This window comes from Candidatus Binatus sp. (assembly GCF_036567905.1).
In the GTDB taxonomy this organism is placed as follows: Bacteria; Desulfobacterota; Binatia; order Binatales; family Binataceae; genus Binatus.
Genome location: NZ_DATCTO010000100.1, coordinates 1 through 42,572, shown reverse-complemented (window position 1 = coordinate 42,572; position 42,572 = coordinate 1). Strand labels below are relative to the sequence as shown.

General features: G+C 63.3%; 30 protein-coding genes. 14 read left to right on the top strand and 16 right to left on the bottom strand.

The annotated features are described in order from the left end of the window. Window positions 1–69: 69 nt before the first annotated feature. Both VIO10_RS15535 and acnA read left to right on the top strand, forming a co-directional pair. Window positions 70–4,581, top strand: a complete 4,512-nt coding sequence (locus VIO10_RS15535; protein WP_331966329.1) for a DEAD/DEAH box helicase — start codon at window positions 70–72, stop codon at window positions 4,579–4,581. 149 nt (window positions 4,582–4,730) lie between these two features. After that, window positions 4,731–7,496: an aconitate hydratase AcnA gene (acnA, locus tag VIO10_RS15530; RefSeq protein ID WP_331966325.1), complete on the top strand. Its 2,766-nt coding sequence runs from the start codon at window positions 4,731–4,733 to the stop codon at window positions 7,494–7,496. A 187-nt stretch (window positions 7,497–7,683) separates the two neighbouring features. On the opposite strand, the gene VIO10_RS15525 is transcribed toward acnA, so the two are convergent. The 5 genes from VIO10_RS15525 to VIO10_RS15505 all read right to left on the bottom strand — a co-directional run bounded on the left by VIO10_RS15525 (window position 7,684) and on the right by VIO10_RS15505 (window position 13,654). Next, the gene (locus VIO10_RS15525; RefSeq protein WP_331966322.1) at window positions 7,684–7,998 is read right to left on the bottom strand and encodes a hypothetical protein; all 315 of its coding nucleotides are present in this window, start codon (window positions 7,996–7,998) and stop codon (window positions 7,684–7,686) included. 56 nt (window positions 7,999–8,054) lie between these two features. Next, a complete protein-coding gene (locus VIO10_RS15520; RefSeq protein ID WP_331966319.1) occupies window positions 8,055–9,146 on the bottom strand; it encodes a phosphotransferase in 1,092 nt (363 codons plus the stop codon). 237 nt (window positions 9,147–9,383) lie between these two features. Then, a complete protein-coding gene (locus VIO10_RS15515) occupies window positions 9,384–10,562 on the bottom strand; it encodes an HlyD family secretion protein (protein WP_331966316.1) in 1,179 nt (392 codons plus the stop codon). Window positions 10,563–10,754: 192 nt separating this feature from the next. After that, the gene (locus VIO10_RS15510) at window positions 10,755–11,396 is read right to left on the bottom strand and encodes a hypothetical protein (protein WP_331966313.1); all 642 of its coding nucleotides are present in this window, start codon (window positions 11,394–11,396) and stop codon (window positions 10,755–10,757) included. 47 nt (window positions 11,397–11,443) lie between these two features. Continuing rightward, window positions 11,444–13,654, bottom strand: coding sequence for a hypothetical protein (locus VIO10_RS15505; protein WP_331966310.1), 2,211 nt, complete (start codon window positions 13,652–13,654; stop codon window positions 11,444–11,446). Between the two features lie 146 nt (window positions 13,655–13,800). Here VIO10_RS15505 and VIO10_RS15500 point away from each other — a divergent pair, with 146 nt between their 5' ends. Continuing rightward, entirely contained in the window at window positions 13,801–15,444 is a 1,644-nt protein-coding gene (locus tag VIO10_RS15500; protein ID WP_331966307.1) for an FHA domain-containing protein, read from the top strand. A 15-nt stretch (window positions 15,445–15,459) separates the two neighbouring features. Here the strand turns inward: VIO10_RS15500 and VIO10_RS15495 are convergent, their stop codons facing one another. The 3 genes from VIO10_RS15495 to VIO10_RS15485 all read right to left on the bottom strand — a co-directional run bounded on the left by VIO10_RS15495 (window position 15,460) and on the right by VIO10_RS15485 (window position 18,672). Beyond that, complete coding sequence (locus tag VIO10_RS15495) at window positions 15,460–16,806, bottom strand: DUF1329 domain-containing protein (RefSeq protein ID WP_331966304.1); 1,347 nt, start codon at window positions 16,804–16,806, stop codon at window positions 15,460–15,462. Between the two features lie 11 nt (window positions 16,807–16,817). Continuing rightward, window positions 16,818–17,468, bottom strand: a complete 651-nt coding sequence (locus VIO10_RS15490; protein ID WP_331966301.1) for a 2-hydroxychromene-2-carboxylate isomerase — start codon at window positions 17,466–17,468, stop codon at window positions 16,818–16,820. 94 nt (window positions 17,469–17,562) lie between these two features. Next, window positions 17,563–18,672 carry an MBL fold metallo-hydrolase gene (locus VIO10_RS15485; protein WP_331966299.1) on the bottom strand — a complete coding sequence of 370 codons (1,110 nt, stop codon included), beginning with the start codon at window positions 18,670–18,672 and terminating at the stop codon, window positions 17,563–17,565. A 163-nt stretch (window positions 18,673–18,835) separates the two neighbouring features. On the opposite strand from VIO10_RS15485, the gene VIO10_RS15480 reads away from it, so the two are divergent. The 4 genes from VIO10_RS15480 (at window position 18,836) to VIO10_RS15465 (ending at window position 22,128) form a co-directional block, all read left to right on the top strand. After that, window positions 18,836–19,282, top strand: coding sequence for a hypothetical protein (locus VIO10_RS15480; protein WP_331966296.1), 447 nt, complete (start codon window positions 18,836–18,838; stop codon window positions 19,280–19,282). Window positions 19,283–19,398: 116 nt separating this feature from the next. After that, window positions 19,399–21,096 carry a biosynthetic-type acetolactate synthase large subunit gene (ilvB, locus tag VIO10_RS15475; protein ID WP_331966293.1) on the top strand — a complete coding sequence of 566 codons (1,698 nt, stop codon included), beginning with the start codon at window positions 19,399–19,401 and terminating at the stop codon, window positions 21,094–21,096. Window positions 21,097–21,150: 54 nt separating this feature from the next. Beyond that, the gene (locus VIO10_RS15470; protein ID WP_331966289.1) at window positions 21,151–21,696 is read left to right on the top strand and encodes a carboxymuconolactone decarboxylase family protein; all 546 of its coding nucleotides are present in this window, start codon (window positions 21,151–21,153) and stop codon (window positions 21,694–21,696) included. Window positions 21,697–21,753: 57 nt separating this feature from the next. Beyond that, window positions 21,754–22,128, top strand: coding sequence for a DUF309 domain-containing protein (locus tag VIO10_RS15465; RefSeq protein ID WP_331966286.1), 375 nt, complete (start codon window positions 21,754–21,756; stop codon window positions 22,126–22,128). On the opposite strand, the gene VIO10_RS15460 is transcribed toward VIO10_RS15465, so the two are convergent. Next, window positions 22,125–22,574, bottom strand: a complete 450-nt coding sequence (locus VIO10_RS15460; RefSeq protein WP_331966283.1) for a single-stranded DNA-binding protein — start codon at window positions 22,572–22,574, stop codon at window positions 22,125–22,127. The two genes, VIO10_RS15465 and VIO10_RS15460, sit on opposite strands and share 4 nt — an antisense overlap. Window positions 22,575–22,703: 129 nt before the next feature. On the opposite strand from VIO10_RS15460, the gene VIO10_RS15455 reads away from it, so the two are divergent. The 7 genes from VIO10_RS15455 (at window position 22,704) to VIO10_RS15425 (ending at window position 31,832) form a co-directional block, all read left to right on the top strand. Next, complete coding sequence (locus VIO10_RS15455) at window positions 22,704–24,377, top strand: ribonuclease J (RefSeq protein ID WP_331966280.1); 1,674 nt, start codon at window positions 22,704–22,706, stop codon at window positions 24,375–24,377. Between the two features lie 23 nt (window positions 24,378–24,400). Then, on the top strand, window positions 24,401–26,653 hold the full coding sequence (locus VIO10_RS15450) for an FtsK/SpoIIIE family DNA translocase (protein WP_331966277.1): 2,253 nt from the start codon (window positions 24,401–24,403) through the stop codon (window positions 26,651–26,653). Between the two features lie 364 nt (window positions 26,654–27,017). Beyond that, entirely contained in the window at window positions 27,018–27,917 is a 900-nt protein-coding gene (locus VIO10_RS15445; protein WP_331966274.1) for a hypothetical protein, read from the top strand. A gap of 89 nt (window positions 27,918–28,006) precedes the next feature. Then, a complete protein-coding gene (locus VIO10_RS15440; RefSeq protein WP_331966271.1) occupies window positions 28,007–28,684 on the top strand; it encodes an outer membrane lipoprotein carrier protein LolA in 678 nt (225 codons plus the stop codon). Window positions 28,685–28,797: 113 nt separating this feature from the next. Beyond that, the gene (gene rimO, locus VIO10_RS15435) at window positions 28,798–30,138 is read left to right on the top strand and encodes a 30S ribosomal protein S12 methylthiotransferase RimO (protein ID WP_331966268.1); all 1,341 of its coding nucleotides are present in this window, start codon (window positions 28,798–28,800) and stop codon (window positions 30,136–30,138) included. A 22-nt stretch (window positions 30,139–30,160) separates the two neighbouring features. Further along, on the top strand, window positions 30,161–30,613 hold the full coding sequence (locus VIO10_RS15430; RefSeq protein ID WP_331966265.1) for a TraR/DksA family transcriptional regulator: 453 nt from the start codon (window positions 30,161–30,163) through the stop codon (window positions 30,611–30,613). A 274-nt stretch (window positions 30,614–30,887) separates the two neighbouring features. Beyond that, complete coding sequence (locus tag VIO10_RS15425) at window positions 30,888–31,832, top strand: P-loop NTPase (RefSeq protein ID WP_331966262.1); 945 nt, start codon at window positions 30,888–30,890, stop codon at window positions 31,830–31,832. 9 nt (window positions 31,833–31,841) lie between these two features. Here the strand turns inward: VIO10_RS15425 and VIO10_RS15420 are convergent, their stop codons facing one another. The 7 genes from VIO10_RS15420 to VIO10_RS15390 form a co-directional block, all read right to left on the bottom strand. Beyond that, window positions 31,842–33,635 (bottom strand): hypothetical protein, encoded by a 1,794-nt coding sequence (locus VIO10_RS15420; RefSeq protein ID WP_331966259.1) that lies wholly within the window; start codon window positions 33,633–33,635, stop codon window positions 31,842–31,844. After that, the gene (locus VIO10_RS15415; protein ID WP_331966256.1) at window positions 33,628–34,404 is read right to left on the bottom strand and encodes a CDP-alcohol phosphatidyltransferase family protein; all 777 of its coding nucleotides are present in this window, start codon (window positions 34,402–34,404) and stop codon (window positions 33,628–33,630) included. The genes VIO10_RS15420 and VIO10_RS15415 overlap by 8 nt, the downstream gene beginning before the upstream one ends. Window position 34,405: 1 nt before the next feature. Then, window positions 34,406–34,945, bottom strand: a complete 540-nt coding sequence (locus VIO10_RS15410) for a dual specificity protein phosphatase family protein (RefSeq protein ID WP_331966253.1) — start codon at window positions 34,943–34,945, stop codon at window positions 34,406–34,408. An 80-nt stretch (window positions 34,946–35,025) separates the two neighbouring features. After that, window positions 35,026–39,408 (bottom strand): AMP-binding protein, encoded by a 4,383-nt coding sequence (locus VIO10_RS15405; RefSeq protein ID WP_331966250.1) that lies wholly within the window; start codon window positions 39,406–39,408, stop codon window positions 35,026–35,028. Continuing rightward, window positions 39,398–41,038 (bottom strand): lactate racemase domain-containing protein, encoded by a 1,641-nt coding sequence (locus tag VIO10_RS15400; RefSeq protein WP_331966247.1) that lies wholly within the window; start codon window positions 41,036–41,038, stop codon window positions 39,398–39,400. The genes VIO10_RS15405 and VIO10_RS15400 overlap by 11 nt, the downstream gene beginning before the upstream one ends. After that, window positions 41,025–41,837 carry an HAD-IB family hydrolase gene (locus VIO10_RS15395; protein ID WP_331966244.1) on the bottom strand — a complete coding sequence of 271 codons (813 nt, stop codon included), beginning with the start codon at window positions 41,835–41,837 and terminating at the stop codon, window positions 41,025–41,027. The genes VIO10_RS15400 and VIO10_RS15395 overlap by 14 nt, the downstream gene beginning before the upstream one ends. 31 nt (window positions 41,838–41,868) lie before the next feature. Then, on the bottom strand, window positions 41,869–42,480 hold the full coding sequence (locus VIO10_RS15390) for a TetR/AcrR family transcriptional regulator (protein ID WP_331966241.1): 612 nt from the start codon (window positions 42,478–42,480) through the stop codon (window positions 41,869–41,871). Between the last annotated feature and the right edge of the window lie 92 nt (window positions 42,481–42,572).

The window sequence follows — 42,572 nt, the reverse complement described above, 5'->3', positions numbered from 1 at the left end:
GGAACCCAGGGAGGGTTCCACATTCAATTAAGTTCTTCTCGATTGCGCGCCGGTGATAAAGTGGTTTGCATGCCCACCGCGCTCGACGATTTTCATCCCGCCGTTCGCACCTGGTTCGAGCGCCGCTTTGCGGCGCCCTCGCGCGCGCAGGAGCTTGGATGGCCCGTCATCGGCGCCGCCACGCCGGCGCCCGGCTTCGACGTCCTGCTATGCGCGCCGACCGGCAGCGGCAAGACGCTGGCCGCCTTCATGTGGGCAATCAACGGGCTGGTCGTCGGCGCGGCGCGCAACGGGCTGCGCGATGAAGTCTCGGTGCTGTACGTTTCGCCGCTCAAGGCGCTGGCCAACGACATCCGGCTCAATCTCGAGGAGCCGCTCGACGGCGTGCGCGACGCCGGCGCCGAAGCGGGCCTCGATCTTTCGCGCATTCGCGCCGGCCTTCGCACTGGCGACACCTCCGCGAGCGAGCGCGCTGGGATGCTGCGGCGTCCGCCGCATATTCTGGTGACGACGCCCGAGTCGCTGTTCATCCTGCTGACCTCGCCCAGGTTTCGCGAAAAACTCGCCGCCGTCCGCCACGTGATTGTCGATGAACTCCACGCGCTGGCCGGCAACAAGCGCGGTGCGCATCTCGGGCTGACGCTGGAACGGCTGGAGCGCTTCGTGACGAGTCGCGGGAATGCGCGGCCGAATCGAATCGGCCTGTCGGCGACGTTGAATCCGATCGAAAAGCTGGCCGGGTTTCTGGCCGGCTACGAAGTGGCGCGCGACAACTCGCGCTCGCCGCGTCCGATAAAAATAGTTCGCGCCGACGATCGCGTCCGCACGATGGACCTCGAGGTCATCGCGCCCGGCCCCGAGCTTGGACCGCTGGCCACGCATCCGCATTGGGAAGCGATGTACGACGAAGTTGCGCGCCTGATCGGCCAGCATCGCACGACGCTGGTTTTCACGCTCAGCCGCCGCTTTGCCGAGCGGGTCGCACTCAATCTGCAGAAGCGGCTCGGCGCCGACGCCGTGATGGCGCATCATGGCAGCCTCGCGCGCGCCGAGCGGCTGCTCGCCGAGCAACGCCTCAAGCGCGGCGAGCTGAAGGCGATCGTCGCGACCGCGTCGCTCGAACTCGGCATCGACGTCGGCGCCGTCGAGCTCGTCTGCCAGCTCGATTCGCCCAAGTCCATCTCGGCCGCGATTCAACGCGTCGGCCGGTCGGGGCACAGCCTCGGCGCGACTCCCAAGGGGCGCTTCTTCGCGCTGACCACCGACGATTTGCTCGAATGCGGCGCGGCGGTGCGCGCGATTCGCCGCGGGCATCTCGACGAAGTGGAAATCCCGATGGGATGCGCCGATGTCGCGGCGCAGCAAATCATCGCAATCGCCGCCGAGGAAGAGGAAATCGCCGAAGCCGAGCTGCTGCGCGTGCTGCGCAGCGCCTATAACTTCGGCGATCTCGACGCCCATAAGATGCGTCATCTTCTGGAACAACTCGCGGCCGAGTTTCCTGAAAAAATCACGGGCGCGTCGCCAAAGATTTTTTTCGATCGCGTCAACGCCCGCGTCCGCCCGCGCCGATCCGCCCGCCTGTCGGCCATCACCTCGGGCGGAACGATTCCCGAAGCCGGCAACTACGACGTCGTGATCGAGTCCGAGGGCCGCAAGGTCGGCGATGTCGAGGAAGACTTCGCGCAGGAATCGTCGCGCGGCGACGTGTTCTCGCTCGGCTCGATGCCCTGGCAGATTCAGCGCATCTCGCGCGGACGCCTGATGGTCGAGCCGGCGCCCGGGATGGCGCCGACGCTGCCGTTCTGGCAGACCGAGGCGGGCGGGCGCTCGCAGGCGCTGTCGGCGGAGATTTGCGACCTTCGGCGCGAGATTTGGAGCCGTCTCGAACGCAACGAATCGGCGGCCGACTGGCTGACGAGCGAATGCGCGATGTCGGAGCGCGCCGCCATGCAGGCCGTTGACTACGTCCGCCGCGGGGTCGAGGCGCTCGGCGCGATCCCGGACGAAAGGACCGTCGTCGTCGAGCGCTTCTTCGACGGCGTGGGCGGCACGCAAATCGTCATTCACACGCCATTCGGTATCCGCCTCAATCGCGGACTTGGCCTGGCGATTCGAAAGCGCCTATGCCAGTCGTTTGATTTCGAAATCCAGGCGTCGGCGATCGACGACGGGGTGCTGCTCGCGCTGAATTCGCGGCATAGTTTTCCGCTCGACACTCTGTTCGGCATGCTGAAGGCGCGCAACGCGCGCGAGGTACTTATCCAGGCTCTGCTGGCTGCGCCGATGTTCGAAGTGCGCTTCCGCCACGTCGCCACGCGCGCGCTGGCGGTGATGCGCTCATCGCACGGCAAGAAGGTGCCTGCCTGGATTCAACGCATCCGCTCGCAGGAGCTTCTGTCCGCGATTTTTCCCGGCCAGCAAGCCTGCTTCGAGAATCGGCCGGCCACGATCGAACTCCCGGACCATTTTCTGATCGAGGAAACGATTCGCGAATGCCTGGAGGAGTCCACCGACCTGCCGCGCACGGTGCGGATGCTCGAAGGTATCGAGAGCGGCGCGATTCGCAGCGTCGCCGTCGATGCGATCGCGCCGTCGGTGTTTGCCCATCGTATCCTGCTCGCGTCGGACTATTCATTTCTCGACGACGGCGAACGCGCCAATCGCCGGTCGCGGACCGTGACGATGAATCGTGGCATGGCCGAGGACGTACTGCGCAAAGAAGACCTTTCCGAGCTGCTCTCGGCGGAGGCGGTCAGCAGCGTCGTCGCCGAAGTGACGGGCCGCGCGGCCGGACGCAGGCCGCGCTCGCGCGATGAATTGTACGAATTGATCCGGGCGCACGGTTCGCTCACGCAGGCCGAGGTTGAAGAACGCGCCGGCGAGAACGGCCGCGCGATGATTGCGGAGCTGGACGCGGAGCGGCGGATCGCACGTGTCAGCGTAAGCAGCGAAGCGCCAGCGCAAATCATTGCGAGCGAAGATAAGGCCATCTTTGCCGCCGCATATTCCACCGCGTCGATTGACGGCGGTTACCAATCGAGCGACGAGGGCCGCGATGGCGACGGTGCGCGCGCCGAACTCGTGCACCGCGCGATGAAGACTTGCGGACCGGCGACGGCCGGTGAAATCGCGGCGCGGCTGCATCTCAAAGAATCGGACGTCGAGCGGAATCTCGCAGCGCTGGAAGGGGCGGGCGGAATTTTTCGCGGTCATTTCACTCGCGCCGACGCGATTCAGTGGTGCGACCGCTACAACCTGGAACGGATTCATCGGATGACGCTGGCGCGGGTGCGCGCTGAAATCGAGCCGTGCGCGGATCACGAGTACGCGGCGTTTCGGCTGCGATGGATGCGTGTCGGCGGCGCTGAGCTGCCGGCCGATCAGAGCGGCGTCGCGACGGTGCTCGAACAGTTATCAGGTATCGCGGCGACGCCCGAGATTTGGGAGCGCGCGATTATCCCGGCGCGCATCGCAGGCTATCGGCCCGAGATGCTCGACCTGGTCTGCATGAGCGGCCGGATGAAGTGGGTCGCCGTTGCCGACGAAGGGGTCGAAGGCGCGCCTGGCGCGAGCACGCCGTTGCGGGTCACATTCATTGCGCGCAAGGCCAGCCTGTTTGTACCGCGCGAAGCATCCGCGCCGGGGGACGCGAAGGAGCAGGCGGTGCTGGAGGCGCTGGGAGCCGCGGGCGCGCAGTACCTGGATGAGGTCGCGGAGCGCGCGAATGTTTCGGAGCGCGACGCATTGTCCGCGCTATGGCGGATGGCGGCGGCGGGGCGCGTGAGCAACGACAACTTTGCGCCGCTGCGGATGTTTGCCGGCGATCGCGGCGCCGAGCGCGCGCTGGAGCCGGTCGCGCGCCGCCCGGCGACTCGCCACGACGCTGCGGTTCGCGCACGGCTGAAGTCGAGCCTGGCGGGCCGATGGTCGCTGATACGCGCGGGCGAGCATCGGGCAGGCAGCCCGGATGACGCGCGGGATCTCGCGCTCAAATTGCTCGAGCGCCATGGAATTCTCGCCCGGGAGATGCTCGGGCTGGAGTCGGCGCATATCTCGTGGAACGAGATCGCGTATGCGCTGCGGCGGCTGGAATATGGCGGCGCGATTAGGCGCGGGTGGTTCGTGAGATCGATTTCGGGGGAACAATATGCGCTGCCGGAGGCGGTGCAGATGCTGCGCGCGGCGCGCAGTCTTATTGCGGCGCGAGATAAACCGATTGCGTTGAGCGCAATCGATCCCGCCAATCCGTACGGCGCCGTGATTGCCGGATGCGGTATCGCGCGCGAGGCGGCCAACGTCGTGGTGATTCGCGCCGGCCGCGTGATCGCGGGATTGCAGGGGCGCGCGATGATCACGGCGGGCGAAGGCGGCGCCGGCGACGAGAGTTTTGGCGCGGCGGTGGCGGCTGTTCTGGCGCTGAAGCCGCGCATCACGCTCGATTCAATCGACGGTGTGGCGGCTCTGGAATCGCCGCGGGTCGGCATTCTGGCCGCGATGCGATTTCATTCCGATGGACGCTCGCTGGTGTTCGACGGATTGCATGGCCCGGCGCCCGCGCGCGCATCGCGCCGGAGTTAATCCAGCCGGTTGATTGGGCGCGCTCACGGGGTATTCTGAACGCATAGCAAATCGAATCGGATTGGTTGGGCGCGCCGGATTGGGAGCGCGCGTCACATTCCAGCAACCTATCAACCCAGTTACCGCGCGAGGAAGGCAGGACTCGATCAATGGCGACTAACAGTTTCGGTGCTCGTTCGACGCTTTCGGTGGAAGGCAAAAGCTACACGATCTTCAAGCTCGAAGCGCTGGAGAAGCGCGGGTATTCGCTGGCGCGGATGCCGTATTCGATCAAGGTGATGCTGGAGAACGTGCTGCGGCACGAGGACGGCGCGGTCGTGACGACCGGGCAGGTCGAGGCGCTGGCCAAATGGAACGGCAAGGGCGGAGAGCGGGAAATCTCGTTCATGCCGGCGCGCGTGCTGCTGCAGGATTTCACGGGCGTGCCGGTGGTGGCGGATCTGGCGGTGATGCGCGACGCGATCAAACGCCTCGGCGGCGATCCCGCCAAGATCAGCCCGCTGCAGCCGGTTGACCTGGTGATCGATCACTCGGTGCAGGTCGATTCTTTTGGCAGCGCCGATTCGTTCGCGGCCAACGCGCGGCTGGAATTCGAGCGCAACCGCGAGCGCTATCTTTTTCTGCGCTGGGGGCAGGGCGCATTCGACAACTTCCGCGTGGTTCCACCCGACACTGGAATCGTTCACCAGGTGAATCTGGAATATCTTGCGCCGGTGGTTTTTTCGTCGAAGAACGGCGAGGCGTATCCGGACACGGTGATTGGCACGGATTCGCATACCACGATGATCAACGGTCTGGGCGTGGTGGGATGGGGCGTGGGCGGAATCGAAGCTGAAGCCGCGATGCTCGGGCGCTCGGTGCCGATGCTGATTCCCGAAGTGATCGGGTTTCGGCTGGCGGGCAGCCTGCGTCCGGGGGCGACCGCAACCGACCTGGTGCTGACGGTCACGCAGATGCTGCGCAAGAAGGGCGTGGTCGGCAAATTCGTTGAATACTTCGGGCCGGGGCTCAAGTCGCTGCCGGTGGCGGATCGCGCGACGCTGGGCAACATGTCGCCCGAGTATGGCGCGACGATGGGATTTTTTCCGGTTGACGATCAGACGCTCACTTATCTGCGGCTGACGGGGCGCAGCGACGCCCAAATCAAACTGATCGAGGCCTACTGCAAGGCGCAAGGCCTGTTTAATTCCGCCGATGCGCCCGAGCCGAAATTTTCCGACACTCTCGAACTCGATCTCGGCAGCGTCGTGCCGAGCATGGCGGGGCCGCGCCGTCCGCAGGATCGAGTTGCGCTGACCGCGGCGAAGAGCGGTTTCCGCAGCGAGCTTGCCAAGGAATTCGAGCAGCATCCGAGCGTCGATCGCAAAGAGCTGGCGAAATGGGTGGCCGAAGGCGGCAACGGCGCGTCGGCGGGCGAAGCGGCGATTGTCGAATCGAAGCTCGGCCATATCGCCAACAAGGTCGAAGTGCATTCCGAGGGCGGGAGCTACGCGCTGACGCATGGCTCGATCGTGATCGCCGCGATCACCAGCTGCACGAACACGTCGAATCCGTCGGTGATGCTCGCGGCGGGAATTCTCGCGCAAAAGGCGGTCGCGCGCGGGCTGACGGTCAAGCCGTGGGTGAAGACCAGCCTGGCGCCGGGTTCCAAGGTCGTGACGCAGTACCTCAAGCGCGCGGGGCTGACCGAGTCGCTCGACAAGCTGCGCTTCAACCTGGTCGGCTACGGATGCACGACCTGCATCGGCAACAGCGGGCCGGTCGCGGAGGAGATCGCGGGGGCGGTGAAGCAGGGCAACCTGGTGGCATGCGCGATTCTGAGCGGCAATCGCAATTTCGAGGGGCGGATCAATCCCTCGGTGCGATTCAACTACCTGGCGTCGCCGCCGCTGGTGGTTGCATACGCGATTGCGGGCACGATGGATATCGACGTCGAGCACGAGCCGCTCGGCACGGGTTTAGACGGACGCCCGGTGTATCTGCGCGACATCTGGCCGTCGCAGGAGGAAGTGGCGGCGGCGCTGGCGGGTTCAGTTGACGCCGCGATGTTCAAGAGCGAGTACGGCCAGGTGTTCGACGGCGACGAGCGATGGAAGAGCCTGGCCGTGCCGGAGGGCAACCTGTTCCACTGGGAGAAGGATTCGTCCTACGTGAAGGCGCCGCCGTTTTTCGACGGGGTGACGGCCAAGGTGGGCGAGCTCTCCGATATCAGCGGAGCGCGGGCGCTGGCGGTGCTCGGCGACAGCGTGACGACGGATCATATATCGCCGGCCGGCTCGATCGCGGCCGACAGTCCGGCGGGCAAGTATCTGATCGCACATGGCGTGGCGCCCAAGGATTTCAACTCGTACGGATCGCGGCGCGGAAATCATGAAGTAATGATGCGCGGGACGCTGGCGAATATCCGGCTCAAGAACCTGATGGTGCCGGGGGTGGAAGGCGGCTTCACCGCGCATATTCCGGACGGCGAGCGGATGACGATCTTCGACGCGTCGGAGCGTTACTGCAAAGCAGGGACTCCGCTAATAGTGATCGCGGGCAAGGAATACGGCACGGGCTCGTCGCGCGATTGGGCCGCCAAGGGCGTGCAACTGCTGGGCGTGCGCGCGGTAATCGCGGAGAGCTTCGAGCGAATCCATCGCAGCAACCTGATCGGGATGGGCGTGCTGGCGCTGGAGTTCAAGGGCGGCGACAGCCGCGAGAAGCTCGGACTGACCGGGAAGGAAGTATTTTCGATCACGGGATTGAAGGCGGGGATCAAGCCGCGTCAGGCGGTGAAAGTACACGCGCAGTCCAGCGGCAAGCCGATCGAGTTCGAGGCGACGCTGCGGGTCGATACGCCCGAGGAGGTCGAGTACATCCGGCACGGCGGAATCCTGCCGTTCGTGCTGCGCGAATTGATTCGGCAGGGGTGACCCCTGCACCCAGTATTAAGGCCGCCCGCCGTTGTCGGGCGCGGGGCCCCTGCCAACTGCTTAATACTGCGCTGCCGTCGCCACGGGCAGAAGTGACCCCTGCACCTCAGTAAGGAAGCAGATGCGGCCTGACGGCCTGTTAGAACAGGTGAAGGGAGGAACAATCGCGGAGAGCGCGAGCGGCAGCCTATTGCATGTGACTGGTGGCGGCGCCGGAGACAGTCGAGGTGCCGGGGCCACCAGCCGCGGCTGGGGCTGGGACGGAAGCCTTCAGCGCGGGGTCGTCGCTTTTGACGCATTTGTAGAAAGGCTCCATCTTCTTCAATTGCGCCTTGCAGGCATGTTCGGATTCAAGCGTTTTGAACTTGAGCCATTGGGACATCGGCGCCGTGCTGTTCACTTTGTAATTGCCCGACGCGTCCTGCACCGGCGGAAAGACCGGCGGCGGCAGCATCAGGTACCAGCTAATCAACACCAACGCAGTTGCATAACACTTTCTCATGCCCAACTTGTTAGCGATTTTTTCAGGCGAATGCGAGAGGCGCGAGCGAGCGCGGTTCAGGCCGGCTGCGGCGTGGGCGCCTCGAGCGCGACCGCGGCGCCGCTCTTGCGGGTGGCGTAGCGGCTGAGCAATCTGACGACCGCCGGCGTGACTTCATGGATCGCCTCGCGGCGGAAGCCGACGACCTCGGGACCGCGCGCCCGCATCATCCCGAGCATCGAGAGCCGCAGCAGCGCCGCGACCGCCTGGCAGTAACGGAAGCGCTCGAACTCGATCGGCGCCATCGCGTGGTAGAGCGGCATGTACAACGCCGCGAAGCCGGCGCGAAGCCCGTTGCCGACGATGTTGTCGCGCATCCATCGCGGGTTCTCCAGCGCCGACGAGGACAGAATCACGGCCGTCATCGCAGCGTCGAGATGGCGATCGCCGACGTCGGCGTTCACCCAATCGATGACGCCGGTCACCCGCACCCCATCCACCATCACGTTGAGCGGATGATAGTCCATATGCAGGAGCGAATCGGGGCTGTGGCGAAACCTGGCCGCGCGTTCGGCAACCAGGTTGAGCGCCTCGCGCAGACCGGGCAGCGGGCCGGTCTCGACGCGATGGGCGATGATCGCAAGCACGCGATCGAGCAAAGCGGAGCCGGGGTCAGCGCCGGCGCCTGCGACTGGCGCATATGCGCGCGGAATCTCGCGCAGGGCCGCGCTGGCGGGATCGAGCTGGTGGAGTCTCGATTGCGCGCGGACGAAAGAAAAAAATGCCATCGAGAAAGTCTTTAACGAACTCGGAAAGCTGCGGATCGTGAACAGCGGACCGCCCGTCAGCCGCTGCATGATGAAAAACGGCGCGCCCAACGCGCGGTGATCGGCCTCGAAGGCGTAGGGGCGCGGGACGCAGTAGCCGGCGGCGAACAGGCGATCGATGGTGGTGTATTCGCGGGCGCCTTTGGCGTCGGCCTCGGAGCCTTGATAGAAGCGCAACACCATCGATTGGCCGGCCCGGATGGGCGCGAACGCCTTCGACGCCGATTGGAGCGTGAACTCGAAGACCGTAGTTTCCCATCCGCTGGCAAGGACGCTCAGGCGCGAGACCGGTGCGCAAAGGTACGCGGACAGGCGTTGCTCAATGTCGTTAAGGTCGAGCATTGGATGAAGCGCGGGCGGAGAATCAGCGCGAATGGCAGCGTAATACACGCGGAGAAAAGTCGCAACCGAACTGACACGCGTGTCAGGTGGCAGGGCTGACCCCTGCACCCGATGCTAAAAGAAGATGCGGCCTGACGGCCTGTTAGAAAGTTAAGAGGGGAACTTACCTCGCGCGTTACTTTACGCGAGGCGGGTAAGAGGTCTTCGGGAACCCGACATCCTGAGCGGGCCGATCGATCAGGGCATCGCGCGAGGCATGAAATGTTGCTGGGTTGCGCTGGGCGGCGGTGGTTCGGCCGGCGACGGGGGCATCGGCGCCATCTTGAGTGTCTCGTTGGGGAGCGTCTGGCCGTTCTTCTGGAAACGCTGCTGCACCACCGACGAGAGCAAGGGTCCGCTGCGATCGCTGAGATCGATCGCAACTTCGACCGACAGTCCCAGCCGCAGCGGTTTGTCCCGAGGCTCGGGCCCTTCGATAACAATCTTGACCGGCACGCGCTGCACGACCTTGACCCAGTTGCCAGTCGCGTTCTCGGGCGGCAGCAGCGAGAAGGCCGCGCCGGTGCCCATGCTGATCGAATCGACGTGTCCGCGGTAGGTGTAGTTGGGATAGATGTCGGCGACGATCTCCGCTTTTTGACCGACGCGCACGTCGGTGAGCTGGGTCTCCTTGAAGTTCGCCGTGATGTAGAGCCCGCCAAGCGGGACGATCGCGAGCAGGGGTTCTCCGACCTGGACCCGATTGCCAACGTGGGCGGTCTTATGAGTCACGATGCCCGCGAACGGCGCGGTCAGCCTGGTGTAGCCGAGGTCGAGCTTGGCGGCTTCCAGAGCGGCTTCGGCCTGCTTGACGACCGGGCGTGCGTAGCGCGAATGGTCGTCGTCGGACGATCCGAGGGCGGCCTCGGCCTGCGCCAATTGATGCTCCGCGAGCGCTTCATCGGCGATCGCGATGCGCAGGCCGGTGTTGGCCTGATCGTATTGCTCGATGGAGACGACGCCTTGTTCCTTCAACGACTTGGCGCGCACGAAATCGATTTGCGCCTGCTTGAGTTGCGACGCGGTGAGCGACACGCCCGACCGCGCCGCTTGCACCAGCGCGTAGAGCTCGTCGACGGATTGCCGGGCGCGCTCGAGCTGAGCCTGTGCCTGCCGGACACGGACGTCGAAGTCGCGCGGATCCAGGGTCAACAACAACTGGCCTTCCTTAACCGTCCAGTTGTCCTCGACATAAACGTTGGTGACGGTGCCGGCAACACGCGAGGAAACCAGCGCGACCGTGCCATCGGCGTAGGCGTCGTCGGTGCTGACGTGGCTTTCGATGTAGCGATAGAAGTGAAACGCGGGAATCGCGGCGGCGGCGGCCACAATGATTGCCACTACCAACAAGACCCGGCGTACGAGCTGCGAATTCATAGAATGATTTCAGAGGCGGGAAGATCTAGACGCGTTTTCGAATGGCTCGGTCACTGGTTACAGAGGCTAACTATGACGAATGCGGGAGGCTGTCAAACGAACCGGGACGATCGAGCGCGGCTTCGACCGATCGGCAGCTATGCGCGCGAATTGCGCAGCCGCCGCGGGCGCTGACTCAACATGGGACGCCGGTCATGGCTCGCGAATCGTTGCGTCGGGGCCGTGAACGACGGTTGCCACCACGGCGCCGTTGAGCGTCATGTTGAGAGTGAAACTGCCGAAGTCATGACTTCCGAAAAAGGTGGCATCCACTTTTCCGTCAGGGTTGTCGAACAGGATCAACGTCGGCGCGCGTGAGTCGATCACCCATCCAGTGGTGATGTCCTCGACCAGCGCGGAGTAGCGCTGCTGGGCGGGACCGGCGACGAAAATCCGCAGGTCCGGGGACGCCGGCGATGCGATCGAGCTTGGGATACCGCCGGTCTGCACCGACACGGTGCCAAAAGGCGCGCTGGTGGACTGGAGATCGATCACTTGGTTGCCGTGGATTACTTCGACGCTGAGCAGGTTGCTGTTGCTGGTGGTTTTGGTCGCGACGATTGCGGCCGGCAGGATGTTGTTGGCGATTAAGATGCTAAGCGGGGTGACCCCCTGAAGCGTCCACGATGATCGCGCGTCCGATACGGTGGCGGTAAATGGCGTGCCGATAGTGCCGAGAATGTCGTACGAAGCGAGCGCCGGGCCGTTGGGCGTATTACCGACGCTCCCGGAGAATCCAGTCTGGTTGTTGCAGGCCGCGACTGAAAAGGCGATCGCGGCGCCGAGCGCGCTCATCGGCAAAGCTCGCAACAGATACCGCGTCGCCCGGCTTGCCATCGCGATCACAGCGGCGGCGTCGGTGTCGGCGTCGGCGTCGGCGACCCTGGGGGTAGCGCCTGGACTACGTTGTTGCAGATGCCGGGGCAGGTGCCGTCGGGATTCTCGCAGTTGGTCGGACAATTGATCGCCGGCGTTGGAGTCGGATTGGCGCCACCGGCTGACAGAGGCGTCGGAATAATGACAACCGCGGCGGTGTCGGGAACCGGTGAAGCTGTAGGCGACGACGACGGCGCCGCAGAGGAATCGGGTATCGGGAGCTGCCACTCTTGTACCTGATAAATGTCGGCGGGAGCGCAGAAGGAGTAATTGCTGCTCGAGGGGGTATTTGGCGCCTGATTCTGCACGAGAGTATTGGTTATCGCCACGTAAATCGGATTGTTATTCACATCTACGCCGGCTTGCTTCGACAAGACCACCGAGGTGCCGAGGTTGGCGTTGGCGACACTACCCGTCACGCTGCCGTGACCGACGCAGGCGATCTTTTGGTCATCAGGAAAATCCCCCGGTGCGGGGGTGCACACGTGGTTGGGCCCGGACGGTTCTCCCGGCCCGGTAACGTCTGACAGCACCGCGATGGTGTGGCCCTGATACGGATCGGTGACCCCCTGGTAGAGATCGATCGTCGTCGCGAACAGATCAAAGGCGGGAACCGAGGGCGGGACATTCAGCGTATATTTGACCCTGTCGGGGCTCGAGTTCCTGACGATAACCGGCATCGCGAGCGCGCTTTCAACGTTGTTGGTTCCGGCGTCCTCGGCAAAAACCTGGACCAGAGTGGTCTGCCCCGGATTTGGCGGTGTTATCGGAATAGTGCCGCTGATGTATCCCGTGTTCAGCGCGAGGTCGCACGGGCCGAAAGTGACGCCATCGGTGCCGCAAGTGCCGCCGCTTTTCTTGCCGGTGCCGGTGCTCGGAATTGCGTACACGAATAGATTGTCGTAACCCGGCGCCGAGATCTCCATCACATAGGCGCCCGTGTTCGGTAAAGATTTTGCTTGCACCGGAACGTTTCCGAACTCAGGGGGGATGGTGATCGTGCCCGGCAGCGGGAAGTTGCCTGCGTTGTCGGTATTGGCGGTCGCGACGGCGACGCATTGCTCGGGGGAAGTAAAGCAGTCAGCCGTGCTGTTGCTATCGGGCGGAATCAGCAACTGCAGCGTCGCACCCACGATGGGCTTTGTCGCCACACAATTGTCGCTGAGCGAACCCGTGATATTGCCAAGTGTCTTGCCCCCGGTGACAGTGAAGGCAGAGGGCAACGATTGTCCCGGGTATAGCGGCGGCAACCGCTCTGCGGCGTAGCTGTCTGTGCCGCCGGCCACCGCGAGGTCATAGAGGGTTCCAAATCCAGGCGCCGCCGGACCGCCGGCCGCAGGAAGCTCCAAGGTGAACTGCCCGTTATTGACCGGGGCGGTCGCGATCGGGGTATTGGTTCCGATCGCTTCGGCGGTTACCGACAACTTGCGGGTCTTTTTCGACACCTTGCCGGTCTTTTTCGACGTGGCCGAACCCGAACCTGTTTTGAGACTCACGGACCCTGTGACGATCCCCAGCACGGAATTTGGAAGCGTCGCCATGGAGATTTTTACCGTATATGCACCGCCGGGCACCGTAGGCGCCACAGGGGCCGACATCGACACTTGAAGGATCAGCGGCGTCAGCACTCCATTTGCCGTCGAGAACAGTGTGCCGCCATTGGGGGCCGTCACGGTGATGATGCTGCTGCCGGTAGCCAACTGGATGGGGTAACTGATGCATCCGTCGGCGGTGTCTTTGGGCGTGCTGATCGGCGCCGAGAGCGGACAGTCGGGGACCAAGCTGCCGGGATAGGTCGGATCGAGCCGGAGCTCGACAGTTCGGTAGGTATCGACCCGAACATTGGCGGTGTTGAAGAGCTGGGGTATGTTCTGCGAAGTGTTGAGATCGATCTGCAGGTCCGCGGTCTGGCCGGCGCTGCCAATTCCCGGAGGCACCGGAATGGTCTGCCATTTGCCACTGCCGGGGCCCGCGGTCGCACTGGGATTGATACGAACCGATTGAACATTGAGAAGAACGTTCTGAAAGTTGGGCGGCGGGACGCCCGCAAATCCCACTTCGACCAGCGCCTTTTTGCTGGCCCACGCCGAACCGGCACCGGCCAGCAGCACGCAAATCACGATGACGAAAGGTACTGTCAGGCCGCGAGCAGTGCGATGTACAAAAGAATCTTTCACACGGAATCCATCGAAGAAGAATTGGGTCAGCGTTTGGGATAACCTAACGGGGGTGCGAACGCAAGAATACAATCGCTTGGGTGAACGTCAAATGGATCAGCGAGCTTGACTGATCGCCTTCCCGATCCGGAGAATCAATCCCAGCGATGAACTCGTCGAATCGAAACGCCCGCGGCTGTCTGTTCGCGCTTTTCTTTCTGCTCTGCTTCGGGGTTCGAGTGACCGCGGCGGATGCGAGTTTGAAAATAACGACCGGAAATCCGGGCCTCGAGCATTTCGACGCCGACGGCGGGGTGCAGCTCGACTTCGGTCTGACCGATCAGAACGGCAATCCGGTCGGCAATCTTCGTCCCGACAACGTGAAAGTATTTGAAGACGGCAAGCAAGCCAAAATTCTGGATTTTCGCGGCGTCGGCCAGGGCCGTCCGGTGGATATCGTGTTCGTGCTGGACGTGACGGAATCGATGCAGCCCTATATCGACGCGGTCAAGCAGAACGTGATCGCGTTTGCGCAGGAGCTGCAGGCCAACAGCCGCGACTACCGGCTCGGACTGGTGACCTTCGAGGATTACGTGGTCTCGGCGTATCCCGACTGCAACTGCGCCTATCGCAACTCGTTTACCTCGAACGTCAAGCAGTTCAGTGACTGGGTGGGCAGCCTGCACGCGGGCGGCGGCGGCGACATCCCCGAGGATCAGCTCGACGCGCTTGCCTATGCAGCGAAGTTTCCGTTCCGCCCCGAGGCCGAAGGCATCATCATTATCGTCACCGACGCGCCGCCTCATCATGACGGCGACGGCTCGGCCGACACCTCCCACGATCAGGCCTTCTGGGACCATCATACTCGCGGGGTGCAGGTGACGGATCTGACAGGCGCCAAAGTCGCCGACATGCTCAAGAAGAATGGGCTCACTCTGTATGCGGTGGTTCCGCCGCCGTTCATCGCGCCCGAGTACCAGGAGATCGTCGATGCGACGCACGGCCGTTCGTACAATATCATCACCGAAGCAGGCCGCTTCGCGTCGCTGGTGCGCGAAATCGGCCATTCGATCGCGACGGAGTATTCGCTGACCTATCGAACGCCGCGGCCGATTGAAGACGGCACCAATCGCAGTGTCCAACTGAAGATCGATTACAACGGGGAAGCGGGCGAGGCTGAGACCGCGTACCAGGTGCGGGGGATCGGCGGCGCAGCGATTAACGTGCCGGAGGATGCGGGCACGGGCGGTGGGAACTCGACCGGCACGGGGCTTCGGCAATTCTCGTTCAACTGGTGGAACGGAGCGGTACCGTTGCTCGCAATCATCGGGCTGTTTGGGCTGTCGCGAATGAGGTTCGGGGTCTCGGCCGACGAACTCAAGGCCATTGTCGAGGCGCAGGGCGCGCCCTCGCTCAGGATGCCGTCGGCGCCGCCGCCAGCAGCGCGCGCGGTCCAGCGCCCGCCCGCACGAGCGTCGCAATCGCCGATGACCGCGCCTCGCGGCGCGGGGAGTACGCAGGGCGCGCGGCTGGTGGCAGTCGATCGCATCGATCCGGTGGCGGCGGAATACTCGCTGATGAAAGACGAGATATCGATCGGCCGCGGCGAGGACAACGACGTCGTCATTCCGCACGCGAGCGTGTCGCGCCAGCACGCGCGCTTGATGCGCCGCGACGGTGGATTCGAACTGATGGATCTGAATTCGACTAACGGCAGCTACGTGGACGATCGCCAGATACATGGCTCGGCGTTCGTCAGCGCCGGCAGCCGGCTGCGCCTGGGCGACATCCGGTTCGTGCTGCAGCTGTAGCTCGATTCCTTCCGATCAGTGCCCGGCTCGCTCCAGCGCCTGCGGCTCCAGAAAGGCGTTGTCCACCGTTCCCATGTCGATATACCAGCATTCGCGATCGGGCGCGGTCGCGCCGGGCATATAGACGATCGAACTGTAGCCGGTGTCGAGATCCTCATCGACCAGACCCAGTTGGAACATCCGCTTGTATGGATAAATGGCGACTCGCGCGTCCGGCACGGGCCGGTCGCGATAAGTGTTGAAGGTCGCGATAGTCTTCCACAGCTTGCCGTCGCGATCGTACTGATCCGAGGCCGTGATGAACCATCCTTCTGAATCGATGTAGAAGATTCGCTTGGGAATCGTCGCGTCACGGCCCGGCTTCGAGTCCGCTTCGATCACGTACAGATGGCGCATCTCCCAGTCTTCGGGGCAAATGGTTTTGCCGCCGTCGAGGGGGCATTGCGTCTCGGGCGAATGCACGGCGTGCACCGACGCGAGCATCTGCTTCTCGCCCAGGAGTCTGTAATTGAAGTCTTCGATCTTAGCCGAGAAGCCGAAGTATGAGTCCGGATCGAGCGTGTTAGCGTAAGCGCTGGCTCCGCTGGATCCTCCGGCGCCGCCGCCATAGCCACCACCGCCTCCACCGCTGAATCCCGGCAGTGCGCCTATCGCGTCTGAGAGCACCGCCGCGGATTCACGGCGCAGCTTGCGGGTGGCGGGATTGAACACCCAAGTGTTGTCCTCGATCGCGGGATCGATATGCCGCTGCCGCACCATCCCGTAGCCGCGCAGTGACGACGGTTCCAAAAACGGATAGAAGCCGAAGCGATAACGGAGGCCGCTGGCCACGCCGTCGGGATCGACCGGTATCGGTGGCACCTCGATGCGGCCGATATTGTTGTAGAAGGCGAAGTGCCCCACCGTGTAGTAGCTCAACGGCGAGCCGGCGGCGTTCTTGGCGAAGGTGGCAACCTCGGGATAGCGCATATCGATGTCGTCGCTGTAGAGCGGCCGGTAGCTGAAATTCCACATTACCTTGGTCGCCACTTGCGGATCGTTGGGATCGACCAGCGGAAACGGCTGGCCGGAGACGTAACCCTTGAGGGCGCCGTCGGCCCCGAGCTGGACCTGCGCCGAGTACTTCTCGGTGGCGGCTTTGAACGGCGGCGGCCAATCGAGCTTGTCGGTCGGCACGATCCTGAGCTGCATGTCCTCGCGGACCAGCACGTAGTTGCCGGGGCTGACCAGGTCGGCGACCTTGGATGCATTGTCCTTGGTGATTACATCGCCGGGTTTGACCTCGGCCCGCGCGCGCGGCAACGAGCACAGCATCGTCGCCAGCAAGGTTCCGACCACGATTCGCAACGGTGACTGTCGCATGAGTACCTCCATCAGCGCCGCCGGGCGAGTCCGTTTCGCTGCATGCGCCATCGCAGCAGATCGAAGCGGTCCTGCCCGAAAAACGGCTCGTCGTTGAACACCATCAGCGGGACGCCCCAATGGCCGGCGCGTTTCTGCGCGGCCTCATTTTCGGCGATCGCAGCTTCATAACGATCGGGATCGCGCTCGATTTCCGAATCGAGTCTCGTGAGGTCCAGCCCTGCGCGCTGTGTCGCGCCGGCGAGATGGCCGCCGAGATGCCAGTCCCTGACGCCGCCGAAAATGACTGCGCTCACTGCTGCGAGGAACGGCAGTCCCTTGCCCAGCGCGGCGGCGGCGGCGCCCAACCTGGTCAACCTGTGGATGTACGGTTGCTCGTTGGCCACCACGGCGGTGCTCATGTTCATGACGATCGGATCGGGGCTGGGCCAGGTGAACGGCATGCCCAGCATCTCCGCGATACGCGAGCAATCGCGAAGCAAATAGGGCGGCCACATCGGGTTCACCTGTTTGAAAAAGCCGGGAATCCGGATCGCGATCGGATAAACCGGCCGCACATTGGCCTTCACGTCGTACTCGCGTTCTAATTCAATCAGGCGCGGCGTAACGAGGTAGGAATACGGCGAGCGGAAGGACCAGAACAGATCATATTGGAGTGTCATCCCGGTTCTCCGCTGATGGGAAGTCCGCGCTTTGAGCCGCGATTACCTCGTCCGCCAATCGTAACATTTTTTTCGCCGAAGTTCAGCGCGCCTGCTAGTTCACGCTGGAAGTATCGATTGTGTCCGAACCCACCGGCAGCGTGAGCAGCATTCCGTCATATCCGAGCACGACGCCGCGCGGCCGCACCGCGCCGACTCCCCGCATGAATGACATCCGCACGAAGGCGTTGGGCGTCGGCGGCCCGATATGGCTCAGCACCAGGAGCCGCACGCCCGCCTGGTTCGCCTCGGCGGCCGCGTCCTCGGGCGTGGTATGGTAGCGGAGGATGTCGGACATGATCTTGGCAACTCGCGCGTTGCCCCGCCGGCTGGCCGCCGCTTCGATAAGTTTCACCATCGGCGCCGACTGCGCTTCGTGGATCAGCACGTCGGCGCCGCGCGCCTGCGCCACCAGGTTGGCGCATTTGGTCGTATCGCCGCTGATCACCACCGAGCGCCCCTTGTAGTCGAATCGGTAGCCGTAGGCGGGCGCGACCGGCGCATGATTGACGGTAAAGGCGGTCACTTTGAGCCCGTTCTCTTCGAGAACGGTCGCCGAGCCGCCCGCGCAGGGTCCCGCGCCGGGCTCAGCATCGATCTTTACCACGTGCGGTTCCATCGTCCAGTTGGCCGGCGGCATAAGTGCGGCGCCGTGATGCGCTACGCGATAGTCGCGGTCCAGCGCGTACGCCTGCGCAAATCCGCCCACCACCTCCTCGACGCCAGGCGGCCCGAAGACGCGCAGCGGCTTCGCCCGGCCCTGCGCCCACGTCTGCAGGTTAATCTCGCCAAGGTCGCCGATATGATCCGAGTGGTAGTGCGTCAGCATCACCGCCGCCAGCTTGGGCGCCGGCAGATGCCACAGCGCGAGGTTCTTCCACGCGCCCGGGCCGGCGTCCACGAGATACATATTGCCGCCGGCGAAGACCGCCGTGCACGCATCGGCCCGATTGGGATCGGGCAGCGGATTTCCGGTTCCGCACAGGACAACGCGGAGCGCGTCGTCGGCGAGGAGATCATTGCGCGTTGCGCCAAGGGTCCGCTCAACCACCCGCCTTAGCAGCGCATCCTGCACCGCCGGCACGTGCGCCATCCACCACCCGAGTCCGCCGAGCAGCACCAGGGCTGCGGCGCAAGCGGCGAGACGTTTGGCCGATCGCGACATGATGGTTGAGTTCCGCTACTCTGCGCTCCGAGTTGCCGACTAAACTAGACGGGCTTCCATTGCAAGGCTTCGAGGTCTCGATCGAAAGTATCTTGCTTGATCGTTCATCGACGCGTTCTCTATGATTGAGACGGTTGAGCAAAGAGCGACAGAGGCTGCTCACATGGAAAAAACTATTTTCAGAATCGGTCTGTTCGCGATCGCGATTTCGGCGCTCGTATTTAATCCCGCCCGAGCCGATGCGCAGATGCTTCCGATGATGATTCCGCTTCCCACCACGCTGATCATCAGCAAGCCCGCGCCCGGGCAGATCTACGGTGACAAGCAGGTGGTCACGATGGGCGTAAGCGGGAAAACCTACAAGTTCGTGCTGAAGGACGCCTACGTTGACGATCCCAGGGGCATAGTCCATTGGCCTGACATCTGGCAGTTGGTCCGCCAGTACAAGCCCAACTTCAACGTGACCGGCGTCGGAGAGGATACGTTCGAGAAAATGCAGCCGGGCCAGACCCTGACCGTGCGCGGCATGTTCTCCGGGAACAATCAGACATTGGAAGTGGTGGGCACGGAACCGGGCGAGGGCCGCTTTGGTCCCGCCGAGCATTATTAGCCGGCGGTTCAATCGCGGCGACCACTACCCGTTTTTCGGCACAAGTTGTGCCGATATCCGCGGGTAGTGTAGCTTTGAAGGCTCAAATTGTGGGGAAAGCTGCCAAAAATCGGTAAATGAAAAAACTTACGGGAGCACAAATCGTTGTCGAAACCCTGATTGCCGAGGGCGTCGATGTCATCTTCGGCTATCCGGGCGGCGCGATCCTGCCGACTTACGACGCGCTACTCGACTCAAAGATCAAGCACGTTCTGGTCCGCCATGAGCAGGGCGCCGCCCACATGGCGGAGGGCTATGCGCGCGTCAGCGGACGCCCCGGCGTGGTCATTGTCACTTCGGGGCCCGGTGCGACCAACACCGTCACCGGAATCGCCGACGCATACATGGATTCCACCCCGATGGTGGTTTTGTCGGGCCAGGTTCCGACCACGATGATCGGCAACGATGCTTTTCAGGAGGCGGACTTCGTCGGCATCACCCGCCCGTGCACCAAGCACAATTTCCTGGTCAAGAACGTCAAGGATATCGCGCGCATCATCAAGGAAGCGTTTTACATCGCCGGCAGCGGACGCCCCGGTCCGGTGGTGGTCGATTTGCCCAAGGACGTGCAACAGGCCGAGCATGTTTTTCACCTTCCCGAGAAAATTGAACTGCGCGGCTACAAGCCCACAATTCGCGGCAATCCCCGGCAGATCGAGCGGGCGATCGAGGCGATCGAAAAAAGTTCGACGCCGCTGTTCTACGTCGGCGGCGGCGTGCAATGGTCCGGTGCGGCGCCCGAGTTGCGCGAACTGGTTAAAGGACTTGGTATTCCAGTTACCGAGACGTTGATGGGATTGGGATCGTACCCCGCCTCCGATTCGCTCAGGCTCGGGATGCTCGGGATGCACGGTTCGTATGCCACCAACACGGCCGTATGCAACACCGATTGCCTAATCGCAGTCGGTGCGCGCTTCGACGATCGCGTCACCGGCAAGATTTCTGAATTCGCGCCGAAGGCCGAAACGATTATTCACATCGATATCGACCCGTCGTCCATTTCGAAGAACGTCAAGGTCGATATTCCGATCGTCGGCGATATCAAGTCGGTGCTGACCGACATGCTGACCACGATTAAGGGCCGCGAGAGCATCGGCAAGCGCCACGCCGACTGGGCGAAATGGCATCAGCAGATCCTCAAGTGGCAGAAGGAGAAACCGCTCTACGAGAACAGCCGTCGTGGTGACAGCGTCTCTCCGATCGACGTTATCGCCGAGCTGCATAAGCTCACCAAGGGCGATTGCATACTGGCCACTGATGTCGGGCAGCATCAGATGTGGGTAGCTCAGATGTTCCCGTTTGAGAATCCCCGTTCGTGGCTGACCTCGGGCGGACTGGGCACCATGGGCTACGGACTGCCGGCCGGAATCGGTGCGACGTTCGCCGCGCCTGACAAGAAGGTTGTAGTGGTTTCGGGCGACGGCTCGATTCAGATGAACATCCAGGAACTGGGTACCGCGGTCCAATACAAAGTCGATATCAAGGTAATCATACTCAACAACTACTTCCTCGGAATGGTTCGCCAATGGCAGGAGAAGTTCTACGCTGAACGGTATTCCTACACCGCAATGTCGGTGCCGAATTTCGTCAAGCTGGCCGATGCCTACGGTGCGCACGGCTTCCGAATTGAAAAAACGAAAGACCTGGCCGCCACGATGAAGGAAGCATTCGCGACCCCCGGTCCGGTACTCATCGACGTCGTGATCCCCAAGGAAGAAGCGGTGATGCCGATGATTCCGCCCGGCGGCGCGATGTCCGAGATGCTGTTCGCCTGAACGGGGGCCGCGCGCTCAAAGCCAGGAACATCTTTTTCCGCAGGAGACGAACTCATGGCCGCGCGCGTACCGTACCTCAATCGCGAAGACCTTCCCGAAGCCGACCGCGTGATCTTCGACAACCTGGCCGCGGAGAGTGGCGGGACCGTCGGCAATCTCTTCCGTGTACTGGCGCATACGCCAAAATTTTTGCGCCGGTTCTGCTCGATGGGTAACAACCTTCGCAACAAGACCGCGCTCGATCCAAAACTCCGCGAACTCGCGATCCTCACGGTCGGACGGCTGACCGATGCGCAATACGAGTTCGTGCATCATTTGAGCATCGCGCGGCGCGTCGGCGTCGCGCGCGAGCAGCTCGAGGCGCTCGCTGATTGGGAGAAATCCGCGAAGTTCAGCGACCATGAGCGCGCCGTGATTCGTTACGCCGCCGAATCCACCAGCAGCGTGCGGGTGACCGACGCGACCTGGAACGCCTTGAAGACGTTTCTCGACACCTGCCGCATGATGGAGCTGGTGGAGAACGTCGCCTACTACAACATGGTAGTGCGTGTGCTGGTCCCGGTGGGCGTCGAGCTCGAGCCCGACACGGGCAGGCGGTAGCGCCGCGCTGCAACACCGAAACACCGATTCGCCGCCGCGGCGCGCTATGATTGATCGATGACGCGGCAGCCGCCCCGCGATTTTTACCAACAGGGAATCGACCTCTTCAACCAGGGGCGCTTCTTCGAGTGTCATGAGGCATGGGAGGAAATCTGGAAGCGCTCCGACGGCGAAGCGAAGCTTTTCTACCAGGGACTGATCCAGGCCGCGGTCGCGATCCTGCACGCGCAGCGCGGGAACTTCAGCGGCGCCCGGTCGCTGTATCAGAAGGCGTCGGCCAGGCTCGATTCAATTCCGCACGAGCACATGGGTCTGGCAGTCGGCGAGTTGCGCGTCGAGTTGAGCCGATTTATCGAAATCGCGAGCCGCGCAGATGGCGGCCCGCTTCCCGCCCCGCCGCGACTGCGCCGAATTTCAAGGTCACGCGCTTAGAACGGGATGTCCTCGTCGTCCATCGGCGCGACGTCGTCGCCCGCGCCTGCGGCGCTTGCGGGTGCGCGACCACGAGCTTCGCCGGCGTCATCGCCCATCGGAGCGCCGCCGCGCGAGCTCAGGAACTGCACGCGCATCGCGACAATTTCCGTGACCTTGCGCTTGCCGCTGCCGTCCTTGGCTTCGTACTCGCGGTAGGAAATTCTGCCCTCGATGTAAACCGGGCTTCCCTTCTTCAGGTACTGCGCGCAGGTCTCGCCCTGTTTGCCCCACACGATGATGTTGTGCCAGTCGGTGCGGTCCTGCCGCGTCCCGCTCTTGTCGGCGAACGACTCCTTGGTCGCAATCGAAAAGTTGGTGACCGAGGTGCCCGAGTTGGTGAAGCGGGTTTCGGGGTCGCGTCCGAGATTGCCGATTAGAATTACTTTGTTTACCGACGCCGCCATCTTCGCCACCTCATGATCGAAAACTAGCCCCGCCCCATCCTCAAGGCAAGGCGCAGCGGCCGGACCCCGCCTTTCGCCTGCGTTTTCTGACCGATATAATTTGCCCCGGTGCGGAGGCAGGATAGGGCGATGGCGGCAAGCACTTCCACGACCGCTGCGGTCCGAATTGTGGCGCTGGGCGGGTTGGGCGAGATCGGCCTCAACCTGATGGCGATCGAATGCGCCGGGCGCGCGATCGTGATCGATTGCGGGGTGATGTTTCCCGACGAGCCCGCGCTCGGATTGGGCACCTATATACCCGAGATGGCGTGGCTCGAGCGCAGCCACGTCGCGGTTGAGGCGGTGGTGCTCACCCACGCCCACGAGGATCACATCGGCGCGCTGCCGCATTTGATCCGCCGCTTCAACGTTCCCGTTTATGGAACCGATGTAACGCTCGCTTTCACCCGGCGGCGCCTCGCTGATGCGGAGTTCGACGATCCGGTCGATCTGCGGACGATCGCGCCGCGGGTTGCATTCGAGGCTGGGCCGTTCACGGTCGAGCCGATTCGGGTTACGCATTCGACCCCGAACTCGATTGCGCTGGCGATTCGAACTCCCGCCGGGATCGTCGTTCATAGCGGCGACTTCAAAATTGATGACGCCCCGGTGGACGGCGAGATGTTCGATCGCGAGCGGTTCGCCGAGCTTGGCGCGCAAGGCGTCGCCGTCCTGCTCTCGGATTCGACCAACGTCGAGCGCCCCGGCCGCTCGGGCTCGGAAAGTTCGCTCAAACCCGTCCTGCGCGAGCTCGCGTCACGCGCGCGCGGCAGGTTTTTCCTGTCAGCCTTTTCGTCGCATCTGCATCGGATTCGCCAGGTGGTCGAGGTCTCGCGCGAGTTCGGCCGCCGGGTCGTTCCGCTCGGACGCGCGATGGCGGAGAGCGTGCGGCTGGGTCTCGAGATCGGCCAGCTTCCATTTGCGCAAGCGATGTTTGTCGAGCCGGGCGAGGCCGAGTTCATCGACGGCGACCGGCTGAGCTATCTTACCAGCGGAAGCCAGGGCGAGCCGCTCTCGGCGCTGGCGAAACTCGCCGCCGACGCCCACCCGCGCGTGCGTATCGAGCATGGCGACGTGGTCGTGCTGTCATCGCGCTTCATTCCCGGCAACGAACGCACCATCAACACCCTGGTGAACCGTCTCTACCGGCAGGGCGCCGAGGTTGTTTACGACGCGGTCGCTCCGGTTCACGTTTCGGGGCACGCGAGCCAGGACGAGTTGACGGAGATGATCGCGCTCACGCGGCCGCGGCACTTCATCCCGATTCATGGCGAATATCGTCATCTGAGCCGTCACCTCGCGCTGGCAATTGCCGCGGGAATTCCCGAGCGTAACTGCTTCCTGCTCGAAGACGGCGATTCGCTGATTCTAAGTCCCGCTGGCGAGGCGCGCCGCGGAGCCACCGTCGAGGCAGGCCGCGTGATGCTCGAAGGCGCCGACGGCGGCGACCCCGCCGTGATCGGCGAGCGCCGGGTGCTGGCGCGCGATGGCACGGTAACGGCGGTGGTGGTCCTCTCGTCGAAAACCGGGCGCATCGTCGCGGGCCCCGATCTCCTGTCGCGAGGGCTGGTGAGCGGCGATGGCACTTCCGCGCACATGCGCCGCGCGAAGGAGGAATTAATTCAGCGCCTGAGCGCGCTCGGCGGTCCCCTGCTCGCCAATGATCCCCGGGTGAAGGAAGAAATCGTACGCGCGATTCGGCGTTACTTCAGCGACGAGCTCGGCAAGCGGCCGCTGGTGATTCCGTACGTGACGGAGGTGTGACCCCCATCGCGCGCAAGGAGAAAATGCCCATCGAGCTGCCGTCTTCAGCGGCTCGCGAGCCGCGGGATGCGGCCGAGGAGGCTTTCGTTTCCATTGCCGCGCATCCCGGCGCGCGAATCGCTCGCGAGCTGTTCGCGCTGGCGCTGCTGGCGTTCGCGGCATTCGGCACGGTGAGCCTCGTAAGCGTCGATATCGGACGCAGCCCCAACCTCGGCGGTCCGGTCGGCGCGGCCCTGGCGGCGACTCTCGGCGGCCTGGTGGGATATCAGTCGTACACCGCGATGATGTTGTTCGCGTGGCTGGCGCAGCGGGTATGGACGGGTGCGGGAATTGTCACGATCGTGCGCGAGATTGGCGGCGGCGTCATTTTGATTTTTGCGCTCGCGGCGGCCGGCGCGCTGTGGGATCTGCACGACGCAAAGATGGGCGGTGAAATTGGCGCGGATATCGCCACGATTCTCAATGATTCGCTCAACTTGGCCGGGGGCTCGATCGCGGTCGCGCTCGGACTGGTCTGCGGGCTTGCGCTGATGCTCAAGCGGGCGCCGACCGAGCTGCTGGCCGGACTCGCCAACAAAATTCGTCCGCGCCGCGCGGAGTTCGAACCTGCCGGCGGCCACAACGAAACGCGCGGCCCGTTCTCACTTGGCGCGGGCGACGAGATCGAGCCCGACGGCGCGGGCGGCAGGCCGGCGCCGCTGAAGGTCAGGCTGCTGGATATTCGCGATGCGACGGCGCGCGAGAAGCGCGACCGGGCAGCGGCTTCGAAGCCGCGCCAGAAGGGTGCTTTCAAACTGCCGCCGCAGTCGCTGCTGGATTTGCCGCCGGCCGAGCATGCGCAGGTGGACGAGGGCCAGCTCGAGCGCAGCGCGCGCGTGCTCGAGCAGAAACTCGCGGACTTCGGCGTCGAGGGCCGGGTGGTCGAGGTACAACCGGGCCCGGTCGTCACGATGTACAAATTCGAGCCGGGCTCCGGCATCAAGGTGAGCCAGGTTGTCAATCTCGCCGATGATCTCTCGATGGCTCTTAGAGCGGCCGCGGTGCGAATCCAGGCGCCTGTTCCCGGCGAGGCGGTGGTCGGGATCGAAGTGCCCAACCGCAAGCGCGAACGCATTTTTCTGCGCGAGATTCTCGAGGCCGAGGAATTCCTGGCCGCGCAGAGCCAGCTGACCATCGCGCTCGGCAAGGATATCGCCGGGCGTCCGGTCGCCGCCGATCTCGCCAGGATGCCTCATCTGCTGATCGCCGGAGCGACCGGGACCGGCAAGTCGGTTTCGCTCCACACGATGATCGCGTCGATTCTGTTCAACGCGACCGCCGACGATGTGCGTCTGATTCTGGTCGATCCCAAGATGCTGGAATTGTCGGTGTACGATAATATTCCGCATCTGCTGGTACCGGTCGTCGTCGATCCGCAGAAGGCCGCGTCCGCGTTGCTGTGGGCGACGCAGGAGATGGAGGCCAGGTACATCCGGATGCGCGAGCTGGGCGTGCGCAATATCGACGGCTACAACCACGCGCTGGCCTCGGGCGCGTCGATCGCACAGCTCAAGATGGCGGGTTATAGCGTACCGGCATCGGACGATCCCAATCAGCCGGCGGTCGGCGCGATCGAGCATCGCAAGCTGCCGAAGATCGTGATCGTCATCGACGAGCTGGCCGATTTGCTGCTCGGCGAGGGCAAGACCGTCGAGCGCGATATCACGCGGCTGGCGCAAAAGGCGCGGGCCGCGGGAATTCACCTCATCCTCGCCACCCAGCGTCCCTCGGTGGATGTGATCACCGGGCTTATCAAGGCGAACCTGCCGGCACGAATCTCACTTCAGGTCACGTCGCGAGTCGATTCGCGCACGATTTTAGATTCTATCGGCGCCGAACGGCTGCTCGGCGCCGGTGATATGCTGTTCATGCCGCCCGGCAGCGTGAAACTTCGCCGCCTGCACGGGCCGTTCGTCAGCGAGCATGAGATTCGCAGGCTCGCCGATTTCCTGCGTGAGCAGGGCGCACCCGAATACCGCATGGAAATCCTCGACACCAAGGCTCCGGGCGAGGAAGAGGGTGGCGGATTCGGCGCCAACATTCAGGACGAAATGTATGATGAGGCGGTGCGGATCGTGATGGAGAGCAACCAGGCGTCGATCTCGATGATCCAGCGGCGGCTTCGAATCGGCTACAATCGCGCGGCCCGGATGGTCGAGCAGATGGAACGCGAAGGAATCGTGATGCCCGCCGACGGCGCCAAGCCGCGCGAAGTCCGCCTGCGCAGCGTGCGATGAGCGGCGGCGACGTGCGAGGTTCATCTGAAGTAAGGGGATTTCCTTTAGAGGTGGAATGTTACGAACGTTCTAAGACAGGAGGTCTGCTCCGTTGCGCACTATTGATCGGCTGATCCGGAGTTTTGGGGTCCGACCATGGGAGTGGTGGCCGAAAGACTTGATTAGCGAATGGAGAGGCGAGGTAGAGATACCGGGAGACGCTGTGCTGAGGGCAGTGCACCTCCATACCAAGACTTTGGGCCCCTTAGGGCCCGACCAAAACCAAACGCTACCGGTTCTGCCCTGTATCGTGCCGCCTTGGCCCGTCTGCTTCGTTCAGTGGATCGACCCCAGCGACGATCCCCGTCACAGCTCGGATAGCGATATGGCCGCGCTGCTGTTTACCTCACGTCGCAAAGACGCCGGATTTTCAGTCGCGGCGTTCTGCTTCGACCTTCCCCGGGGGGCAGGTGGAGGCTATGCAAGCGCGACCCTTTTGCACCTCGACGCGCAAGGCCGGTGGGAGGCCGAAAAAGACGCGTGGCTTGTCGGTCATCCAGATGCCTCACCGGAGTATCGGATGTCAATTGGCCCCAGAGCCTACGGACTAAACCGGCCCAAAGCCTATAACCTTGAAGGATGGCCGCTTGGGGTCGCACGACTCTTCGCGGAAGCCGGATACTCGCGAGAAACAATCGTCGAAATCATTAATGGGCGTCAAGCCATGCCCAGCGATGCGGAGATATTCTCGCGAATCGCGCGCCACCGTGCAGAGTGTACCCTGCTTCGCGATGGCGACTCCAATATGCATAGTCCGAATCACTGGAAGTTCCTCGACGCGGTTATGCGAAAGGGCATGTTTTCTCACGGTAGCTGGTTTGAAACGTGCGAGCAGGAGCACAACGCGCTCATGGATCATCGACAGTTTACCGGGTTCTCTGCAGAAGTCTGGATGGCGCTTGCCCTCTGCCACTGTAAGAACGTCCGCTTGGTTGAGGAACACGTTCCGGAAAAAAAACAACGGCAATATCAGAAGCAGAATCGTCCGGCGATTCAGAAGTTCTACACGCTTGAAATCGATCCGATGCGCGAGATCCTTCGCCGTACATTAGAGGGCGAGGCGAAAGGAAGCGCGATGCGTGCGTTACACATCTGTCGAGGCCACTTCAAAACATACGACGAGTCCGCCCCGATGTTCGGAAAAATCACTGGGTCGTTCTGGTGGGCCCAACAGTTGCGAGGCAATTCGCAGCGAGGAAGAATTAACAAGGACTACGCGGTGTAGTGATCGAGATTGGAACTGAAGAGGCGTGAAGGCGCGTCGCGCAGATTTCGTCCCAAACAAAACACCCTCACCTGCCTGATGATGAAAATATGTGGAAAGCGATCCTTCCTGCGATCCTGATGATGCTCGTCACCGCTGCGCCCGCTCGATCGGAGACGATTGCGCCGTCTGGTCCCCCCGTCAGCAAAGAGTTGAAGCATGTGCTGGATCGCCTGCAGCGTCATTACCGCGACACGGAGTCATTCTCGGCGAAATTCAGCGAAGAGATCGCGACCGTCGGCGCGCCGAAACGCAAACGTCAGGGCACGGTTTCATTTCGCAAGCCCGGACGCATGCGCTGGGAGTTCGCGGCGCCGGAAGTGCAAACGATCGTCAGCGACGGCGAGACGCTCTACAGCTACGATCCGGATCTTAACCAGGTCGTCGAAACCCCGCTCAAGCAGGCGCTCAAATCGAGCAGCGCGACGTCGTTCCTGCTCGGAATCGGCAATATCAACCGCGACTTCAAGGCCGCATTCGCAACTCCCCCGACGCCCACCGGTCTCATCGATTTGATCCTCGAGGCGAAGGCGGGCGGCTACAAAATTGAAGTCGGACTCGATCCGAAGACTTACAATTTGATCAGGCTGACGCTTACCGACCAGCTCGGCGACACGACCAGGATCGACTTCAGCGACGTTCATGATAATGTGGAACTGCCCGATTCGATTTTCGCATTCAAGGCGCCGGCGGGCGCGGATGTCGTGACGGCGCCGGCTTCGCCATGACGCTCAAGAAAACCCGAAAACTACAATCGCCGCGATGACGCATCGAGGCGCGATTGCCTCGGCTGTATGCGACAGGTATTTTTAAAAGCCCCGTAAGTTTTCCCGGTTCTGTCATGGAAAAAGTTCACTTACTCACGCTTGGATGCCCCAAGAACCTCGCCGACAGCGAGCTGATGCTTGGCGCGCTGACCTCGGCGGGATTCGAGATCACGCTGGACCCCGAAGAGGCGCAAGTGCTGTTGGTGAACACCTGCGCGTTTATCGAGGCGGCGAAGAAGGAATCGATCGACGCAATCCTCGAAGCGGCCGAGGTCAAGCAGCGCGGTTGCGGCAAGCGGCTGGTGGTTGCGGGATGTTTGTCGCAGCGCTACGCCGCCGAACTCGCCGCCACGATGCCGGAAGTGGACGTGTTCGTCGGCACCGGCAACTTCCTCGATCTGCCCGAGCTGCTGCGGCGCACCGAAGCGCCCGAGATGCGGCCGATTCCGTATGCCGGCGCGGCGCATCTGCTGCCGACGTCGGCAATCCCGCGAATCACGACGGGCAATTTCTTCACGTCTTACTTGAAGATTTCCGAAGGCTGCAATCATAAGTGCGCGTTTTGCATTATCCCCAAGATTCGCGGCCTGCATGAGAGCCGCCCGCTGGCTGACCTGGTCGCCGAGGCGCGCACGCTGGCGGCCGCCGGGGTTCGCGAGATCAATTTGATCGCGCAGGATTTGACCGCCTACGGCCGCGACCTCGATGAGCCGTCGTCGCTGGCGGCGTTGCTGCGGGAACTCTCGAGGATCGACGAGCTGCGCTGGATACGGCTGCTCTACTGCTATCCGAATTTCGTGAGCGCCGAGTTGCTCGACGCAATCGCAGAGCTGCCCAAGGTCGTCAAGTACATCGACATGCCATTGCAGCACGCCGACGATGCGATGCTGCGGGCGATGCGCCGCGAGCGCTCGGGCGCGGCATTGGTCAAGCTGCTCGACCGCGTGCGCGAGCGCATCCCGGGCGTCGTGCTGCGGACATCCTTTATCGTCGGCTTCCCCGGCGAGACTGACGCCGCCTTCGAGCGGCTGGTGGATTTTGTTCGCGATGAGCAGTTCGATCGCGTGGGAGTGTTTACCTACTCGCGCGAAGAGAATACTGCCGCCTACAACCTGCCGGACCAGGTGCCCGAGCGGGTCAAGCGCGCGCGGCGGGCCAGCTTGATGGCGACGCAGGCGGAAATTTCCCTGGCCAGGAATCGCGGCCTGGTCGGACGCGAAATCGAGGTCCTGGTCGAGGGTCCGATGCCCGGACGCGTCACGCGGCTGCGCGGGCGAACGTCGGGTCAAGCGCCGGAAATCGATGGCTGCGTATTTCTTGCGGGCGATGCGGAGGCGGGCGAGTTCGTGCGCGCAAGAATCGACAAGGCGCTCAGCTACGACCTGCACGCAACCGTCGCCGGCGCGGCCGTTTAATATACCGGGAGTCGCAAATTCAATGGCTAAAACACCAGTTGCCGCAAACCGAAAGAAGTTCCTTGCCAAAATGCGCGAACAACTGCTGGAAGCGAAAACCAAACTGCTCGGCGAGATCGATTCCGAAGTGCGGGCCGAACGCGAGACCAACAAGGACGAGGGCATGGACACCTACGACCTCGCGTCCGAAGAGCGCGACCGCGAGATCAACTTCATCCTGTCGGACCGCGAACGGGTCAAGCTCAAGCAGATCGACGACGCGCTCGAGCGTCTCGACGACGGCGCCTACGGCGATTGCGAGTCCTGCGGACTGGAGATCGCCGAGGAACGGCTCGAGGCGATGCCATTTTCGCGCCTGTGCCGGGATTGTCAGCAGGACCAGGAGCGCGAGGCGAAATCGCAGCGGCGATTCGACGACGAGCGCAATACCTACCGCAAAGTAGGTTCGACCGACGCTGACGACGAGAGCGCGTAGCCGGGTGTTGGTGCTGGAGCGACACGCGCTGGCGCGCGAGATCCTTCGCTGCGCTGCGGACGATACAAAAAAAGTTCTAACAGGGCCCCTCGAGTACTCGGGATAAACTCCGCCCGCATCTTTGTTTTAATACCGGGTGCAGGGGTCACCCCTGCCGGCGGGGATTGTTTACCGCGCTGCCCAAACCAGTCATCCTAAGCGCGACAGCTTGCACGGCAGCCGCAGTTGTCAACGATTGGTACGATCGCTGCGTCAGGATGTCAGCAACCGGCCAATGAGGATATTTTCCGATATTGAAAGCGATGGATCCGTTGGACCATCCGTCGATTTAGCCGACGCTCGCCAGCGGATACGCACCAATCTTTCCGGCGTCGGCGCGACGATTGCCCTGGCAAGCGCTCGGGGCGGGGTCGGCAAGAGCATGCTCGCCGTGAATATCGCGGCGGCGTTGGCGATGAAAGGCCGCAAGGTTGCGATCGTCGATGCGGACCTGAATTCGCCCAGTGTCGCGGCGATGCTCGGGATGAAACCGCAGCGGGGCTACCCGATGATCGAAGGAATCGAGCCGGCTGCGGGGCCGCATGGGTTGCAAATAGTTTCCAGCGATCAGCTTCCCGGCGGCGAGGCGCCACCGATCAGCTTTGTGGATGATTACGATCAGAGCAACGGCAACAACGACGGCGAGCCGGTTGCGCCTGCCTCGACGCGGCCCGCGGAACTGAGCTATCGCCAAGCGCTGAGGCGAATCCTGGCGCAAGCGCAGTTCGGGAGCGTCGATTTTTTGATCATCGATCTGGCGACCGGCCTCGATCGATTGTACTCGGTGGCGTCGATCGCAGCGCTTGACGGCGTTCTGTTGCTCAGTCTTCCGTCCGCACAGGACACCATCGCCGCGCGCCACGCGATAAAAATCGGCCGCGCGATCGGCGCGCCGATCATCGGCATCGTGGAGAATATGGCCGGCTTCAACTGCGACGGATGCCGCGCAGTTCGGCCGCTATGGCCCGACGGCGATCTCCATGGAGTCGCACGCGAGGCGGCGGTGCCAATCCTGGCGCGGCTCGCGTTTGAACCGCGGCTTGCCGACAGCAGCGATCGCGGCGTGCTGTTCGTTCGCGAGTACGGCTCCACGCCGACCGGCAAAGCGCTAGCCGATATCGCGGACCGGGTTGAAGCGATGGTCGCCGCGCGCACTCGCGCAGCCGATACGCCCGCCTAGCTCCGCGCCTCAATCCGAATCCGAATCGTCATTATCATCGGCCGGGGTCGGCGCCGAGTCGGCGACGTGCGAATATTCAAACATCCCGGCCCCGCGATGGGCGCCGATGCGGAAGCTCGCGAATCCAAGCGAGGTGTAGATGCGCGAATGGCCGGGCCCCGGGCGCGAGAGCGGAATAAAGCATTCGACACTGCCCTCCAGTTCGCATGACGATCCATCCGGGCGCGTCAACGACGCGAAAATGCGATGCGGCGGTTGCTCGACCGATGTCGTATCGATCGTGAGATCGCCGAGCGCGCACGGCGACCAACCGCCGGCGCTGAGAATCCTGGCGGTCCGGGCCGGCAGCGCATCGCGTGTCGCAACCGAGCGGGCTTCGAGCGCACGCGGCGCATCTTTATCGTCGAAACACGCCCAAATCATCCGGCGCGCGGTGAAGTTACCCGGTCCCAGTCCGGTGAACGACATTCCCGCGCGGGCAAACCCGTTGACCGTCCGTGCGGCGCCGTCGATGCAAACCCGTCCCGAAATTCGCCCGAATGAAGCGCTCGATGACGCACGGTCCTGCGCGGCGCCGGGCGAGGACAGAATCCGGTCGAAGTCGAACTGACCGCCAGCGTCATCGATTTCGAAACGCGCGTTAACTTCGGTGCCGCCGTCGAGCCGGCCCGAGGCCAGCGCGCGTTCGATGCTCAGATACGCGGTAGCGTCGGGCACGATCACGGCGGGTCCGCGGAACGCGAGCACGATCGACTTGCCCTCGCGCCTGAGCGAGAGCGGACCGTGAGTGATGGCGCCGCTGGAACGAGTCGGCCGGCCTTCGGCAGTGAATAATGCTGCGCGATGGCGATCGAACAGCATCATGATTCGCGCGCCCCCGGCGGCGCCGCCGAGGTCGAAGCTCGCCATCGCGCCGATACGCGCCGCCGGGTCGTAGAATTCGATCCCGACGCGTTCGGGCGCCGCGACCGATCCGGCCGCGCCGATTTTGGATCTGGCGACTGGCGGGCGCGGCGCGCGATTTACAACCAGCGGTGTGCGCGGAGCGTGCGAATCGGCGCCGTTTGCCGAAAAAACCTGGGCGATGGCGTCTTCGCATCGGGTGCGCAACTCGCCGGGCATCCTGATCGAGACCGACAATTCGAGTTGGGCCGCATCGATGACGCCGTTGGCGGCAGTTTCGGAAATCGATCTGAGCGGCGCGTTGGAACTTTGGCGATGACGCGCGGTGAATGCCTGCAACAGGTTTTGCAGGCCGCCGCCCGGGTAACGCATGCCATAGGTCGGCTTGATTCCATGATGATGCAGGCGGTCGGCGAGTCCGGCGAGCGGGCCGTTGATGAAATCGTCGCTGGCCGAGACACAAGCGGAACCGGGCGGGCGCAGCTCGCCGCCTGAATTTCGCAGTCCGAGTCCGAAATCGAGGCGCGGCTCGATAATGTTCCATCCGTGGATCAGCAGCACCGTGACGCGGCCATGACGCGCGACGATTGCGCCGACCCGATCCGCGATCATTTCGAGCAGCCACGGCGAGCGTTCGATTATTTGCGAGAGGCGGTTGCAGTCGAGCCGATTGCGATCCATCGCGACGTTGATCAGCGCCGACGCGCCAAGTCGCGCCGCCAGTCCGCGGGTGATGTCGGCGGTATGCAGGTCGTTGACCTTGGGATTGGGGATCGAGCGCGTGCGCGGCTCGGCGCGGCCGCCGTGCGGCGTAATCAGGAGCACGGGAGAATCGGAGTCGATCACCTCGAGCCATGACTCGGCGGCGGCGCCCGCGGTATGAAGCCCGGATTCAGGCATTCGGATCGACGCGGCCGCGATTGGACCTGAGCGCGGCGCGCGCCTGAAGCGCGAACGACGCAACGAAGTAGTAGGCGATGAAACTCAGCCCGGCCCATAACAGAATGGGATTCACAGCCGGCAGCATCAGAACCGCCGCGACCGTCATAAACGCCCAGATTATTCCCAGCGTGAGCGTGACCGGGCGGAGCGGGACGGTTCGATTCGGATAAATGAACTTGAGCGGCATGAACACCATCACGGCGAGGAGCAGCAGTACGGCAACGTTGAAGAAGACGCCGGCGCTGAGACAGAAAAGATAAAACGCGACCAGGTTCCAATAGTTCGGGAAGCCGAGAAAGTAATTGTCCTCGGTCTTGGCTTGCGTCCGGCAAAATCCATAAACGCTGGCGAGCATGACGAAGCACGCCAGCCCCAGGCCCCATCGCGAACCCGGTATGATCCCGGCCTCCAGCATAAGAAACACCGGCGCCACGGTGTAGGTGAGATAGTCCACGATGTTGTCGAGCAGCGCGCCGTCGAAGGTCGGCACGCGAGTCTTGACCATCAGCCAGCGGGCCAGCGGACCGTCGCTGGAATCGATAATCGTCGCCACGCCCATCGCGAGGAACGACGCGCGCAACTCGCGTTGCGAGGCGGCATAGATCGCGAGCAGGCCGAGCGCCGCGCCCAGAGCGGTATATAGATGTACGCCCCACGCGCAGGCCGTGAGAAATTTCTGCCTCGGGATCGACCGCGGCAAACTTCCGGCTGCGCCTGATGAGGTCAATTCATTTATCCGGCTTGTAATCGCGCGGGCCGAAGTACTCTTCGAGGACCGTCATGAAGGGTCCGCAGGCGCGATGTTTCTTCACCAGCATCATCGCCTCTTCGAGTGACATTTGCCGATAAGCGCGCAGGAACGCAATCGCAAGGGTGGGTGCGCGGTTCAACCCGGCGTTGCAATGAAGATAAACGCGGGAACCGGAACCGACCAGATCGCGAAGATCGTGGAGCGCAGCTTCGAGCCGCTCGGCCATCGCGTCCGCGCTGCCATCCTGGATGGGCGTGCGCACATAGTCGATTCCATGCGCTGTGTACTCCGCGCTCAGTCGGCCGTCGTCCAGCCCGTTGATGCGCAGATCGTCGTCGTCCTGGAGATTGTGAACCGCGGTGATCCCGTAGGTATCCTTCAGCCAGACGATATCGGCCTGGCTGGGATATTCCCCGACCAACAACTCATCCGAGATTACGCTGACCGACGGCCGGCGGTCGCCGCGAGATGACCGCGGGTCACGGTCGTGGCGAATGCTGAACCAGTCAACCATCATTCAAATGTAACCATCCGGCGGGCAAGTATTCCAGCGTCAGCTTAACGCGGGAGGCACAACCGGGTTGGAGCAGACGGGCATCATGCCTTGGCGTGGCCGCGCGGCAGTTCAGGCGAGCGATCGATGCGGGAATGCGCGCGCTTGACCGGTTCGGCGCCGGTTGAGGACACGGTTGATTCATCGGGGGTAAGCGTGAACTTCGAGCGCGAGCCGGATAGCGCGGTGACCGCCGTGCGCATCAGGTCGGCGATTTTGCGGTAGGCGCCGGCGCCTTCGGAGCTTTTCGCCAGTTCGCGCAGCTCGGCGGCGGTGATCGCGCGGCCGATGCGGACTTCCACGGGATGGCGCCGCGGGACGAGGCTGCCTTTGCCCATCACGTCATGGGTGCCGCGAATCAGGATCGGCAGCACGTCGCATCGACTGCGCAAGGCCAGGAATCCCGCGCCACTCTTGAACTCATGGATTTCGCCGTCGGCCGAGCGGGTGCCCTCGGGAAACATCAGGACACTTCGTCCCTGTGCAAGCTCGGCGAGCGCGTCTTCGAGCGATTCGAGTTGCGCGCGTTCGCGATCGAACGGCATCAACGAGGTGAAATTCGACGCGAGAAAACGCCGCGCCGGCGTGTTGAAGAAATAATCCCTGGCGGCGAGCACCCGGATATCGTCACCGATCGCGCCAAGCGCGTAACCGACCAGGCTGAAATCGAGATGACTTGAATGATTCGCGACGACGATGAAGTTGCGATTGGCCGGGATGTTGCCGCGCCCGAGGACTTTCGGCTTCAGCCATCCGTCGAAAATTGCGTGCTCGGCTGCGCGCACCGCGAATCGGCCGAGCCATTTCAGCGGCGCCGGCAGGCGCGGCGTGTAGGGTTCGGCGAACTTTGCGTACGAGGGCATCCGATGGCGTCCGTTGCTGCCCGGTTGGGTGGCGAGAAGTTGCAGGTCCGCGACGGTGCGCAGGTCGGCAATTTCCTCTGGCGCAATCTCGCGGCTCGCGCGCTCGCCGATCAGCTCGCCGATTTCGGCAAGTGCGAGCGAGTCGAGGCCCAGGTCCTCGATCAGCCGCGTGGCCGGCGCGATGTTGACAGGCTCGGTGGTGATTGACGCGAGCGCCTCGGCGAGCCAAGTCTCGACCTCGGAGTCGGCGCTATCGGTTTTGTTGTCGGCATCGCTTGGGCGAACGTCGAGCATCCGCCGCAACATCGCGGCTACGTCGGCGCGTTTGATCTTGCGGGTGCGCGTGCGCGGCAGTTCGGCGTCGGTGAAGCGGAGGATTCTGATTCGTTTGTACGCGCTGAGTTCGCGCGCGACTTTGTCGAAGTCGCTGCGCAGGCGATCTTCCACGGCGCGGCGGCTCTCTCCGCGCGAGTACGCGGGCGCGACCAGGGCAGCGACCTGCTCGCCCTGGCCGACCTTCAAGCCGACGACCGCCATCTCTTTGACGTACTGCGAACGGCCGTAGATTTCTTCCAATTCGTCGATGTAGATGTTGTTGCCGCCGGAATCGATGATAACTTCCTTGGCGCGGCCGACGATGTACAAGCGGCCGTCGTCGTCGAAGCGCCCGAGGTCTCCGGTGTGAAGCCATCCGTCGGTCAGAACTTCGGCGGTCGCGGCCTCATTGCGATAGTAACCCGCCATCACGTTTGGTCCATGCGCGACTATCTCGCCGATCGGACCGGTTGCGGGCGCGAGCTTGATCTCGACGCCGTTCAGCGGCCGTCCGACCGCGCCGACTTGCGTAGATTCGTCGGGCCGCGTGACCGAGAGAACGGGCGCCGCTTCAGTCAAACCGTAACCTTCGAGCAGCGGGATTCCGATATCGTTGAAAAACTTCGCCACGCGATGGGGCAGGGCGGAACCGCCGCTGACGGCGAGCCGCAGCCGGCCGCCGAGGGCGGAATGAACCTGGCGGAAAACAATCGAACCGAAGTTAAGCCCTGAGCTCGCGTCGAGCCGGCGATTGAGATCGCGCAGATTGTCGAAGGCTGCGTGGAAAAAAGGACCGCGCGCTTCGACTTCATCGACGATGCGCCGATGGACCGCCTCCCACACCGCGGGCACGCCAATCAGCGCGGTCGGGCGAACGTCGGCGAGCGTGCGCGACAGCGTTTTCGCATCGACTTCGAGCGGATAGACAATCGTCGCGCCGCTGGCGAGCGGCAGCAGCATCCCGCAGGTGAACTCGAACGCGTGATGGAGCGGAAGCAGCGACAGCACCACGTCGTCGGCGCCGAGAACAAAGACGCGCGACAGCATCGCGACTTCGGCGGCGAAGTTGCCATGCGACAGCATCACGCCCTTGGGCGCGCCGGTGCTGCCGGAGGTGAACAGGATCGACGCAAGCGCTTTTCGCTCGGGAGGCGAGGGCGGAATTTTGGCGGCGCCGCGCAGAATGAATGGACGCGCGAGCTCGGCGAGGTCGAGCTCGATGAGTTTCGGATGCGCATCGCTGAGCGCAGAGCCGAGGCGCTGGTGAACCGCGCTCGAGCGCAGCACAGCCGCGGGCTCGGCGATTTTGCAGATGGGGGCGAGTTCCTCGGCGGAAATCAGCTGATCGAGCGGCACCGCAATCGCGCCGGCGGTGAGAATCGCGAAATAGCCCAGCACCCAATCGGGCGAGTTCTCGCCGACCAGAAGCACGCGATCGCCCGGCTTGATTCCGCGCGTGGCGAGCAGCAATGCGGCGCGACGGGCCTTGTCGCGCAGTTCGCGATAGGTGGTCTGTGTCTGTTCGCCCGACGGCCGGCGCGCGATCATCGCGATCTGAGAACCGCAGCGGTCGGCGGCGCGATCGAGCATATCGACCAGACTGCGATGACGCGGCAGCGACTTGGGCCTGCCGCGCGCGTGGAGATCGAGTTGCGGAAAAATATGGCGGCGCAGGCCCGGCAGATGAATGTTGATCCAGTAGTCGCGCCAATCGATCAGATCGGGACGAAACGGATGGCGCTCGGCGTCGGCGGGCTTGAGCGCGGCGTAAAGCGCGCGAATGTTGCCGGCGTGAAAAGTATAAACCAGCTCCTGGATGTAGGGACGATAGACCTCGACCAGTTCGCGCGCGAGGTCGGTATTCTCCTTCAATTTATCGATTGCGCTCTCGATCTTTTTCGCGCGCTGATTTTCCTCGCCCAGCACACTGCGCGCGAGCGCCGCCGCTTGTTTGAGAATTTGCGGAACTGTCCGGCTGGCGAGGTCGTAAGTATTCTGCGACACGACGACCGCTTCCAGATGGGGCCCCAGCCAGCGCATCGAGCCGCCGTCCTTGCGATGCTCGCGGCGATTGCTGAGCGCGGTCAGCTCGACCAGCCGGCGCATCGGGAGCGGATTCCGATCCGAAGTGCAAAGCTGGTAGATGGGCTTGTGCATCCGCGATAGCAGCGCGGCGAGGATCGGAATCATCGCGTGCGCCGCGAGATCGACCGGGATCACGTCGAGCACCAACTCCGCCCTGGCGGGATAAAAGCGGTAGCCGCGGCCGGCGAGATAGGTCAGCGGCGCGCTGGTGTTGACGCCCTGGTTCCATCCGGGGAATGGATCGCGCAGCGCGCTTTCGATTACCGCCGGGCGCACAACAGTGACGTTGAGAGTATCGCGCTCGGCGAGCACCAACTGTTCGCCGAGGCTCTTGGTGTAACTGTACGTGTTCGGCCATCCCCAACTCTGCGCGCGCATCCGGCCGGCGTCCTTGAGGCGCTCTTCAAGCCACTGCTTGCGGCGATGCTCGAGTGCGGACTCGCGCGAAGCGTCGGCGTCGCCGTCGTCGCCGCGGAACTCGGCGTGGCGCAGTTGATCGCGCGACTCGGCCTGCACGCGCTGGACCGCCGCGAGCGCGTCGCGAATCTCGCGCTCGAGCCGAAACGACTTGCGCCCGCGGGGGCACCAGTTATCCGGGATGTCGTCTTCGTAGCGATGGCCGTCGGCGATCCCGGCGACGTAGCAGGTCGAGACATGCATCATCGCGGCGCCGAGCTTGCGGCAGAACTCGATCACGTTGGCGACGCCGGTGGTGTTGACCTCGATCGCTCTTTCGAGCGAGGCTTCGAAGTTCACCAGCCCCGCGCTGTGGACGACCGCGTCGAGGCTGCCCGGCTTGAACGGCTTCGCTTCATCGCCAAGCAGACCTTCATTGGTGATGTCGCCGGGAACGACGACGATCTTTTCCTCGACATAGCGATCGAACTTCGCGCCGAGGTGTTCGCGCAGCGGCGCAAACACCGGTGAGTCGAGAATCTCGCGGCGAAGGCGCCCGACACTGCTGCGCCGGTCGCCGCGAATCAACAGATAGACGCGCTCGATCTCGGGATGCCATCGCAGCAGGATGGCGAGGAACACCTTGCCGAGAAATCCGGTTGCGCCCGTCAGCAGGATGCGCCTGCCTGCCAGCACCTGCTCGAGCGGTGGCATCGACGACGCGCCGCGAGCCGCGGGCGGGTTGCGTTTGCCGTTGCTACTCGACATCCGCGATCACCAGCGGCGGCAAGTGAAGGTAGGTTATCGACGCCGAGCGTCCCAGCTCGGAGGTCGCCATCGCGATTGCCTCATCGAGCGTGTCCGCCGCTTCCCATCCAAGCCGCGCGGCGACTTCCGGCTGTTCGCATCCCGCGGCGATCACGCGCCCGAGGTGCTGGCGGGCGGGTTCGCCCCAGTACCACATGTAGAACGGATGCACGCCGTGGTAGGCGTTGCCGTAGCGGTACATATGTATGTAGGTCGGGTTGTGTGCGAACTCGAGCTCGAACTTTTTCTCGAGCTCGGCGGCGTCAGTCGTCTCGGCCAGGCATCGATGGAAAAACTCGATGTAACTCGGATGATGCTCGGGATGGAATTCGTCGCGCAGCGGATGACAGATGATCAGCGTGCCGCCTTCGCGAACCAGCGGCTTGTTCCGATACATGTTGAACAGGTAGCCCATCCCGGTGCACTGCACGAGCACCGGATTCATGATCGAGTTGACGTTGTAGGGACAGACATAGGGAACACCTACAATTAGTATATCGGCCTGGCCCTTCACCGGCACCGCGTATTGCTGGAACACGCGCGCGAGCGCCTTTTGATGCACCGCCTCGGTATCTCCGGCCCACACGCCGATCATTCCGTAGGGCGCCGCGTAGTTGTGCAGCAGGTTGCGCCGCATCTCGCTGGACAGGTTGCGCATCGTCCATTGAAAGCCCTTGAGCCGCGTGCGATCCCAGTCGGTGAAGCGGTCTTCGTTCTTGTGCAGGAAGTCGAGCATCCCGCCGTACATCCGGGTATTCACCGCGGTCTCGATCTGAAAAATGTTGAGCGACTTGTGAATCAGCCGGCCCATCCGGTCCGACGAGCGATGCAACGCCGAGCGCGCCGGGTCCATGTACGAGTGCGAATCGCGCAGCGTCGCGACGTTGTGGTGATGGCGCAGACTCTGGTAGGGCGCGAGTCCCACCGCGACCGACTTGTGCCCGCCGTCCATCGGCACCAGGTTGATATTCAAATACAGGAGCAGGTCGGACTCCGCCGCGCGGCGCGACAGCCATACTTCCTCGCCGTGGTCGGTCTTGCCGAGCATCGCCAGCTCGGCGCGATTTTCCGCGTCGAAGTTGTACAGCCGGTCCGGCCAATACTGCTTGAACGCGCGCTCGCCAACGACGCGGCGGATTTCCGCTTCCGTCATGCGCCGATGCAACGAGGTCGCGATCACCAGGTGCACATCGTCAACCCCGTAATCGGCAAGCGTCTGCAGCACCTGGTTGAGCAGGCGCTCGCGGATGTCGGGCCGGCGCATCTGCGGCAGCGGGAGACTGATGTCGTCAATCGCGATCGTCACGCGCATATTCGGACTCAGTTGCGCGAATAGCGGGTCCTGGTTCTCGGGATGCAGGATCGCGTAGCGAATCGCCTGGTCGGCGTCGGCCAACGGGTCCAGCGGCGGCGGCGGATAGATCACGCGGGTGCCGACCGGCAGTTTCTCGAACAGGAATTCCTCGCCATAAGGGATGACGCGGCGCTCCGAGCGCCGATTCACCTTGACGACCAGCTCGCTGCGCGCGCCGACTTCATGGCGCAGCTCGGCGGTTTTGACTTCTTTGAGTTTTCCTTCAGGCCGCGCCATCGGAGCCTCGCGTCGATCGTTCGATTTCGTGTTTGAGGTCCAGGGCGCTCTCGAAACCGTCAGGCCGCTCTGAAGACGCGGCCTTCTCGAAATGGATCACCGGCCATTGGCGGCTGAGTGCGGCTGCGCGCAATCTGCGGTCGGGATTAACGGCCACGGGATGTCCGAGCGCGGCCAGAAACGCGGTGTCGTAATGCGAGTCGGCGTAACCCCAGCAATCCGCCAGATCGATATTGCGGCCGGCGGCGTAGTCCGCGCACCACGCCGCTTTTTCGTCTCCCGCCATCACGGGTTGCGCCAGACGGCCGGTGGCGCGGCCGCGGCTGAAGACAAATCGGTTGGCGGCGAAGTCGGCGATGCCAAGATGACGCGCGAGCGGCGCGACGATGAAGTCCGGAGAACCGGTCACGAGCACGGGCTCGAGGCCGGCCGCGCGATTGGCCTCGATCAATTCCACGGCGCGCGGAAAAAGGTGTCCGATCAGGATGCGCTCGCAATATTCCTCGCCGAGCGAGAGCAGGCGGTCGCGCGAGACGCCTTTGAAGGCCTCGAACAGGACCGTGTTCAGGAGCCGGCGGTCGCGCCGTTCAGCGAGGTACAAGCGGGGGATTCGCGCGGCAAAACCGAGCAGGTACGCGACACGCCCGCTCCATTCGCCGAGGTTGGCAAGGGTGAAGATCGCGCCGTGCACCAGGTTCAGATCGACGATGGTGCCGTCGAGATCGTAGAATGCCGCGCGGCCGCCTGAGGGCTTGTGGGCGTGGCCGTTGGACGATTTTCTATGGCGATAAACTGACATGTCAGTCTAGTCAGGGCCCAAAAAAAAGCGCTCACCTCGCGCTGGGGCGAACTTCAAATAACTCGGGACGCGCGACCCCCTTTAGGCCGAAGCCGAGTATTTCCTCGACCAGCGCCGCAATGTCGGTGGCGTCGCTGCGCGAGAGCATCCCAACCACTTCCTTGATTCCGCCCAGGATTGCGTACGAGACCGCGCGCGTATCGGAGTTGCGCACCAGGTTCATCTCGATTCCGAGATCGAGCGAGCGCTTGATCAGCGCCGCGATCCGGTCGTAGAAATCCTGAATTTTCTCGTCGAGTTCGCGGTCGAAGCCGGTGGAATGGTTGAGCAGGATGTCGGTGAGTTCGCGCTCGGCCAGCACGTAGCGCAGTACGCGGGTCAGGTTATCGCGCAATTGATCGACGGGGTCCGGCTCACCCGGTCCCGGGCGGATGCGCTGAATCCGCTGGGTCAGCTCGCCGACGACCTGCTCGAGCAATTCCTCGAAGAGGTCCTTCTTGTTCTCGAAATAGAGATAGAAGGTGCCGCGCGCGATGCGGGCGCGGGCAATGATGTCCGCGACATTGGTCCTGTGATATCCCTTGCGGGCAAAGATGCGCTTGGCGTGGCGCAGCACTTGCGCGCGTCGGGCGTGGCGTTCCATTGCGCTGCTCCGTGCGGAGCCTCCAAGCTAGTAGGGGATAGTCACGGTGTCAAACAGGGGTGAGCAGGGGTGACCCCTGCACCCAATATTAA

Bases quoted from the DNA above. Each gene is read 5' to 3' on its own strand.
- VIO10_RS15535 (WP_331966329.1), top strand. From the start codon at position 70: ATGCCCACCGCGCTCGACGATTTTCATCCCGCCGTTCGCACCTGGTTC.
- acnA (WP_331966325.1), top strand. From the start codon at position 4,731: ATGGCGACTAACAGTTTCGGTGCTCGTTCGACGCTTTCGGTGGAAGGC.
- VIO10_RS15525 (WP_331966322.1), bottom strand. From the start codon at position 7,998: ATGAGAAAGTGTTATGCAACTGCGTTGGTGTTGATTAGCTGGTACCTG.
- VIO10_RS15520 (WP_331966319.1), bottom strand. From the start codon at position 9,146: ATGCTCGACCTTAACGACATTGAGCAACGCCTGTCCGCGTACCTTTGC.
- VIO10_RS15515 (WP_331966316.1), bottom strand. From the start codon at position 10,562: ATGAATTCGCAGCTCGTACGCCGGGTCTTGTTGGTAGTGGCAATCATT.
- VIO10_RS15510 (WP_331966313.1), bottom strand. From the start codon at position 11,396: ATGAGCGCGCTCGGCGCCGCGATCGCCTTTTCAGTCGCGGCCTGCAAC.
- VIO10_RS15500 (WP_331966307.1), top strand. From the start codon at position 13,801: ATGAACTCGTCGAATCGAAACGCCCGCGGCTGTCTGTTCGCGCTTTTC.
- VIO10_RS15495 (WP_331966304.1), bottom strand. From the start codon at position 16,806: ATGCGACAGTCACCGTTGCGAATCGTGGTCGGAACCTTGCTGGCGACG.
- VIO10_RS15490 (WP_331966301.1), bottom strand. From the start codon at position 17,468: ATGACACTCCAATATGATCTGTTCTGGTCCTTCCGCTCGCCGTATTCC.
- VIO10_RS15485 (WP_331966299.1), bottom strand. From the start codon at position 18,672: ATGTCGCGATCGGCCAAACGTCTCGCCGCTTGCGCCGCAGCCCTGGTG.
- VIO10_RS15480 (WP_331966296.1), top strand. From the start codon at position 18,836: ATGGAAAAAACTATTTTCAGAATCGGTCTGTTCGCGATCGCGATTTCG.
- ilvB (WP_331966293.1), top strand. From the start codon at position 19,399: ATGAAAAAACTTACGGGAGCACAAATCGTTGTCGAAACCCTGATTGCC.
- VIO10_RS15470 (WP_331966289.1), top strand. From the start codon at position 21,151: ATGGCCGCGCGCGTACCGTACCTCAATCGCGAAGACCTTCCCGAAGCC.
- VIO10_RS15465 (WP_331966286.1), top strand. From the start codon at position 21,754: ATGACGCGGCAGCCGCCCCGCGATTTTTACCAACAGGGAATCGACCTC.
- VIO10_RS15460 (WP_331966283.1), bottom strand. From the start codon at position 22,574: ATGGCGGCGTCGGTAAACAAAGTAATTCTAATCGGCAATCTCGGACGC.
- VIO10_RS15455 (WP_331966280.1), top strand. From the start codon at position 22,704: ATGGCGGCAAGCACTTCCACGACCGCTGCGGTCCGAATTGTGGCGCTG.
- VIO10_RS15450 (WP_331966277.1), top strand. From the start codon at position 24,401: ATGCCCATCGAGCTGCCGTCTTCAGCGGCTCGCGAGCCGCGGGATGCG.
- VIO10_RS15445 (WP_331966274.1), top strand. From the start codon at position 27,018: ATGGCCGCGCTGCTGTTTACCTCACGTCGCAAAGACGCCGGATTTTCA.
- VIO10_RS15440 (WP_331966271.1), top strand. From the start codon at position 28,007: ATGTGGAAAGCGATCCTTCCTGCGATCCTGATGATGCTCGTCACCGCT.
- rimO (WP_331966268.1), top strand. From the start codon at position 28,798: ATGGAAAAAGTTCACTTACTCACGCTTGGATGCCCCAAGAACCTCGCC.
- VIO10_RS15430 (WP_331966265.1), top strand. From the start codon at position 30,161: ATGGCTAAAACACCAGTTGCCGCAAACCGAAAGAAGTTCCTTGCCAAA.
- VIO10_RS15425 (WP_331966262.1), top strand. From the start codon at position 30,888: ATGAGGATATTTTCCGATATTGAAAGCGATGGATCCGTTGGACCATCC.
- VIO10_RS15420 (WP_331966259.1), bottom strand. From the start codon at position 33,635: ATGCCTGAATCCGGGCTTCATACCGCGGGCGCCGCCGCCGAGTCATGG.
- VIO10_RS15410 (WP_331966253.1), bottom strand. From the start codon at position 34,945: ATGATGGTTGACTGGTTCAGCATTCGCCACGACCGTGACCCGCGGTCA.
- VIO10_RS15405 (WP_331966250.1), bottom strand. From the start codon at position 39,408: ATGTCGAGTAGCAACGGCAAACGCAACCCGCCCGCGGCTCGCGGCGCG.
- VIO10_RS15400 (WP_331966247.1), bottom strand. From the start codon at position 41,038: ATGGCGCGGCCTGAAGGAAAACTCAAAGAAGTCAAAACCGCCGAGCTG.
- VIO10_RS15395 (WP_331966244.1), bottom strand. From the start codon at position 41,837: ATGTCAGTTTATCGCCATAGAAAATCGTCCAACGGCCACGCCCACAAG.
- VIO10_RS15390 (WP_331966241.1), bottom strand. From the start codon at position 42,480: ATGGAACGCCACGCCCGACGCGCGCAAGTGCTGCGCCACGCCAAGCGC.